The organism is Alkalibacterium subtropicum (genome assembly GCF_900112455.1).
Lineage (GTDB): Bacteria > Bacillota > Bacilli > Lactobacillales > Carnobacteriaceae_A > Alkalibacterium > Alkalibacterium subtropicum.
The window spans coordinates 1-48,585 of sequence record NZ_FOLT01000013.1; the positions used below are offsets into that span (position 1 = coordinate 1).

Sequence of the window (48,585 nt, forward strand, 5' to 3'; positions counted from 1 at the left end):
TACAGCTGATGATGAATGGCTTTTTAAGAGGCAGTGAAATACCATAGATAGCCGGTTCAGTTACGCCGAAGAGTCCAGAAATAATTGCCGGGATACTCAACGTTTTGACTTTCTGTTCTTTCGTTTTCAGCATGACACCGATGATCGCTCCTGTTTGAGCAAAAGAAGCAATAAATGACAAGGCTAAAATCGGATCAAATCCATAGACAGTCAAGTTGTTGATCGCGACTGGAACAAGTCCCCAGTGCAGGCCGAATATGACGAGTACTTGCCATAATCCACCAATAACTAAGCCGGCCACAGCAGGGCTGAAGTTGTAAATGGCTAAAGTAGCTGCACCGATCAGGTTGGCTGCAATGTTGGCAACTGGGCCGATAACAATAAATGTGAGGGGGACAGCAATAAGCAACGTCGTAAATGGAACGATGAACAATTTAATGACATCAGGTATAACTTTTTTCATCAGTTTTTCCACTTTTGCTGCAAAGATGACTGCTAAAATGATCGGAATAACTGTAGAACCATAGCCACCCTGAGGCAGGATAACGGGTATTCCCAAGAATTCCAGCACTACCGGTGAAGCAAATAAGGTCCCTTCAAACAGGGTATATAACGTTTCCCCGCCTGACAAACCAGCCATGCTCGGATAGACCAGGGCACCCCCTAATGCCATACCGATAAATGGAGCAAGTCCCATTTTCTTAGCAGCTGTATACCCTAAGAAGATAGGGAAGAAGTAAAACAGGGCATCACCCGTTGCGTTTAATATCTGATAGGTGCCTGACGCTTCAGTCATTAAACCTAAGGCGATGAACAAAGCATTGAACCCTTTGATCATACCAGTAGCGGCAAGTACGCCAAGGACGGGCTGGAAAATCCCTGAAACTAAATCAATGAACCGGTCAAAAGCATTTCCTTTTTCGCCAGAATCATCAGATGACTCCGCTGCGTTCCCTAAGTTGCCTTCTTTTAAGACCTGTTCGTATACATCCGGCACGTGGTTACCGATAACGACCTGGTATTGTCCGCCACTCTTCATGACTGTAACCACGCCATCCATATTTTTCAGCGTTTCTGTGTTCGCTTTCGCTTCATCCTTTAATTTAAACCGTAAACGCGTGATGCAGTGTGTGACGCTGTTGACGTTTTCAGTCCCACCGACATTGTCGATGATTTTTTTGGCGAGTTCTTCGTAAGCCATTTTATTTTCCTTCTTTCTTATATGATTTTTTTATAGTTTTGTTCCCGAATAATCAAAAAACCCAAATCAATAGTCAAGGATACACGTCTGCTCGGGGCAGATACGTGGCTTGACTACCAATTTAGGTTTTGCCTGGTCGAACCAGTCACAATCCATCATTGATAGATTATTTTTCAGTTGTAACGCGCTGGATGTGAATAGTGAGATAGAGCTGTTCATCTTTGGTCAGCGATGTGTTCTCCACTTTCTTCAGGTAATCGTTGATCCTCTCAGTACATTTAAACGCTTTCTTGTATTTATGCTGAATCTGCTGGTAAAGAAAATCATCATTCGATTCCCGCCGTTCCTGATTAAGCAGCCGCCGGGCAAAATACTGCAGATGCGTGATAAAACGTGTATACTGAAACGAGTCTTCATCGAAGGTCTGACCGTAATAGAAGTGGACGATATTAAGGATATCCTGTACGATTTCAGTCATACGGATCGTGACACCTAAATCAGAATCGTCTTCTCTTGCATTCACGATATGCAGAGCGATCGCTGCCGCTTCAGATTCCGGCAACTGGATACCTAACTCCTTCTCGACCAGCTCGATTGCTTTTTTCCCTATTTCATATTCCACTTTATAGAACCGTTTGATCTCCCAGATCAGAGGGGTTTTGATATCAAGACCTTCTTGTGTGCGACTGATCGCATAGCTCAAGTGATCAGGAAGGGTCAAATAGATATGATTGCTTAATCTTAACCTGAGAACACTTTGAGCATATTTGATAACCTTTGTTGCTACTTCCAGGATATCCGGGTCGATATCACGGTAAAGATCCGCTAAATGGTCCATGACGTCCCGGCCTTCAGGGATGAAGGTTTTTTCAACTTTTTCTGACTCGATAACGTCACCGACTCTTTTTTGAAACGCGATCCCTCTCCCCATCACAACTGTTTCCTGATTGGCCTCGTTCAATGTGAGTATGACGTTATTGTTCAATATTTTTTCGATTTTCATTTCAATATACTGCCACCCCCTAAAAATCAATTATAGTAAAAAAATAAACCTAAACTCATCCCAAACCTCCTTCGGGTATACATTTCCCAAAGCAACGTTCTCGGATCAATTTAGGTTTTGCCTGCGTCTTTAAAAAGACCAGTAACAATCCAACTAATTTCCTCTTATTTGATTGTGATTACACTATAGCATGATAAAAATAATCATGCAAGCGTTTTTTTATAAAAATTGATTTACTGAATCCGCTTCACCCATCCAGTCCCCTTTCTTTTAAGTAACTTAAGGAGTTTCACCTGAATACGTTAAAACTCCTTAAGTTTAGCAATGAACTTCAGAAGTGGCTTTACTTATATCTGAGACTCCTTAAATTTAAGGAAGAACTTCAGGAGTTCTCTCCTTTTTCAGCTTGAATCCTTAAGATACACTTCATGCATAAAAAAACACCTTCCAGAATGCAGAAGGTGTTCCATAGCAATGATCAGTCGACTTTTTCGGCTTCTTTACGACGGACAGTGACGGGTTCAGCGTCATCATCATTAGATAAAAGTCTCTCTGCGACCAGCAGCAGGATCGGCAGCAGGATATCGTCGGCATAGCCGACCATTGGAATAAAGTCCGGGATGATATCGACCGGACTCAAGATATACAGGATGATCCCGGCGACCATCAGTTTCTTTTTCGTTTCCACTTTGGCATCAAAAAGAGACAGGGCTAATGATTTGACTTTTGTGATGGGTGTTTTTTGCTGTTTTTTATGAAATTTCATCATGCAGCATCCTTTCATATTAGCTAGGTTTAAATTAAATTAGATATTCGGTTGATTTTTTTTATTAATTTTGTACATAATTAGTATAACATAAAGAGAATTAGAGTAAATACGTCTTAAGGACTGCTTTTTTCAAGTGAAACCTTTCACCTTTACATAAGAGTTTGTATTTTCCGACCTTAACGAGTAGACTTTCGGTCAGTAAACCACTAGAATATATACGTCTACGACTAGTAAAAAAAAGTTTGATCGGATAAATGACTGGAGAATAACGGACTAAATCGTCTATTTCATTCAACATCAATGAAAAAGGAGTGGTCAAGTGACTTGGGATGTACTAAATATTATTGGTACGATGGCTTTTGCGATCAGCGGAACCGTAGTCGCTACTGAGGAAAATTATGATATATTGGGCGCATACATTCTGGGGCTGACTACGGCTTTTGGCGGCGGGCTGATCCGTAACCTGCTGATCGGCGTGACAGTCGACGGCGTCTGGCAGCAGGACACCCTGTTTATGATCGCCTTTTTCGCCATTACTTTCGCCTTTCTCCTTCCAGAAAAATGGAAAAAACCTTTGAAAATAAGTGCCGTCTTATTTGATGCGATCGGTTTAGCGGCTTTCTCCATCCAGGGGGCCAATTACGCAGTCTCGATCAGTGCACCGGTTATCGCTGTAGTGACTGCCGCTGTCATGACGGGGTCTGGGGGCGGCGTTATCCGGGATGTGTTAGCCGGACGCAGACCAATGATTTTTCACTCGGAAATCTATGCTCTTTGGGCTATCCTGGCCGGGCTGATCATTGGATTCGACTGGGTAAGCGGACCGTACATCGCCTACACATTATTCGTGGCCATTGTGGTTCTTCGCATCGCATCTGTCTATTACAAATGGAATCTTCCGCATTATTTTACTGCACAGAAAAAAATCAGTGAAATCGAATAACTGGTTACTAGAAAAACACACGAGTTTCGGACTTTTATCTGATCCGATCACGTGTGTTTTTCTGTATGCTTTCCCTTCTCATTCTGTGTTAAGATCCTGATCGATTTTTCTGCTTGTTCACTCAGCAAAATTTGTTCTAGCGGCCGAACCAGGGCTTACTTCGGTGGATTCAAGGTTTTAAAGCACTTCTAATGACCGAACAGGCTCAACTTCGGTCTGTTTACTTGCTATAAACGGCCCAATTAACCGAAGCCAACGAGAGCTCGCTCTTCCATATAGAACTGATCCGTAAAAAAGCACAAAGTCTACTCAAAGACCTTGTGCTCCATCAGAATTATAATACTTTTGCCAGAAAATCCTGTGTACGTTCGTGTGCCGGCTGCGTGAAGATATTTTCCGGCGTCCCCTGCTCCACGATATACCCGTCATCCATGAACAGCACGCGATCTGCCACTTCACGGGCAAACCCCATTTCATGTGTCACAACGATCATCGTTATGCCGGACTTCGCCAGATCTTTCATGACTTTCAGCACTTCTCCGACCATCTCCGGATCGAGCGCAGACGTCGGTTCATCAAACAGCATCACGTCCGGATCCATGGCCAAGGCACGCGCGATCGCCACACGCTGCTGCTGACCACCAGATAAGCTGGCAGGATACGCATCGGCTTTATCCCCCAGCCCCACCTGATCAAGGAGCTTTACAGCTTTATTGTCTGCTTCCATCTGGTTCACGCCTTTCGATTTTACCGGTGCGATCGTCAGATTTTCCTTAGCCGTTTTATGCGGAAAGAGATTGAACTGCTGGAAAACCATGCCCATCTTCTGGCGCAGCTGATTCATTTCTTTTTCCTTTAGTCCCGTAAGCGTGGTGCCTTCGAACACGATTTCCCCACCCGTCGGTTCTTCCAGCAGGTTCAGGCAGCGCAGGAAGGTCGATTTCCCCGATCCTGAAGGTCCGATGACCACCACGACTTCTCCCTGACTGACCTCTTCGTTTAAATCCTTCAAGACAACATTTTTTCCAAATGATTTTTTCAGATGATTCACTTTAATCATGATTCATTCTCCCCTCGTAGAAGTTCAGCAGTTTTGTCAAAGTAAACGTCAGTGCAAAGTATATCAGCATGGCCACGAACAGCGGCAGGATGCCCTGGAAGGAAATCGAACGGACCACTCGTGTCTGAAAGATCAGTTCCCCGACACCGATGACGGATACGATCGATGATTCTTTGATAATGGTAATAAATTCATTTCCCAGTGCCGGCCAGATATTTTTCACAGCCTGCGGGAAGATGATGTGGCGCATTGCTTCCTTCTTGCTCATCCCCAGACTTCGCGCCGCTTCTTCTTGACCTTTGTTGACTGAATTGATTCCCCCTCTGATGATTTCAGCAATATAAGCACCCGAATTAAGTGAAACGGCAATGATCCCAGCTGCCAAAGCAGGGAGATTGACGACTAGACCCGAGGCAAAGTAAATGAACATCACTTGGATCAGAAGTGGCGTACCACGCACAAATTCGACATAAGCAGTTGCCAGACCTTTTAATACCAAGGATTTTGAAAGGCGCATCAGAGCTAAAATAAACCCTAGTATAAGACCAACTAAAACTGAAACTGCAGATATCAGTAGCGTGATTGACGTCCCGTCCCAGAAGTAATCCCAGTAATTGGCGGCAAATCCGCTCTCTTCCGCTTCACTGTCTTCTGACTGAGCCATGTATTCTCCGGCCACTGCCAAATATTCGTCTGTCAGATTCTGTTCTGCGATCTCAGCCAGGCTCTCATTGACTGCAGCGACCAGCGAATCTTCCCCTTGTCTGAAAGCGACAGCTGACCCCGCATCATCGTCTTCCATTTCAAACGCGCCGACAAAGGTATGCAAATCTTCATCATTGCCGGCATGTGCTTCCGCATTAGGTCCCTGCATGACCATGGCCTCGATACGGTTCGTTTTTAAAGCCAGCAGCAGATCGCTTAAGTTAGTCAGGCTCATGAGTTCAGCATCTTCTATCTGTTCCGCCAGCCCTTCCTGAAGCGAGCCCGACTGAACGCCGATAGGTAGCCCTTTGAGGGATTCCAAAGAAGTATAAACTTCTTCATCCTCAGCTCTCACCATGATATTCTGGAATGTCTTGAAGTATATTTCTGAAAAGTCGACACTCTTGCGACGCTCTGCTGTCGGCGTCATCCCTGCAATGACGATATCGACGTTTCTTGCTTCTAAAGCGGGCAGCAGACTGTCAAAGCCGATATCCTGAATTTCCAGCTCAACACCCAAGTCGTCTGCTATCTTCTGTGCGATCATCATGTCCATCCCCACGACTTGACGCTCCCCGTCCACCTCCGCATAAAATTCAAACGGCGGAAAGTCGGCGCTGGTCCCCACGACCAGTACGCCTTCGTCCTGCACACGTTTCAGAGCTGACCCGTCTTCTGCCGAAACGACATCAGAAGATACGAACAGTCCGGTCCATAGCAGTATCATTAGAAGTATTCCCTGTATGCCTTTTTTCATTCTCATTCTCCCCTTTGTTATCTTTCGTTGAGCAACTTAGAAAGAATCATACCATCGTTAAAATAATTATGCAATATAAATGTTGAAAAAGAATAAATAATAACGTTTTCACGTAATTTATGAATATTAAATGTATATTAACTCATGAATATCCACTTCGTCGATATCGCTTATCGACTCATCAAGAAGAACCACTTTTCCGTGCTTAAGGTAGTTCAGATCATTTGATTCGAAGGTAATACAGCGAATTACCCTATTTGACTTATAATCCTTGGTGAATACTATCGTTGTAGGCAGCATTCGACGCACTCACTGCTTATTCTCTCTCGGTACGTCCTTTGCGGGCTCCATTCGACGTACTCACTGCTTATCTTCTCTCAGTACGTCCTTTGCGGGCTCCATTCGACGCACTCACTGCTTATCCTCTCTCAGTACGTCCTTTGCGGGCCGCATTCGACGTGCTCACTGCTTATTCTCCCTCAGTACGTCCTTTGCGGCTGGCATTCGACGCACTGCCAGCTTATTCCTTCTCAGTAGTACCATTGTCGACCAGATCACTAAAATCTTCCTCATTCATAACAAAAAAAGAAGGAATGAGCATGGTCTGCTCATTCCCACTTCTTATTAAATCTTTTCTGTTTGAATCTATTCGACAGGGGCCTAAAGAACTGCATATAAATTCATATTAGCACTTTCAAGAACGACACGCAGTAGATGCTTTCTTTTATGCCGAGCAACCCCAAGCCAGTTTATTGCGGAAAAAAACCTGCAGGATGACTTCGAAAAGTCGCTGCAGGTTTCACCTTTTATTTAGTTAGTTGGTTTCAGATATTTCTGCTTCGATGCCGAAATGATCGCTGACGACTTGACCGTTCTGACCATCAAAGACCACACGGTAGCGGTCGATTCTTTTTCTGTTATCTGTGAAGATGTAATCGATCCGCTTTTCATCCGGATGATCATTCCAGCCGTCGATGGCGCTGATCACTGTCGCGTCTCCGTTTATTTCCATCGCTTGCGCATAACTATCCGAGAGGAAAGGCGCCGTCACTGTGACATAGTCGTAACCTTCCCCTTTTATCGCTGCTTCATTATTGAAATCGCCCATGACTAACAAAGAAGTTTCTTTATCGCCTTCAAGCAGATGCCGGGTTTTATCCCATTCCTTCCTGAACAACGCACGGCCTTTCCCGTCTTTCCACCAGGAGTAGTGGCAGGAAAGCACCGTCCATTTGTTAGGCGCTTCTTCGACCGAAGCTTTCAGTATACGGCGGGTATAGTGGTGGGTGTAATCCTGGCAGTCCGACACCAGCAGACTTTCTGCTTCAAAAGGCAGCCGAGAGAGGATCGCGACACCTTCATCATATTTGTCATACCCGATATGATTAGCCGTCCAGCTCCAGTAATAATCCAGACCTCTCTCCCTCAATCCTTCAACGATCAGCAGGGCAAAGTTGTCGGCTTTGACCGCCACCCCCGGATCATCACCTCCCGCTTTGATGAAGCCGGGATCCACTGCCACTTCTGCATCCAGTGACTGGTTGATTTCCTGAAGCGCAACGAATCGATAGACCTTCGCTGCGATCCTGTCGACGATTTTTTCGATTTTATCATAGGGATCCTCTTCCATCCACGCATGAGTATTCAGAGTCAGAACCTTCATCGCACACTCTCCTTGGCTGAATCAGTTTATATGACTGATACTGACTGTTAATTATCAGTCATTTTCAGCAGTCAGTTCGAATGACTGACCTTCTTCAAGATGATGTCAAAATTTCTGTCAAGTTTCACTATAGTTTATCTCTTATTCGACACTTCATGTCTATTATATACTTATTGATCGTCCAGATGATAGTAGTTTGGATCATGCCAGACTTTCTGTTTGGCCACTTTATATACCCGCGCTTCATACGGACGTAACGCCATGCGCGTATTTAATTCATCTCTAACCTTATAGTTGCTCAGTTTCATCGCTCCGAGTTCCAGTTCTTCCGTCAGGTCAAGCGATGTCGGCTGATTGAAAAGGTTGACGATGACAGCATATTCCACGCCGTCGTAGGACCTTAGATAGGCATAGACATGATCGTGTTCTTTCGCGATCAGTTCATAGTGTCCGTAAATCAGTGTGGGTGTGGTTTGTCTCATCTGAATCATCTTTTTGTAGTAGTAGTAGATCGAATCCGGATCGTTCAAAGCTTGCTCGACATTGATATCCGGATAGTTGGGGTTTACACCCAGCCACGGCTCACCAGTCGTAAAGCCGGCTTCCGGTTCATTGGACCACTGCATCGGTGTACGCGAATTGTCGCGCCCATTTTTCCAGATGTAAGCCATGATCTCGTCATGCGTCTGGCCGTTTTCGGTCTCGATCGCATACATATTCTTCATGCCGACATCGTCATAGTCTTCGATCGAATCAAACTGAACATTGGTCATTCCGATTTCTTGTCCCTGATAGATAAAGGGCGTGCCCTGCATGAAGAAGTAGAAGGTGGCAAGTGCTTTGGCTGACGTCTTTCTCAGGTCCCCATCATTGCCCCAAGTCGATACCGAACGGGCCAGATCATGGTTTTCGATGAACAGGGCATTCCAGCCGCGACCGTCCAGACCGCGCTGCCAGCGGGTCATCACTTCTTTCAGTTCATGGATATCCAGTCCATCACCGTTCGCTCCCCAGAGTCCCAGATGTTCGAACTGGAAGATCATGTTGAAGTAGCCATTTTCTTCACCGACCCATCGGTCCGCATCCTGTATCGTGACACCATTCGCTTCACCGACCGTCATGACGTCATAGTTACTGATTGTTCGCTCGGCAAATTCTGACAAGAACAGATCGATCCCGGACTGGTTCATATGTCCGTCAAAGGAGGGCACGTATGTCTTGTTCAGTGGATTCGGCATATTCGGAAAGCCGTTTTTCTTCTTGATATGCGAAATGGCATCGATCCGGAAGCCATCGATTCCCTTGTCCAGCCACCAGTTCACCATTTCATACAGCTTTTCACGAACTTCTGCGTTTTCCCAGTTCAGATCCGGCTGCTTTTTTGAAAAGACATGCATATAGTACTCTTTGGACTGTTCGTCATACTCCCAGACCGAACCGCCGAAGATCGATTCCCAGTTATTGATTTGAGAACCATCCGGTGTCCCCGGATGCCAGATGTAATAGTCCCGGTATGGGCTGTCTGTAGAGGAACGGGCTTCGACGAACCAGTCGTGCTCATCCGACGTGTGGTTGATGACGAGATCCATAATGATTCGCATACCGCGCTTATGGGTCTCTTCCAGCAGGTCGTCAAAATCTCTCATCGTGCCGAATTCATCCATGATGGCATGGTAATCACTGATGTCATAGCCATTATCGTCATTGGGCGACTGATAGATCGGGCTGACCCAGATCACATCGATGCCTAACTCCTTTATGTAATCGAGCTTTTCTATGATCCCACGAAGGTCACCGACCCCATCGCCATTGGAATCATAAAAACTGCGCGGGTATATCTGATACGCCACGGCTTTTTTCCACCATTGTTTCTTCATCTTGCTTTTCACACTCCTATGTAAACGTTAATATTTTGCTGTCTGGTCAAACTTATCTAGATCCCTGCTCTTTTTCAGCAACATCATCTATCTTATAGTCCGGCAGTGCTACATTCAATACTTATTCTATTGTTAACGGTATCAGGTTACTCAAATGAAAACTGTACGCCCACTTGATTTGTGGAGGAACGAGGATCACATACTGATAGATGCATCGCGTTCACCTTTAACCTTCTTAACTTTTGAACGTCGTCTATGACAAAAAGATTTGAGATTTCTACAATTCAAAAAGGTTCCCGCTTTTGGCAGGAACCTTCTTCAACTTGCTGATCCTTTTTTCTGTAGTCACAACAGGATCCAGAGCATTGGCAAAAGCCCGGCAACCGTTATCTCAACATGAATCATCCCACTTTTTCTTCGGCGGTTTCTATGATGGGTATCGGTCCGACAGCTTATACACGCGTGCTTCATAGGGTTTCAACTGCAGGGTGTCAGTCACTGCAGCATTAGAATAATAATTAGAGAGAAGCAGCTCTTCAATTTCCAAATCCTCGTCCAGACTGAACTCAGCGGGTTCATTGAACAGGTTGACGATCACAGCATAACGCTCACCGTCATATAGTCTCAGATACGCAAAAACCTGCGGGTGTGCTTCTGCACGCAGTTCGTATGACCCATAAACAAGGGCAGGCGTACCTTTTCTCAGTTTGATCATTTTTTTATAATAATGAAATATCGAATCCGGATCATTTACCGCTTCTTCGACGTTGATCTCAGAATAATTGGGATTCACTCCAAACCATGGCGTTCCGGTCGTGAAACCGGCGTGGGGTTCGTTTGACCATTGCATCGGCGTGCGTGCATTATCCCGCCCATTCTTCCAGATGTAGGACATCATTTCTTCATGGGACATTCCATTTTTCGTTTCATAATCATACATGTTGATCATACCGGTATCATTGTACTCTTCAATAGAATCAAAGCGCACGTTCGTCATGCCGATTTCCTGACCTTGATAGATAAAAGGCGTCCCCTGCATAAGGAAATAGAAGGTGGCGAAAGCTTTTGCGGATGTTTTTCTCAAATCCGTATCGTCTCCCCAGGTCGAGACACTTCTGGGCTGATCATGATTCTCAAGAAAGAGCGCATTCCAGCCTTGGCCTTCGAGCCCAGTCTGCCATTTCGTCATGGCTTTCTTCAACTCTTCCATATCCAGCTTGCCCTCTTTGGCTTTCCACAATCCGAGGTGATCAAATTGGAAGATCATATTAAAATACCCGTCTTTTTCTTCCACCCAATGTTTCGCGTCTGCAAATCCAGCACCGCCGGCCTCTCCAACTGCCATAACATCATAGTTTTTAATCGTCCTCTCTGCAAATTCGGACAAAAATTCATCGATTCCAGGCTGATTGGCATGTCCGCCATTTGACTGGACGTACTTCTGATGTTGAGGATTCGGCAGATCAGGAAAGCCTTCTCTCTTTTTGATATGCGTGATCGCATCGACACGGAAGCCGTCGATCCCTTTATCAAGCCACCAGTTGACCATGTCATACAAATGCTCACGCACCTTGGGATTTTCCCAGTTTAAATCGGGCTGTTTTTTTGAAAAGATGTGCATATAGTATTCCTTCGTCTGGTCGTCCTGTTCCCAGACGGATCCGCCGAAAAAGGATCCCCAGTTGTTGATATCGGAACCATCCGGCCTGCCCGGGTGCCAGATATAAAAATCACGGTAAGGATTTTCTTTGGAGGATCGGGACTCAATAAACCACTCGTGTTCGTCCGATGTATGGTTGATCACCAGATCCAGGATGATTTTCATTCCGCGCTTATGTACTTCATTAAGCAGCTCATCAAAATCAGCCATGTTTCCAAACTCATCCATGATGTCGTAAAAATCACTGATATCGTAGCCATTGTCATCATTGGGGGACTGATAGATCGGATTGATCCATATCACGTCTATCCCCAAGTCTTTTAAGTAATCAAGTTTTTGAATGATCCCCTGCAGGTCACCGATCCCATCCCCATTGGAATCATAAAAGCTGCGCGGGTAAATCTGATAAGCAACTGCTTCTTTCCACCATTTGTGTTTCATTTTCAATCCACTCCACATTCTTGGTCAGCATTCTTTTAAATAGACTTCTACCATTATTTTTATAGTATAGCGCACTCATCCGTCTTTGAGCAAAATCTGATCATTAATTACCACGCCCTGCTGACTAAAAAAGTTCCTGCCTTGATCGGCAGGACTTTTTTTCCATTCTTTTTATACTTTTCTCATTCTTTTCTTTTAACTAAAACAGCGGCAGTCAAGGCCTCTAAAGTCACTGTCTTGTCCCTCACCGTTACTCCAACCGGCTGGCTGATGGGGGCTGTCCCGGCAGTTTCCGCATCTGCGAGCACTTCAGCCCCAGACAGATCTGTATCGATCGTCAATGTACGAGGTGTTTCGTCGGCATTGACAAAGACATAATAAATGTCTCCCTTTGAATCTTCTGCATGGTAGCCGATGACCAGATCCTTCTCGCTGATTTCCGGTGCATCGACCAGTGAAACCATGTTTTCGATTTCTTCCAGCGTTCCTTTCCGGAAGGCATCGGTACTTTTTCTTAACTTGATCAATCCGGCGGTGTATGCTTGGGTCAAGGTATGGATAGGATAGTCTTCTTTATTCACAGCTTTATTCCAGTCGAACCTGTTGACCGCATCGCTGGAATAGACAGAATCATGAATGAAATACGGATACTCAAACGGTTTGCCTTCTTTATCCGTCATAAAGACGGAACGGTCCGGTGTTTTTTCCTCTGAAACGCGCTGAGTGAAACGGTCATCTCTGAACTGCTTCGTCCGTCCATACTCCTGTCCGGCGTGGAGGAACGGGATTCCTTGGGCAGTCAGCACCATCAAATTCCCCAGGCGGATCCGTCTGTGTATTTCTTCCTGATGGTATTCTGGATCTTTCTGGATAGACTGCACGATGACATCATGCAGTGTGAGGTTGTCATGGGCACCGATATAAGGGACCACACTCCCCGGATCTACTGCATTGAAGTTATGCGGTCGAGCTGTCAGGTTGTCAAAGATACGCTGGATCGACCGCGGTCCTCCAGTCAGGAAACTCGGTTCCCCTTCATTCTGAAAACCGGATTTCAGCTCATTACGGAAGTCATCAGAAAACGAAGCCACCCCGTCAGTGTGCTGCATCCAGTCCTGATCGGCAGGCATGACCTCTTCATCGCCTTCATCACCGACAAATGTGCGCCAGCCTTCTCCGATCATCAGAATGTCGGGATTCAGTTTTTTCGCTTCGTCAAAGGCCATTTGAATACTTTCTGCATCATGGTCACCCATCATGTCGAACCGGAAGCCATCGACTTTGTAGTTTTCAACCCAATGCATGACGGAATCCACGAGAATACGGCGCGCCATCGCATGGGTGGTGCCCAGCCGCCCACCGCCGAAACTGGTGCGCGGGGTCCCGTCTGCATCCATGAAATGATAGTAGTTCGGCTCCAGGTCCTCGAAAATATGTTCACGGGCGGTATGGTTATAAACGACATCTAATATAACCCCCATCCCACGCTGATGTATCGCAGCGACCAGGTTTTTAAACTCCTCGATACGTTTTTCCGGATCTTGCGGATCTTCGGAATACATCCCGGTCAAAGCAAAGTAACTCTGGGGATCATACCCCCAGTTATAATTCACGCCGTTGGAAGCATAATCCAGCAGACGCTCAGTGTTTTTCAATTCGTTGATGAAGTAGTAACTCATGACCGGCAGCAGCTGGATGTGCGTGACACCTAAACTGCTAATATAGTCCAGTTTTTCGATAAAGGCACTGAATGACCCGAACGGACTATTCAGATCATTTTCGATCGACGGATCAGATGTAAAGTCTCTGACATGGATTTCATAAATCACCGCATCTTCACGTTTTTTGTATCCCTCGATTTCGGCATAATCGAGCTCAGGTCCGACAGTCCCCGGGTTCACAATAGCCGCTTTTGCAATACGATCATCTGGATCGGTACTGTTCCAGGCTGCCAGTGAACTGGCGTATGGATCGAGAGCCAGTACAGATCTGCCTTCTCTTTCGATGGCATAATGATAAAAGTATCCTCTCATTTCAGCACGTCCGGTATTTTCTTGATTCAGGAGAACTCTCCATACGCCGGATCCCACCCCTTCCATAGCGATGTCAGTTTTCACTACACGAGTCTGATCTGCTTTATCATACAGGATGACCCGGACAGCCTCCGCACTGGGAGCCCAGACGCTTAGCGTGGCAGTCCCGTCTTCATGGAGACAGGCGCCCAATTTCCCCTCGTAGGCATACAGACTGTCCTTGAGTTTCCATCCTGTCAAAGCGGAACGTTCATTGTTCTTAAAGTGAACGGTATAGGTGTTGTCTTGCACATTAAAGGTACCTGTTATGACCACTTTATCCTTGTCTCTATTTAGTGCTAATGATTTTACGGCTGCTTTTTCTCCTTGACTGTTCCTTATTTTCAGACCCTGCTTTATCTCTTCTAGATTTAAAGATTCAATTGAGTCAAAAAAGATATTCATCTGACTTTCTGAAATGACTATGGCACCAGTCAGGCTGACTGATGAATTATTTTGTGAGCGCGTGTTGATAGTATCCTCTCCTTTTACATAAAATCAGTATACTCCATTCCATCTTTTGGAAACAGAAACGGGCACTCTCCTCAAGTGCCTGTTGCACAGACGAGGAGAGTGCCGTTTCTTGTTGCTTTTTTCTGAAAATCTGTTGAAGCATTTGAGAGCCGTACCTCAACAAGGTTTTCTGCTCACCTTAAATGAGCTGCGTTCTCAGTGTGCTCTTTGCTGAGCTTATTTTCTGTTTTTAAACATTTTAACGCCGACACCAGCTATAACACTGACTAAGCCGAGTGCACCGACAGTCCACACAGCCGTTGCTGTAGACGGTAGGGAGTCTTCGCCTGATTCTTCGTCGGCCTCGTCTGACTCTTTGTCAGCCGGTGTTTCATCGTCGTCCTCGTCTGACTCTTCGTCAGCCGGTGTTTCATCGTCGTTCTCGTCTGAATCACCGTCGGCCGATGTTTCATCGTCATCCTCGTCTGACTCTTCGTCAGCCGGTGTTTCGTCATCGTTCTCGTCTGATTCTTCGTCAGCCGGTGTTTCATCATCGTTCTCGTCTGATTCTTCGTCAGCCGGTGTTTCATCGTCGTTCTCGTCTGATTCTTCGTCTGTCATGTCTCTATCTGTAAATAACAGAACAGAGGCAGTCAGAGCATCAAGAGTAACTGTGTTTCCAGAAACAGTCAAACCTTCAGGATTTTCGATCGGAGTTGTTCCGGCTTGCTTGCCGTCGACTAATACGTAGCCGTCTGTCAGATCTGAATCCAATGTTAGTGTGCGCTCCTGGTTATCTGCATTGACCATAACAAGATAGCTGTCACCGTTGGCATCTTCAGCACGGTAAACGATGACCAGATCGTTCTCTTCCACTTCAGGGACATCGACTAATGAAACCATTTCTGAAATTTCTTCCATTGTCCCTTTACTGAAGGCATCAGTGCTGCGTCTGAGTGCGATCAGGCCAGCTGTGTAGTCTTTTGTCAATGTGTGGATCGGATAGGTTTCTTCATCTGTCACTTTGCTCCAGTCAAAGCGGTTGATGATATCCGTCGAATCGTATGAGTCATGGATGAAATACGGATACTCGAACGGTTCACCGTTTGAATCAGTCATGAAGGTCGACTTGTAAGGGACCTTGTCGGCTGACACAGGCTCTATGAAGTCCGGATCACGGAACTGTTTGGTGCGTCCGTATTCCTGACCGGCATGGATGAACGGAGTCCCTTGAGCAGTCAAGACCATCAAGTTACCCAAACGAATACGCTGGTGGATCTCTTCTTCGTGCTCAGCCGGATCTTTCTGGATCGACTGGGCAATCACGTCGTGCAGCGTCAGGTTGTCATGCGCCGCAATATACGGAACAACGTCGCCTGGATCATCGGCTGTGAAGTTGTGCGGATTCGCTGTCAGATTGTCGAAAATACGCTGGATTGAACGCGCACCGCCGGTCAGGAAGCGTGGTTCACCTTCGCTGCCGAAGCCGGATTTCAGTTCATTACGCATATCATCCGAGAAGGAAGCAACGCCGTCAGTGTGCTGCATCCAGTCCTGATCTGCAGGCTGGACATCTTCATAACCTTCGTCGCCGGCGAATGTGCGCCAGCCTTCACCGATCATCAGGATGTTAGGGTTCAGGGCTTTCGCTTCATCATAGGCCATCTGAATGCTTTCAGCATCATGGTCGCCCATCATGTCGAATCGGAAACCATCGACTTTATATTCTTCGACCCAATAGGTGATCGAATCGACAAGAATACGGCGAGACATCGCATGGGTCGTTCCCAGGCGTCCGCCACCGAAGCTTTCACGAGACGTTCCATCTGCATCCATGAAGTGATAGTAATTGGGTTCCAGATCTTCAAAAATCGTCGTGCGTGCTGTATGGTTGTAGACCACATCCATGATCACACCCATATCGCGGTCGTGAATCTCTTTGATCAGGTTCTTGAATTCTTCGATCCGCTGTTCAGGATCTTCTGGATTCTCTGAATACATCCCTGTCAAGGAGAAGTAACTTTGAGGATCATACCCCCAGTTATAGTTTGTATCAGTTGAGGCATAATCCAGCAGTCTTTCATCGCTGGCAAATTCATTGGCAAAGAAATAGCTCATCACTGGCAGCAGCTGGACGTGGGTCACACCCAGACTTTCAATATAGTCCAGTTTTTCTACAAAGGCGCTGAATGTGCCGAACTGACTGTCCAGTTCACCGGCGATCTCAGGGTCAGATGTAAAGTCTCTGACATGGATCTCGTAAATGATCGCATCCTCGCGTTTTTCATAGCCGTCGATCTCGGCATAATCCAGTTCCGGTCCTATATGGCTCGGATTCACGATCGCTGCCTTGCCGATGGTGCTGTCTGGATCACTGCTGTTCCAGGCTGCCATTGAACGGGCATAAGGATCCAGTGCCAGGACCGTTTCCCCATCCCGTGCGATTTCAAAGTGGTAGTAATAGCCCGTCACATCGTCAAGTCCTGTGGTATCGGCATCGAGTTCCACTTCCCAGACACCGGAATCTTTTGCAGTCATTGTAATATCGTCTTTGACAATGGTAGTCTGATCGTCTTTGTCATACAGGACAACACGCACGTCATCTGCACTTGGAGACCATACTTTCAGTGTGGCTGTTCCGTCTTCTCTCAGGTCTAAGCCCAATTCGCCGTCGTAAGCATAAAGCGCATCCTTCAGTCTCCAGCCCATCATTGCGTTGACTTCTTTCTCGTCAAAGCTGACAGTGTACGGTCCGTTTGCCACTGAAAAGTCTCCAGTCAACGTCACGACATTCTTTTCATTATCGATCGTGACAGTGTCTATGGTTTGCCCTTCGGCACTGCTGTTTGTCAGAGCTAGTTTTTCTCTGAGTGTTTCTTCTGTCAGTCCTTCGACCGTATGGAAGAAGACTTCGATTTCCGTTTCAGAAATCAGTTCGGCCCGGTCCATACCGGCTTGGCTGGCATAGTAAGGATTCGTATAAATCGTATCGTCCCCTTCTTTAATGAAGACTTGTGTGTGTTCAGCCGCTTCACTGAACATATAATCACCGGTCTGATCGCCTGATTTTTTGTTCAGGAACAGGAATCCGACAGACTCGGCATTTTCCGCTAACGGCAGGTCAAAGTAAGCACCGTTTTCGCCCACGGTATCTAAATCATGGGCCCCATCCGGCCAGCCACTTGTTGCTTGCAGGACATCTTCCCATGTCCAGAGTGCCCATCCGTCGTAATCCTCTTCTGTACGGCTGTAGTTGACGCGCAGGACATCATCAGCCAGAGGCTCATAAGGATAAATCATATTATCTGAATCGACCCAGGCCTGGTTCATTTCCGGGGTCAATAGACGCACATTCATGTCTTCTGTCAGGTTGGCTCCTGCAGTATTATTGATCAAAAAGCCGATCAGTTCCGGATCTTCAGCCAGTTCGATGTCCAGATAGTAGCCGTAATCTGTTTCAACCGCATCACCGAAAGATAAGGCTCCTGTCGGCCAGTTTTCTGAAGGAGCAGCTACATCTTCCCAAATCCAAAGACCCAGAGTTTCCGGATCAGCCGACGGAAGGCTTTCAAAATGGAGACGAAAAAATCCGTCTTCGATTTCAGATCCTTCTGTCTGGCTGTCTTCTTCCGGTTCACTGACTTCTTCAGCGACCAGTTCACCGCTTTCGACTGTAAGGAGTGCAGTTCCGCCCTCTTGCATGGCTGGAATGGTAAAGGTCAGGCTATATGTGCCGTTTTCTTCCATTGCCTCCATGGTTTCCAGTGAATAATGATCAGTCAGCTGTGCTTCAGCTGCGGTCGTTTCAACCGTGACCGTTTTGGGTTCGTCTGAGACGTTGAAGGCCATATAAACAGATTCATCTGCCAGAGCACGTTCCACCATGAGCCATCCAGCATCATCGGAACCAAGGAATGTTTCACGGTCTCCGCGAGCAAAAAGTTCAGTATTTTCGTTTCTGAATGCCAGTAATTTCTGATAATGATCTAAGATCTCATTGTTTTCTACCTGATCCCAGGCAAGGTCATAACGGTTATCGTACTCCGGCCAGTTATTGGCGCCGCTCTGTCCCAGCTCTTCTCCATAATAAATGACTGGCTGACCTTTTGAGGTCATCTGTAGAGAAGCAGCTAATTTAAGTTTAGCTTCGTCGCTGCCTTGAGAATATAGAAAGCTGTCTTCATCATGGCTGCCTAAGAATTGTCCCAAGGTTGCGTCACTTGTAAGGGCGGCATTCCGTTCGATCAGGGTCGCGTTTGCAGCTTCCAGGTTCCCGGCTGCAAATGATGAAGCAATGCCTTTGAATCCGAAGTCCAACAGGCTGTCCATCATGCCGGAATTTAAATATCCATGGTCACTGGTGTAGCTTGCTCCCCAGGACTCTCCGATCAGTTTGAATGACGGGTCCTTTCTGACCAGTTCATTTTTGAAGTGCTGCCAGGTCGTATCTTCTACATGTTTTACTGTATCCACACGGTAGCTGGCTACGGCATTTCCGTTAGCTGTGGTCGATTTTTCGATCCAGGCAGACTGCCAGGCAACTAACTGTTCACGTACCTCTTGACGTTCTGTTTCAAAATCCGGTAAACCGGCCAGTTCCATTTTCAGATCACCGCCACCAGATGATGCTCTCAACATATCGTCAAATCTCTGACGGTCTTCGTCTGTCGGATAGCCTTCCGGAGGATTCACTATCCCGTCAGTCGGATGCATGCCATACCCTGCATGGTTCAGGACCACATCGACCATGATATCGATGTCGCGGGCTGCGGCTTCGTCGATCAGGGTGTGGAACTCATCGAGAGTGCCCAGATGCGGGTTCAGTTTTTCAAAATCTTCTGCCCAGTACCCATGATAGGCGTAATAACTGCCGTTTGCATCATTGTCGAACGAGACATCATGTGCTACGTTTTCAACGATCGGTGTGACCCAGATCGTCGAGACACCTAAGTCGTCCAGGTAGTCCAGATTTTCGGTGACGCCTTTAAAGTCGCCGCCCTGATAGGTTCCCCGAGGGTTGTCTGCTGAACCGTAATCCAGTTTATAAGGGTTATCATTGGTTTCGTCCCCATTGGCAAAGCGGTCGGTAAGCATGAAATAAATGATTTCTTCATCCCAGTCACGCTCTCCTTCGGCCTTGTTTCTGGCTTCGATCGTGACCTCTGTCTCTGTGTTATAGCGGCCATTATTTTCATCCCAGACAGAGACTGGAATCTTGTATGTTCCTGGTTGAACAGTGTGGTCTACAGATAAGGTCACTCTGTTTAACTCTGGCGAAATGGCCAGGTTTGACGGGCCGCCGATCGCTGAGGTATCTGCTTCGATACGGTCGACAGCTAGTTCTGAGTTGTTTTCGATCGTAACATCAAGAAGTCCGTGTTCATTGTAGTTGAATGAACGGTCAACAGATGCTTTGACAGTGATATCTTCTGTTCCTTCAGTTTCTTCAGGGCCCTCTTCTTCTACCGTTTCAGATATGTAGAAAGGGTTGGTAAAGACCTGAGTCGGGTCTTCATGTGTGACAAAGACCTGATTTTGTGTATCAAAAGAATCAAAAGACAGATCACCGGTCAGTTTCACATCATCCTGCGTCCGATCGACGATCAGGAAACCTAAGCTGCCGGCATCTTCGTTTACTGGAATGTCAACATACGCACCATGCTTCCCGACCTGTTCGTTTGAGAAAGCTGCAGCTTCCGTCGGCCAGTCTGCTGGCAGATTTGGTGCATCGCCCCAGTACCAGACCCCATGGTTGTCATAATCGATATCTTCATTCAAGTAATGAATGCGCAGAGTCGGTGTCTCAAAGTCAACAGGTTCATAATAAGAAACAGAACCATCTTCTCTTACCCATACTTCATCGACACCTTCATGAATATCTATATTTATATCTTCCTCAATGTACTTGGCTTCATCACCATAGACAGCGACAAAACCGATCGAAGCGGCATCATCTTTGATTTCAATGTCCTGGTAATAACCGAAGTCTGTCTGCTGGTCGGCCGAAAAAAGTGAGCCGTTCGGCCAGGCATTGCCGTTTGCATCTGAGGACGTGATCACATCTCCCCAAAGCCACAAGGATAAAGCATTGTCGATCGTATCGGTTTCCAGGTGGACACGCAGGGTGCGTGCTTCAGCGGCTTGCACGGAGGTGACAAAAGGAAAAACATTTGCCAGTGCTTGAAACAGTAAGACTACCGCAAAGAATGCGGATAAAACGGATGTTTTTGTTCTGTTCATCTGATACTCTCCTTTAAAAAATAGTGTTAACGCTCTCATTTTCGGCAAAAAGAAACTCTCCCCACAAGCAAACGTAAGGAGAGTATGGAATTTTTCAATAAAAGTTATCCTTTTGTTGCGCCGGATGCCAGACCAGAAATCAAATATTTCTGCAGCATCAGGTAGACCGTAGCGATCGGTACAGCGATCAGTACGGCACCGGCAGCAAAACGGCTGAAGTTGTTTGAGAACTGCGCATTAACGAAGTTGTAAAGACCCAGCGCTAAGGTAAAGTTCTCTGGACTTCTTAAAACGATCCGCGGCAGGATAAAGTCCATGAACGGTGTCATGAAGTTGAATAAGGCAACCACGGATAAAATCGGTTTGGCCAGCGGCAGGAGGATCTGGAAAAAGATCCTGAAGTGACCGGCCCCGTCCATCTTGGCTGATTCATCCAGTGATTTCGGCAGGGTATCGAAGTAGCCTTTAACAAGGAAGGCATTCATCGGGATCCCTCCGCCGATATAAATGAGGATCAGTCCCCATAAGTTGTCTAACAGTCCTACGATATTAAGCAGGATGTACAAGGCCACCATAGCCATCAGTACCGGGAACATCTGCAGGAGCAGGAAGGCGTACAAGCCGTTCTTGCGTCCTTTGAAACGGTAACGTGAGAAAGCATAGGCGACAAAACTTACTGTCAGTGTCGTAACGACTGTCACCACTGTGGATACGAACAGTGTATTTCTGTACCAGAGTAAATAATCACTCCGCGGATTTGTGAACAGCCATCTGAAGTTGTCCAGCGACCAGGTCTCCGGAGAGAGTGACGCTGTGTAAAGATTGCTTGTTGTATTCATCGACATCGCAAACGCCCAGTAAAGCGGGTAAGCGATGATGACAAACATGATCGCCAAGATGAAGTAGATGAGCGCAACTTCAAAGCGGCTTTTTTCTTTGCGACTGTATTGTCTGTCGCGCATTTTAGTGAAAAGTTTTTTCATTACATGTTACCCTCCTCTTTGAATGAACGTGAGCGTCTGAACTGGAAGAATGCGAAGGTCGCGACGATCAGTCCCAGTATCAGTGATATGGCAGCAGCCATACTGAATTGCGAGTTAGTAAAGGTCAAATTATAGACCCAGGAAATCAGGATATCTGTTCCGCCGGCATTCTGTCCGCGGACAGCTGGTCCCCCTTCGTTGAACAGGTAAATAATATTAAAGTTATTGAAGTTGAAGGTATACTGCGTCAACAGCAGCGGACCTGTCGCAAACATCAAGTGCGGGAACGTGATGTTGGTAAATTTCTGCCAGCGCGATGCGCCGTCCATCTCTGCTGCTTCATACCAGTCATCGGATATTCCTTGAAGGACACCGGAGAACAACGCATAAACATACGGGAACCCGAGCCAGACCTGGATCATGATGATGGCGATCCGACTCCACAGGACTTCTGTCATCCAGGGGATCGTCGTATTGAATAATGGCTGAATGATGTCTGTGTTGATCGCACCAAAGTTGTCATTGAACAAGGCAGAGAAAATGATGATGGTGACAAAGCCGGGAACAGCCCACGGCAGGATCAGTACGGTACGGATCAGTTTCTTGAATTTGATCCGCTTGTCGTTGGTCAGGATAGCCAGGAACATCGCCAGAGCGATCTGCAGTGTTGTTGCAACGAATGTCCAGGTGATCGTCCAGGTCAGAACACTGATAAAGGTGTCACGCCATTCAGATAGCGTCACTAGACGAATAAAGTTTTCAAAGCCGACCCACTGAAGCAGGCTGCGCGGTGGTGCATTGTATAAGTTATAGTTGGTAAAAGCTAAAAAGCCCATGAATAAAAGCGGCAGGATGACTACAAACACAAGGAGGGCAAATCCGGGACCGATCAGGACATATGGAAAAGCGGTATCCCAGGAATTGCGGAAGTTCTCCATCACTCCTCCGGGCGTCCACCCGTCTCTTATTTTCTGTGCTTCATTTTTGGCGTCCTGAATATTGACCCAGTAGAGTGCCACATAGAAAACAGTGAAGAGCAGTGCCAGGATCCCTTCGATCATGAACACACGTGAATCATCCACACGTGCCACTGTTCCCAGAGTGATGAGCCCCTGCAGTCCGGATGCGACAAAATCGAACATCACGAATGCAAATGCGGCAAACAGTATGAACAGCGCGATCCCTTTCAGTTTTCGTTTATTGTAAATTTGACCCATACCTGGAATGATCGATAACAGCATGGCCTTTTTAGGGCTATGATTCAGATTTTTCACCCGAGTGTGGGACGGTCTATTTTGATTCTCGTTACTATCCATAATCTCTCTCCTTCTACTCTCCCTATAGCAGTCACTTATGTCTGCAGAGTTGACTAAATCAGCTCTATACACATAAATAACTAATATGAAGAAGGAGATTGAGTCTGTCATCGCTCAATCTCCCTTTTCAAATTAGCTAGACGTTATACTGTGATTCTGTTTATTGACCCATCAATGAAATTTCTGACTCGATCGTTGAAACAGCTTCGTCTAAAACTTCCTGTACATCGTCACCTTGCTGGATGAATGTTAATGCGTCACCCATTGGTTCCCAGACTTGAGCCATTTCTGGAATGTTTGGCATCGGATGTGCGTTTTGAGTCTGAGCAAAGATCGGTGCCATCAATTCATCTTCGATCTCAACAGCAGTATGCGCAGGCAGTTCACCGGCTACTTCATAGTAAGTTTCTGAGCTTTCTGCATTCGTCATGTAAAGTGCCAATTCTGTTGCCCAGTGCTGATCTTCTGAGTAATAGTTGACCAGCCAGCCTTTGTTTCCTGAGAATGAGTTCAATGGTTCGCCGTCCTGCGTTGGCAGTTCTGCAACCATCAAGCTGTCTCCAAGAGCTTCCTGATAGTCTGGAATAGCCCAAGGGCCGTTGATGATCATGCCGACTTGACCGTCCATGAACAGGCTGTTAGCAACTTCCAGGTCTGTACCTTGAGGCATTAGTCCGTCTTCGAACCAGCCTTGGATTCTTTCCACAGCAGAAACAGCTTCTGGTGTGTTCAAGCCAATGTCTGATGTGTCATATGAACCGTCTTCGTTCTGTGCAAAGATGTAGCCGCCGTCAGCAGTGATGAACGGGTAGGTGAAGTACAAGTCTGCGGCATTCATCATGAAGCCGTATTGTTCGCCTTCTGTCAGTTCAGCTGCCGTTTGTGTCAGCTCTTCCATTGTTTCCGGTACTTCATCAACTAAATCTGTATTGATGAACAGGCCGTAAGTTTCAACAACAGCCGGAATACCATATTGAGCACCCTCATAACTGAATGCTTTCACTGCTTCTTCATTGTATTCGCCTAAACGTTCCATTTGATCGTCTGTCAGTTCAAGTTCTGCTGCCAAACCTTGCAGGTGGATATCGCCCATACGGTCATGCGGCTGGAAGAACAGGTCTGGACCTTGTCCACTTGGTGCATCCAAGCTCATTCCTTCTGTCTGTTCAAGCATGCTGTAAGGTGTGATCTCGACTTCGATGCCGTATTCTTCAGTGAAGTTAGCAGTGATTTCATCATACGCATTCAATTGTGCCTCTTCATCGTTGACCCAAATATGTAGCGATTCAGGTTTTTCAGGAGTACCTTCTGCTGTTTCTTCAGAAGTTTCGCCATCTGTTGTATCTTCAGCTGTTTCTTCAGTTGTGTCTCCTGAAGTATCTTCTGAATCTGTGTTGTCGCCCATGCCGCATGCTCCAAGAACTCCAGCGGTTGAAAGCAGTAACATTCCTTTGTACCATAATTTCTTATCTAACATTGTGTTGCCTCCTAGTATATTTTTTATTTGCTTCGTGTCCCTACTCCACTTTCTAAACATCAGGAAAAGGCTTTCCTAAATCCAGTTTGTTTAGAGAAGATGTTGTAAGTGATTACATTCTAACTATATAAGCTTTTAATAACGGTTTCAATCGTTTTTTCAATGTTACCGGTATCAGGATTTACCCGTTAGTTTGTTTATATTTTAACTATTGGGCTATTTCGACCACGATGGCTTCGAAAGGTTGCAGGACTGCCTTTTCTAAATCGATTTCCTCTTTACCGTAGTTTGAGACGATCACTTTTCCCGCACGTCTGTCCTCATCCAATTCTAATCTTTCTTCCTGCCCGCTGACATTCGCGGCAACGAGCCACGTGCTTCCTTGATACCTGCGCGTATAGGCAAAGATAGACGGGTGATCCGGCAGAAGCAGCTCATAATCGCCCCAGACGATCAGCGGGTGGTCTTTACGCAGCTGGATCAGCTTTTTGTACATGCTGAAGATAGAGTCCTCAGGATCAAGAGACTCTTTGACGTTAATATTTTTATAGTTGGGCTGGACAGGCAGCCAGGGGGTCCCGGTCGTGAATCCGGCCTGTTCAGAATCGTCCCAATGCATAGGGGTTCGGGCATTGTCCCGCCCTTTAACGTTGATCGCATGGATCAGTTCGTCTTTTGAATACCCTTCTTCTAGTCGCTCGTTGTACATATTGATGCTTTCGATGTCATCCACTTCATCGATCGATTCGATTGTGCGGTTCGTCATCCCGATTTCTTCGCCCTGATAGATATAGGGCGTCCCTTTCATCAGGTGGAGCAGGATCGCGAACAGTTTGGCACTTTCCACCCGGTAGTCTGTATCGTTCCCGAAGCGGGAGACGATCCGCGGAAGGTCGTGGTTGTTCCAGAACAGGCTGTTCCAGCCGCTGTCTTTCAGTTCGACCTGCCACTTGGACAGGACTCTTTTCAGTTCAGTCAGATCGAGTGGTTTGAGATCCCACTTCATTCCGCCCGGCTGCTCGTCCAGCTGCATATGTTCAAACTGGAACACCATGGACAGTTCGTCACGTTCCGGATCAGAGTATAACTTCGCTGTTTCGGGCGTCGCTCCCCAGGTTTCGCCGACGGTCATGACATCTCTATTTAAAAGGGTTTCCTGATGCATCTCCTTGAGGTAGTCATGGAGCTTCGGTCCATTCCCGGTGATTCCTTCATCCGGCTTCTTCCCGATCAGATCGATCACATCCATCCGGAAACCGCCGATAGCTTTATCGAGCCAAAAATTCATCATGTCGTAGACCGACTGACGGACCTCTTTATTCTCCCAGTTCAGATCGGGCTGCTTTTTACTGAATAGATGCAGATAATACTGTTCCGTTGCCTCATCATATTCCCAGGCCGAACCGCCGAAGGTCGACGTCAAATCATTAGGCGGACCGCCGCTTTCCGGGTCGCGCCAAATATAGTAGTCCCGGTAGGCGTTATCTTTATTTTTCCTTGCCTCGATGAACCACTGATGCTCGTCGCTCGTATGGTTGACGACAAGGTCCATGACGATCCGTATGCCCCGGCTTTTCGCTTCTTCAATCAGACGATCCATATCTTCCATCGTACCGAAATCCGGATGGATAGCCTGATAGTCACTGATATCATAGCCATTGTCATCATTCGGGGATTCATATACGGGACTCAGCCAGATGGCATCGATCCCCAGATTGTTTAAATAATCCAGGCGACTGATGATTCCGGGGATGTCTCCGATACCGTCACCATTGCTGTCCTGAAAACTCCGCGGGTAGATCTGATAAATCACCGCGTTCTGCCACCACTTCATACCATTCTCCTCTCGTTCATTACCGCTTATTTTTCTGCTGCTTTAAGGATTCTATCCAGTGTCAGCTCTTTCGTGTCTTTAACGATATAGTCCGCTTTGTGCATAGCCGCTTCTGAACCGACGCCGACAGAAAACATGCCGGCCGCATTGATCGATTCAACGCCTGCCTCGGCATCTTCCAGCCCCACACATTCTTCTGGTTTCAAGCCCAGTATTTCAGCCCCCTTCAAGAATATCTCAGGGTCCGGTTTGCCCGCACGCAAAGAAGCCGGGTCAACAACTGTCCCGTCAAACAATTCATCGATTTCCAGCTGTCTGATTATTTTTGGTCCGTTTTTACTTGCCGAAGCGAGTGCCATCCCGATCCCTTTTTCTTTGGCTTCTTTAAGAAGTCTTTCTATGCCGGGAAGCAGATCATCATGAGTGATTTCTTCGATATAATGCTGATATTCCTCGTTTTTCTGTGTGGCCAGTTCCTGTTTCTCTTCTTCCGTATAATCGTTTTCTTTATTGCCGTGCTTTAAGATAAGATCGAGCGATTCCATGCGGCTGATGCCTTTAAGCTGTTCATTAAATGCTCTGTCCATCTCGATATCCAGCTTTTTCGCCAGACTTTTCCATGCCAGATAGTGATATTCCGCTGTATCTGTGATCACGCCGTCCAAATCAAATATTAATCCTTTAATCATGATGTCCTCCTTAGAATGTCTTCCTGTCTCATAATGAAAAAAGAGAGAGGGCCCTCTCTCTTTTTTATTTTATCATTGCTTTTAGGGGTTTTACATTTTTAGCGCTTTCTAGTTTGGGTTGGGTGTTCGGGCAGGAAAGATGTTCACTCGCCGGGTCGGTGCTTTGCGAGTACGACATCTTGATCCACGAACTGTTCACTCATATGGTCGGCACTTCATGAGTGCGACATTCCAGTCCAGAAACTGTTTACTCAGCAAGCAGGCATCTCACGAGTTCGACATTTCCACTCAAAAAGTGCCGACTCTGCGTCTAGGCACAGCACGAGTTCGACATTTCGGTACTGGACGTGCAGACTCATCGAACCGGCATCTTCTCAGTTCGACATTTCGCTCCTGCAACTGCTCGCTCACTGCTTCCATGGCTCGTGAGTTCGACATTTCCACTCAAAAAGTGCTGACTCTGCGTCTAGGCACAGCACGAGTTCGACATTCCGGTACTGGAAGTGCAGACTCATCGAACCGGCATCTTCTCAGTTCGACATTTCGCTCTCGTAACTGCTCGCTTCCATGTCCTTTACCCGGCGAACACCCAACCAAAGCCATTCAATAAGGAAGAGATCATCACAAGGATGATCTCAACCCTTTTTTTATTTCTGGAGCGCTTGTTTTACGCTGTCCTTCAATGTTACGTGTTCACCGTACAGATCGAAGTCCAGAGCGTCGCCTTCCTGTAGAGCGAATTCGACGTTTTCCTTGTCGACGATGACTTTGATGAGTCGGCCGCGGTACTTCAGTTTGAATTCGTAGCCGTCCCATTTTTCAGGACAATACGGTTCAAAGGACAGTTCGCCTGTCATAGTGCGCATGCCGGCAAAGCCATGAACGATCGACAGCCAGCCGCCGCTCATCGATGTGATGTGCAGGCCGTCTTCCGTATCATTGTTGTAGTTGTCCAGGTCCAGACGCGCCGTACGTTCGTACATTTCGAACGCTTTCTCCTTCTTGCCCAGTTCTGATGCCAGGATCGAATGGACTAAAGGTGACAGCGATGACTCGTGAACGGTCATCGGCTCGTAAAAGTCGAAGTTGCGCTCTTTTTCATCCAGACTGTATTCGTGGTTCAGGAAGTAAAGCCCCTGCAGCACATCTGCCTGTTTGATGAACGGCGAACGCAGGATCTTGTCCCATGACCAGTTCTGGTTGATCGGACGCTCTTCCGGTTTCAGCGAATCTACCGGACGCAGATCCTTGTCCAGGAATGTATCGTGCTGAACGAAGACATCCAGCTCGTCGTCTTTAGGGAAGTACATGTTATTAACGATATCCTTCCACTGACCTAACTCTTCGTCAGTAATGTTCAGGCTCGCTTTTTTCTCGTCAGACACTTTCTCAAGAGATTCCAGCGTATAGCGCAGTGTCCACGCCGCCATCGTATTGGTGTACCAGTTATTGTTGATGTTGTTTTCATACTCGTTCGGACCCGTCACGCCATGGATCATGTATTTTTCATTGCGTTTTGAGTAATGCACGCGGTCAGCCCAGAAGCGGGAGATCCCAGTCAGGACTTCGATTCCCTGATCCAAGAGATAGGAGTCGTCGCCGAAGTAGGTCGCATGGTTGAAGATCGCATGGGCGATCGCACCGTTACGGTGGATCTCTTCAAACGTGATCTCCCACTCGTTATGGCACTCGATCCCTGTGAAGGTCACCATTGGGTAAAGCGCGCCATCCAGACCCTGCTTGGACGCATTGACATGCGCTTCTTCCAGCTGATTATGACGATAAACGAGAAGCTGTTTAGACACTTCTTCATCTGTCGTTGACAAGTACATCGGCAGGATGCAGGATTCTGTGTCCCAGTAAGTCGCTCCGCCGTACTTCTCGCCGGTAAAGCCTTTTGGCCCGACATTCAGACGCGGATCTTCGCCGTAATAGGTCGAGAAGAGCTGGAAAATGTTGAAGCGGACACCCTGCTGGCTCGCTTCGTCGCCTTCGATCACCACATCGGCATTGTTCCAGCGGTTTTCCCACTCACTGACGTGTGCGTCTTTCAATTCAGCAAATGACACTTCGTTTGCTTCAGCTAAAATAGCTTCTGCTGTTTTGACCTGATCGGATTCTTCGACGTCACGGCTCGTGATGACCGAGACCAGCTTAGTCAAACTGACTGTTTCGCCTTCTGAAACCGTGCTTTTAAAGTTTTCAGCGACCATCATGTCAGATTCGCTGCTGTCTTCTTTAGCAAGGCCAGAAACCGAGTTGCTCATCATCGTCGTTACAGTAAAGCGTTCGGTCCCAAAATTGTTTTCCACGGTTTTGGTCGTTAAGTAAGGGTAAGGTTTTAAGCCGCGATCGCGTTCGATCCAGAACTGTTCATCGTAGTTGCTGTCTTCGTTTTCAACGTCCCCATCCAGGTAAGGGGTCATTTCGATGACGGGACTGCCTTTTTGCACGTTCGCTTCGATGTTGATAACGGCAAGTTCTTTAGTCGCTACACTTACGAACCGGTCAAAGGTGAAGGCGATCTCTGTGTCGTCTTTTGTCCAGACGAAAGAACGATTGAGTACACCGGCCTTCATGTCGAGCTCCAGACGGTATTCTTTCACATCGTCCACGGCCAAATCGACCTTGTGTCCATCGACCTGAATCGTTACAGGGATAAAATTCGTGGCATTGATGACTTTACCGAAATACTCCGGATAGCCGATCTTCCACCAGCCGACACGTGTTTTGTCCGGATACCAGACACCGGCCAGATACGTACCGATATGTGAATCCCCGGAATACCCTTCTTCAAAGTTTCCGCGCAGGCCCATATAGCCATTGCCGATAGCAGTCAGGCTTTCCTGCACACGCTTATCTTTTTTTACATCCGTTGTGATGACTTTCCACGGATCTATCTTTGCTATTCTCTTCATTCCACATACACATCCCAATCTATGAATTATCGTTTTTAGTTGCTTTTTATCGCTTCAAGTAAGACTTTGCGTTTTTTCGCACGCTTGCGCTTTTTCATCAGGCGCTGTTTCTTCTCTTCTTCGTTATCGACATAGTAATAAACAGAGAAACCATTATGATAAAGGATTTCGTCGTTTTCATACGATTCGTCGTTAAAACCGAACACTTTATGTGCCCCGTGCGGCAGCAGCGGCAGGAAGGCTTCGTCTTCGTCCTGATTAAAGAAGAAGTAAAGTTCCTGATTGCCCAGTTTGCGCTTGAAGCCAAGGAACTGCTCGTCATCTCTGACATCATGCCACTCCGTTTCACCGTAGCTCAAGATCGGCTGATACTTTTTGCGGAACCGGATCAGTTCTTTTGAAAAACGCAGCATATCATGGTCCTGTTTATTTTCGTCCCAGATCATGCATTTGCGGCAATCCGGATCCCCTTCACCCTCAAGCCCCACTTCCGTCCCATAATACATACATGGGGCGCCGGGCTGGGAGTACAGAAAGGCCATCGCTGATTTCACAAGGCTTTTGTCCCCGCCTGCTTTTGTCAGGAGACGCGGTGTGTCATGGGAATCCAGCAGATTGAACATGACTTCTGTCGTCTGTTTGCGGTACAGCATCAGCTGACTGTTTAAACTCGAGATCAGTCTTGTCGGAGACAGGATCTTCTTGAAGAAATAGTTTTCGATATTATCCGTAAAGGCATAGTTCATGACAGCATGGAACTCATCACCATTCAACCAGTTTTGAGAAGAATGCCAGATTTCACCAAGGATATACAAATCTTCTTTAACGGCTGTCGTTTCTTTGAAGAATCGCTTCCAGAAGTAGTGATCCACTTCATTCGCTACATCAAGACGCCAGGCATCCACATCAAACTCCCTGACCCAGTATGTCGCAATATCCAGAAGGTACTCCTGAACTTCGGGATTGGCCGTATTCAGTTTAGGCATATGACCGGTGAAGGCGAACGTATCATAATTCACGCGACCGACATTTTCCAGCTCTTCCGTACTTAAGCCGCTCACGTCTTCGACAGGGAAGGAATGAATATAGAACCAGTCTTTATATTTCGACTCTTCCTGATTCTCAAGAACGTCCTGCCACTGACTCGACTGGATCCCCAGGTGATTGAAGACGGCATCGATCATGACGCGCATCCCGCGTTTGTGTGCCTCATCCACGACCTTTTTGAACAGGTCTTTATCACCAAAATCCGGATCGATCTCTTTATAGTCGATGGTGTCGTATTTATGGTTGGAGTGTGCTTCAAAAACAGGTGTGAAATAGATGCCGTTGATCCCCAGTTCTTCCAGATGATCCAGGCCGTCTAATACACCCTGAAGGTCCCCGCCGTAGAAATCATCACGGGAAGGATGCTCCTTGCTCGCCCAGGGAAGCGTCCCTTCCGGGTTATTGCTTTCATCGCCATTTCTGAAACGCTCCGGGAAAATCTGATACCAGATCGTCTCTGCGGCCCATTTCGGAGCACGGAACGCATCGATTTCATGAATATAGGGCACACGGAAATAGAAGTTCATCTGATCAAGAAATGTTTCTTCAAACGGATAAACCCCCTGGTCGGAATAAAAAATCTCGATGCCGTCTTTGCCGATCACACGGAAACCGTACGCCATGCGTTTAGTCGGCTCATGTGTATCGATCATCCAGTAATCATGCATGTTGGTGGTCGCGACTTTTTTCATTTCTTTCCCGTCTGTATACCATTTCTCTTCATCCAGTAAATAAGGATCGCCACTGATCAGTTCGACGCTTTCCACATCTTTTGCTTTTGTCCGTATACGGATGTGGTAATGTCCCCGTTCGTATAAGTAAGCATATTCACTTTCGGAACGGTGATAAATTGCTGCTGTATCCATAAAAATCTCCTTCTTCTATTAAGTTTTCTCGATATCATTTTTTTGATTTTCCACCCTATCATCTTAAAGCGGTTTCACTCTGATTCTAGCACTTAGAGAGAATTATACAAGGCTAATCGCGGTGTTATCGGTAACAGAATGAATAGATAAGAAGAAACGAGCTGCGGCTCGTTTCGCCCTGTTTGCCGGGGTGATCGTTTCGGCTGGCCGGAATTGAACCGGTTCGGCCTGTTCAGAATTTTCATAGACTGGAATGCACCGAAGTTCTTAGCATTCGGTGCATTCGCCCATATTCTTTTCACCGATGAGCTGAACCTGGCCGAGGTTCGGTCTATTCATTTAGACTGCCTTTGTCAATAAACCGAAGACAGGCTTGTTCGGTCTATTCGCTCCAGTTTTAAACCTGAATAAGCTGAACATCATCCAGGTTCAGCTTTTTCAGACAACGTGTTCCAGTCGAATGAGCCGAACATTCTGTAGTTCGGCTTATTCGACAGCCCTTAGCTTCTTAACCCACCGAAGTAAATCAACTTCAGCACTTAGCATCCCTTCACTCTTATTAACTTACCGAAGTTGACGGTTGTTCGTCACTTAGATACATCTGTACCTCTCCTACTAACCGAATATGTTCCAATTCGGTTAGTAGGGGGACTTGCGCCAATCTAAACTGCCGAACCAAGCCCTACTTCGGTAGTTTAGACCCGGACATCCTATTGAAACGACCGAACTTTCGCATCTTCGGCTATTACGTTACCCCCCATTCCCTCTAATGACCGAACCCTCGTAAAACTGTAAAACAAAAATGTCCAAGCCTGACAATTAGAGCGGTCAGGCTTGGACGTTTAATTCTATCAGCGGGTCGTGCCGCCAAGTTTCAGTTCTGTTTCAAACAGCTGATCACCCTGGGCTTTCCCGTTTTCATTAACTTTTTTCAGGACCATCCTGGCACAGGCCGCACCCATTTCCGTGATCGACTGTTTCAGTGTCGTCAGGTTCGGGTAGGCGATCTGATCGAGGAAGACGCCGTCGTGACCGATGACGCCATAGTCGCCCGGGATGTCACCGTCATGTTCTTTGATTTCGCGGATGACCCCAAGGCCTAACCGGTCCGAAGCGCACAGGAACAAGGTGTTTTTCGGAAACATGTCCCAGTTCTCCCGGATGAAAGCCGCTGAGTAGCGGGAGCGGTTTTCGAGGTTATAAATGCACGGTTCTTTGCCGTGATTATTCATCACCGTCGTATAGCCCTTTTCCCTAGAGCGGGCGAAAGGTTCATCGACAGCGATCCCGATATAGACGATTTTCTCATAGCCTTTTTCAATGGCGTATTCCGTCGCTTTCGCCATGCTCTCTTCATTGTTGCTGTCCACAAAGTCGATTCCCATGTCATTCTGGCCGAAAAGTACAGTTGGTTTATCCAGCGACTTGATCAGTGCTTCATCTTCCTGACGCATGCCGCAGACGATAAACCCGTCAGAATCCCCGATCTGTACGTTATTATGTGTCAGAAGCTGAAGACTGTAAGCATACTTGTCCAGTTCATTGGCGATCCCTGTCAGAAGGAACATATAATAAGGTTCAGTGGTATCCATTTCTTCCAGTATCAGTAACTTGATGATCTGCGTGCGATTATTCGCCAGCGCTTTTGCTGCTGCATTCGGGCGATAGTTCAGTTCTCTCATGGCTTCGTAAACAAGTTCTTTCAATTCGTCCGTGACCTGCTCGGGGTGATTGATGACTCGCGAAACCGTCATTTTCGAGACGTTCGCTTTCTTTGCAACATCGTTTAATGTAGCCAAACGTTTTCTCCTTTCATCCTGCGCGTACACAGGGTATGTCTCATTTCCTATCTATCCATTCAATTATATCATGTCACGATGGCTTTGTTCATCCTGATCAGTCTTTATTCGAGATAAATTCACAGGAAAATCACACTTCTTTTTCAACGATCCTTACTTCATACGGCTGCAGAGTAAGTCGCCCGTACACAAGTTCATCCGACTGAATATCCACCACTTCTTCGTTGATCTCAATGACCTGCACCTCTTCCGTGAAATTCATGATAAAGACAGTTTTCAGTCCCTCGGCTTCTCTTGCCTGCACGGAGACACCGCGTTCATGTGTGACGTCCAGTGCAGGTCTCAATCCCAAGTCTGAGATCAGTTCCCCGTAAAAATCCGCTAAAAACGCTTCTTCCAGGCGCGCGCCAAGGTAATATGCCTGCCCTTTTCCGTAAGCATTGACTGTGACGGCCGGCTTGCCTTTGTAAAAATCGCTCTGGTACACAGCCAGTCCGCTCGCCTCACCCATTTCGATCACCGTCGCGTAATCTTTAACGAGATAATTTTTTCCGTTATAGTCGATACTGTTCTCATCTGATGGATAGTACGTGTCGGATTCCACGGGCTCCATGCCGAAGGTTGCTTTCAAAGGTCCGAGCCAGCCGCCCATATGCGCCAGATCCGACTCGTTGACAACGCCAGTGATGTACGTTGAAACCAGCGTCCCGCCGCCTTTCACATAGTCCTGCAGCTTTTCGGCCGTTTTTTCAGCCAGCATATAGAGCATAGGCGCAATGACCAAGTCATACTTACTGAAGTCAGCATCTTTTGAAACGACATCCACGGCAATGTTTTTATCCCAGAAGGCCTGATAATGCTTTTCCAGTGTCTCGCCGTATTTTTTCGTCTGCAAGCCAAAGCCCTGGGCATCATTCAGGGCCCATTCGTTTTCGACATCATAAATAATGGCGACTTTCGCTTGGCGCTGATAGCCGACCACCTTAGGAGAAATCTCCTCCATCGCTTTACCAAGGCGTGCCACTTCTTTAAAGACACGGTTTTCAGGCGAACGGTCGTGATCCACCACCGCGCCATGGAATTTCTCGGAAGATCCGCGTGATTTACGCCACTGGAAATACAGCACACTGTCCGAGCCATGAGCCAGCATCTGCATGGATGACAAGTAATGCATCCCGGGCCGCTTGGCTTTATTGACCTCGTGCCAGTTCACTCCACTTGGCGTCGACTCCATGAGAAGGAAAGGCTGATCCTTCATCGCATAGAAGTGATCGTTCAAAAAGCCTACTTTTGAAGCCAGTGTGGCGGTGTCTTCCTTGTCATTATGCCAGGCCGGATAAGCATCCCAGCTGATGACATCCACTTCTTCAGCGAACCTGCTGTAGTCCAGTCCGGTAAAAGGCGTGAAGGCAGGATTGTCTGACATGAAGTTGGTCGTGATCGGTATACCGGGGGTGATTTCCCGCAAAGGCATACACTCATTTTTATAGAAGTCGATCGTCTGGTGCGAAACAAAACGGCGCCAGTCCAGATTCATCCCGTGCACGGCACTTTCCCCGATCCGCGAGGGTGATTCGATCTGTTCCCAGTCGGTGATCGTATGACTCCAGAACGGTCCCCACCAGGACTCATTCAGCTGATCCAAATCATTGTTGTATTTATCTTTTAAGTAAGTTCTGAAATTCTGCTGACACAAGTTACAATGGCATTCGCCGCCAAACTCATTAGAGACATGCCACATGAGTAGTGCCGGGTGGCCTCCGTAGCGCTCAGCCAGTTTCGTGTTCATTTCCTGCGTTTTCTTCCGGTAATAAGGCGAAGAAAAACAGTGATTGTGACGGCCACCATGCAGCTGTTTCCTGCGGCTGGCATCCACACGCAGCACTTCCGGATGCGCTTTGGACATCCAGGTCGGACGGGCACCGCTTGGTGTTGCTAAAATAAATCGGCCCCCAAAGGAAGCGATACGCTCGATGACCTCATCCAGCCACGTGAAGTTATAGCTCCCTTCTTCAGGCTCCAAAGCGGCCCAGGCAAAAATCCCGATGGAGAAGGTGTTCGTGTGGGCTTTCTGCATCAGCACCACATCTTCTTTCAGTATCTCGGGATAGGCCAGCCACTGATCCGGATTGTAGTCGCCCCCGTGCAGCAGGCGTGTTTCATCTGTTAAAGGTTTCTTGATCAAATCAACCATCCTTTCATTATTTTCGGTAATAATGATTCAGCTTGCCGATCAGGTCATCGATAACGGTTATGAGATGGCCAGGATGTCCCTGATCGCGCATTTCATCTTTCAGACAAGCCAGATAGTCGACATGCTGCTTGTCGAGCAAGGCATAGTCGGAGTCAGTCAGGTCCAGCGTTTCGTCTTTAGCTTTGAGATAGGTTTCGACATCCATCTGCCAGGTCCGCGTTCTGTCCGGGTAGCGCAGCAGCAGTTCTTCTGCTCTGACGATGCCCTGGGGATTCAAATCACCCACGAACCGCAGCTCGGCACCGTTGGCAATGAGTCGGTCAAAGACTTCCCAGGCCGTACGTGTCCATTTCTCCTGCGTACAGATCATCGGCAGCGCTGGCACACTGTCAGCGATTCGGCTGAACACTTCTGCATTGTCGATAATCCACACGATCGGCTGCTCATGGGCCGGATAGACGGCACGCAGCTTGACCACTTCTCTCAAGGGAACGGTCAGCACACTATGGCTTTGAACTGCCGCTTCCCAAACTGGATGATAACCGGCAGCTGTTTCCGCGAATAGATTGAACGCGGTCACTGAATCGGAGATATCCTCCCGGTACAGATGGTAATCTTCCAGCAGGGCGTTGACCGCTTTCTGATCGGTCGGCATCACGATCCGTTCTTTCATGTGGACACGTTTGGTTTCAGCTAAGACGTGCAGCCACAGTTTTCCTAAAGAGGTCGTCGGATCGAAGGCATTCGCATCCAGTGTGATGATCTGACTGAATACGGACAGCCGGACCGGACGTGTCGGGAGCAGGCGGATCCCTTCGGATAAATACAGCACCCACTGTTCAAACTGTTTCGGGGACGCATAAATCAACGCATTCACCCATCTGACGTCTTCCTGGTTATCTCTTATATAAATCAGCCAGTCTCTGACCAGCGGAAATTCCTCTTGTAATTCACTGAGGAGGTGTTCACGGCTAAACATCTTTCCAAGCACTTCCTTCTCTTTTCTGTCTCTTTTATTCTACCACTTTTAAGGCAATATCTCAGATTTTTAACAAAATGTGACATTCTCGTCAATTATTACCTTTTTCGAAGGGTTTTTGAGATACCTGTCATCTCAGCTTATGATACTATGTTATTAATGTTGCAGAAAACATCCACAAACAATAAGTTGAACTGCGAATCATCAACTCATATAGCAGAATATTAACAAATGAATTAAAAAGGAGACCGATCGTTTGAAAAAGAAGCATATAACAACAGGGACAGCAGGGATGATACTTGTGCTCCTCTTATCCGCTGTTTTGCCGGCCGGACAGATCTTTGCCGAAGATGCCCGTGCTGCCGATGAGGCTGATAAGTATATCGATATCATCGTTCGCTATGAAGAAACGGTTCCAGACGAAGCGTCCCTGGATCCCCGCTATAAAAATATCGAAACGATGGACGTCTTGCCGATCCAGACCATGTCGGTCCCGGTCTCGGCGGTCAGAGACATCAGCCTTCAAGAAAACGTCAGACGTATCACCTATGATCAGGAAGTGCAGACAAGTCAGTCCACTTATGACGTATCCAGCGATGACTGGAACCAGGACATGATCGGGACTTTCGATGCCTGGGAAGACGGCTATACCGGTCAGAACGTGAACGTGGCCGTCCTGGATACAGGCTTCTATCAGCATCAAGAGATCACCTATGCCGGTGGCCACAGCATTTTCGGTGAAGATGACGAGATGGGCCCGGACCCCTGGACGAATGACCACTCCGGACACGGCACGCATATCGCGGGAATCCTGAGCGCACAGCAGGGATCACGCGCGCAGGGTATTGCGCCAGGTATCGACCTTTACGGTGTGAAAGTCTATCACGAAGATAATGGCGGCAAAACGCGGATCGGGAATTTATTGTCCGGTCTTGAGTGGGCGATCCAAAACGGCAGTGACATCATCGTCATCAGTTCTGGTTATGCCGATCGCAACCACGAAGTCCATGAAATGATCCAGCTGGCAGCCAGTCAGGGGATCCTGACCGTTGCAGCCAGCGGGAATATGAGTGACGATAATGTTTCGATCGATTACCCTGCCGCCCATGAAGAAGTCATTGCCGTTTCAGGTGTCAATCAGAGACAGGCACACGTCAGTGATTCCATGGTGGCCTATGAAAACGAATTGGCCGCTCCCGGTCAGAATATTTTAAGTTTAAGTACAGACGGTTCGCACGTCACGATGTCCGGCACCTCTCAGGCCGTCCCGCACGTTGCCGGTGTGGCAGCCCTTTTAATGGAAAAATATCCGAATGAAAGCGCCAGTGCCATCCGCCAGCGTCTGATCGATCAGGCACTCGATTTGGGTGAAGCCGGTCGTGACGTCATTTATGGCTACGGCCTTGTTCAGTACGCCGAACAGACCTCTGATGAAACGGTACCTGAAGAAGAGCCGGCTGAAGAACCTTCTGAAGGAGAACCAGCTAAAGAGGATGAAGGAACGGACGAAGGAACGGACGAAGGAACGCCTGAAGAAACCCCCGATAACACGGGCGAAACGGATGAACCTGAAGGGGACACAGATTCGGAATCTGAGAATGAGACTCCGGTTGAAAGCGAAACCGGTTCTGACGGATCAGATGAACCCCAGGAAGAAAACAGCAGCGATGAGGACTCTGATCCTGAAGAAATGACGGATGAGGCCAGTCCCGAAACTGAAGCGGCTGTTGACGATGAGTCTTTAGAAAGCGATGAGACTGAGTCCGAAGAAAAAGTTGAGGAAGATGAAACCGCTGATTCAAGTAACGAAGAGGCGCCGGCTGATGAAATCGACGAAGAACCGGATCCACAAAGAACCGTCTGGATCCGTCCGTCAGAAACCAATGGCGTCGCGACCATAGCGGAAGAAGATATCCAGACCGTTGCTGATAATGGGGTGCTCGCTGTGTCTTTCGATGCCTCCCTTGGCCATATCGACCGGATCAGTTTATCAAGAGATCAGGTCCAAACGCTGAAAGAGAAGAATGTCAGTCTTTTAGTCGCACGCGTCGATCTGGAATGGGTCATCCCGGCCAGTAATCTGACAGACGGCAATGCGCTGCTGACCTTCGAACCGACAAGACAGTCCGTGACTTTCGAAGAGATCACAAAAGGTAAGATCCTGACTTTCGGCATCGAACAGGAAGGCCAGGGATCGGCTTCCTTACCGTCACATATGACTTACCGCTTCTTTACCCCGGCAGCGGAATATAACCGGGACCACTTATACCAATGGAACGACACTGATGAATCATGGGAACTGCTCGGCGATGCCTATACAAAAGGCGGTGTCGTAGGGGTTACGACTGAGACACCGACGCTTGCTGTCTTCAATCCGGAAGAACTGGCGTCCGTAAGAGCGGATGCTGAAGCAGAGCAGGAAGAACCGGCCGTCAGCGAACCGGCACAGCCGGATACAGAACCCGTCGATACCGTGGAAGAAGAGGACTCTGCCTTTCTCGATGATGATTCATCTGGCCTACCTGTCGTATTGAGCAGCGTCGTCGTTGTTATTCTCTCCGTCTCCGGTGGTTTTTACTTCTTTGGCGGCAAAGCTAAATAAGCCTCATTTCATAAATCACACAATAAATAAGCTCTTAATAAAGTGGGCGGGACTTAAACATGTCTCTCCTGCTTTTTAAGAGCTTTTTTATAAAAGCAAACCCACCCTCCCGTGCACTAGGGTGGGTTTGCTTTGGACGTACTCGTGACTGAATCAGTTTGAGTGATGCCAATGCGGGCCTCATTGGACGTACTCACCTCAGAATTTGTTCGAGTGATGCCAATGGGGCCCTCATTGGACGTACTCATGTCAGAATTTATTTGAGTGATGCCAATGCAGCCCTCATTGGACGTACTCACATCAGAATCCATTCGAGTGATGCCAATGCGGCCCTCATTGGACGTACTCATGTCAGAATTAATTTGAATGATGCCATTGCGGCCTAAGTCTCCCTAACACTTTTCTTCAGATGCCCTTGACTCAAGCCCTTCCTGTTCAAGGAACGTGAGGAAAGGTTCCAGCTCTTCTGCTTCAAATCGTTTCTTGAAGGCTCGGATCTCTTCTTCAGAAAAACGTCTCGGATCCAGTTCCAGCGCTTCCACAGGGATCGGCCGATCCGTACTGACTTTCACATCGACCACGACGGTACGACCCGCTTTTTCATGTTCTACGGCTTTCTTGAACACTTTATCCAGTTCATTGATCTCCCTTACTGTGTATCCGATGGCGCCCTGGGCTTCAGCGATTTTCGCATAATCCACCCCTTTGAAGTCGACGCCAAAGTATGCGTGATTCGTGTCTTCCTGTTCGTCTTTGATAAAGGCGTATTCCGTATTGGAAAAGACGACATTGATCATGGGTAGCTGATACTGCCGTGTCGTGATGATGTCCTGCATGACCATCGAGAAGGCTCCATCACCGGTCAGATTCCAGACCTGCCGTTCAGGGAAGTCGGCTTTGGCCGCGATGGCTCCCGGCAGACCATTCCCCATCGTGGCAAACACGCCGGAGGTCCGCCACATATTTTTCGGTGTCATATGGAGGTGTCGGACAGACGTCTGTGTGGTATTTCCCACATCCACAGAATAAATGGCATCGTCGTCCGCCACCTGATTGATGACGTGATAGGCCTGATAGAACTGCAGCTCCCCTTCTTTTTTCTGTTCCAGTTTATCTGTATAGGTCTTCCAGTTTTCAATATTTTTCAGATTGGCACGGTACCATGCTGTTTCTTCTTTTTCTGAAAGTTTGTCTGTCATCATCCGGATCGCTTCGCCCGCGTCACCAAGGATAGCCACGTCTGTTTTGTGCCGTTTCCCTAGTTTATGCGGATCGATGTCGATCTGGATGAATTTGTCGATGTTGTCGAAGATAGCAGTGACTTCTGAGAACGGATAGTTACTGCCGGCAAACAGGACTACATCAGCTTCCTCAAAAGCTTCAACAGCGGGTTTTCTGGATACGCGATGAGCGGAGCCCAGAAAGGCTTCAAAGTCATGCGGGAAGGTATCGTAATTGATTCCTGTTATGGCTACCGGTGCCTTCAATTTTCGGGACAAATCCATCACGTCCTCCCCACTGCCGCGGGTCCCGATTCCTGCATAAATGACCGGTCGCTCAGCCTTTTCCAGAATTTTTACAGCTTCGTCTATCTCTTTTTCATTCAGGACCGGATGCGGCATCTGTTTATGCGAGTCGGCGGAAGCATACCAGCTGTCATCATCGATCTCGACCCATCCATAATCCACGGGCACTTCCACAGCCGCTATCCCTTTTCTGGCAACAGCAGTACGGATCGCTTCATCAATGATCTTAGGCAGCTGTTCAGGATAAGCGACCCGGCGGTTGTAGACTGTGACATCGGCAAACAGTGGATTGTGATTCATCTCCTGAAAAGCGTCCATATTGATTTCTTTTTCTGCGCGCTGACCAATGATCGCAAGCACGGGGACCCCGTCTTCACGGGCATCGTACAGCCCATTCATCAAATGAGTGGCACCGGGACCGGCCGACCCTAAGGCGACACCGATCTCCCCGGTGAACTTGGCATGCATCGAGGCGGCTAGGGCTCCCACTTCTTCGTGACGCACCTGGATAAACCGGATGTTCTCTTCTTCTTTTTTCAGCGCATCCATCCACGAATTCAGTGTACCTGCCGGCAGGCCGTAGATGTTTTTCACGCCCCATTTTTCCATCACCTTGACTGCGGCGACCCCTGCTTCAATGGTTTTCTTCTCTTCCGTCATCTACTCTCATCCTTTTCATTCATATATTTAGAGTAATTTTATCAATTCCTGCATTTTTAGTTTCTATATATATCTTACTCAAAATAGCTGTTTTTCTAAAAGAATAGCACCTTGAAAGCTAAGGCTGATATCCTGTTTATTTTGATCGAATAAGAAATGAAGAGGTTGAGCCAGCTGACTCAACCTCTATTCTTATCACTGCTTCTCTTTCATTTTTCCCGGTGATCACTTAATACTCCTTTGGAAACAGATGGGATATTTCGGTCGCTTTATTGTTTTATTGCGTATTATCCTAACGCGCAAACCGGGGACAGTCCCAGTTTTGAGACTGCGGCCTTATTTCTGAAAGTCCAGACCTGTAACTGTGCCCACTTCCGGGAATACCGACCTATTCCCGGAACTCAAGGCCCAAAAACCTTGCGATTTCAGGTTATAGATCGTTATAGCCTGATCTCAGAATCAGAATCGTCCGCGAGTTACGGCTATCGTCTCATATAATAAGAACCTGTATCTTTTAGACCTCACCAGTTGAGGTTAAAGCGCGTCATAACAGGAACTGATTGACAAGCAGTCTAGTGAGCTACAGTTATCAGTCGCCGTGACAGGCACTCACGCGCTTAAATGGAGTGACGGTCAAAGACGCTCCCTGGTAATGCCTTTAGATCGACGCTATCCAAATGTTCCCAACCCAGTGATACTTTTTCCTTAAACAAAAAAGCAAACCTTAAAGACAGAGTGTCCTTAAGATTCGCTTTAATTTAAAACGTTAGTTTACCTGAACGAGTAAGAGGATCCTCGGCGATTTGATTTATTGCGCAGTTTGTAAACGATGGGATTGATGATGGCCAGTGCCAGTATCGCCAGAAACATGTAAAACGTGAGGGAATCGCCTTCCAGAGAAAGGTCTTCCAGGAACATATTTTCTGTGATGATCAAAGCAATGGCTATCAGTGCATGCGTGATGGAGACGGCCAGTACTGAAAAGAATGTAACGATAGCGTCGCGTCCTTTTGGTAAAAGAGACAAGACGAGAAAGAGGCCGAGAAAAACAAGAATGAGTCCAAAAACTAAACGGAATTGTGTAAATACTTCTATATTCATAGTGATCTCCTTTGATTTTATTTCTCTTTCTATTTTACAAGTCTCACGGGTAAAACACAATGTCTATATCATTTTTTGAGTCTCTCTTCACCTCGTGTTTAATAGAACTGGCGTCCAAAGTTCCAGTCACCGATCATGTCATTGATCGATAACGCATCGTTCGTATCGATATCCGCTAACTCTTTCCGTTCAGATTTCGGCAGCGAAAGGGAATCAAAAATGATGTCCGGCGCGTTATAAAAGCCGATATCTTCAAACCGTTCATCGGTCAGACTAAACTCATAGCCGATTAGCTCCCGCTCACTTTCCGTCCAGTTGATTTCTCCCTGCAGGGCAAACACGTACTGGTCCTCATCTCCGTAGGTAAAGTAGTGAGTATTCCCCATTGAGCCCGCATAGGTATAGTCGAACGGCCGGGTGACCCGTTCCGCTTCGTACATATCAAGCGCCAGCAGATTCTCTTTTAAGGTATCCGACCGGCGGTATGCTCTGACGATCGACGGGTCTTCTGAAGTTCTGATGCCCACTATCGTTTGATAGGGCCGGATCCCAGGCGTGATATATTCATTCTGTTCTACCCAGTGATCATAGGTCAAATGCCCCCATATAAAATAAAGGGCACAGAGACCGATCAGACCCAGATACCCTCGTGTGACATACTTACGGGCTGGTTTTTTCGGATCGGTGTAAGAATAGGCAAAGACAAATACGATCGCTAAAAAAAGCAGAACCATGACGATCAATGGCATCGTAAACGTATAAAACTGCTCGGCTCTCATCCAATATGCATACATCTTTTTGTCTCCTTATTGTTTTTCCAGTTCCAGCCGGTCCAGCATCGGAAGGTAGAGTTTATCTCCGTCGTTCAGTTCGATGACAGCTTTGTCCGGCTGATTATCGGTCAGCTCTTTGGTCTGTTCATACTCTTCTTCCGTGATACGGCCCAGTTCGACCCACTCTTCAAGGACTTCTGGAGGAGGCCCCTGGCTCCCCCCTCTGTTTCGTGTCAGTTCGACCACTTCGATATTCCCGTCTGTGAAGTGGTACAGAACCGGCGTACGGGGAGCACGTATCGATTTCAGCGCGTACGTCCCTGCGTCCAGATGTCTGCCCACTTCATAGTGTCCCGCCATCAAGCTGACTGTCGGCATCGGGTTGGTGTCTGATCCAGTTTCTGAGGCGTTATCTGATTCAAGCGAGGGTTCAAGTTCACGTCCGCCATAAAATGACGCTTCATTATAGTGCACATAGATCTCCGGTTTATCGCCTTCGACTTCAATGATCTGGCCTTCCCGCAGATCGGCGACCGCCTGCATCACACCGATGTCTTCCTGGAAGTGGTTCTCAAAAGCAACCGCACCTGAAGAATCATAAACGGTGACATTCCCTGCCCGGATGATAAAAACTTCAGGACTGAAGTCACTTGGATGACCTTCAAAAATGACCCGTCCTGAAGGCAGGTCTTCCCCCACCGTATACGATCCTTTTTGCAAGGTGGCCCTCTCTGCACCGGAAAATTCCAGCGAGGGATCGAACAAGGTCTCACTCAAAGGATATCTGAAATAATGTGCTTCGTTTTCTTCATTGATTTTCTGAGTCTGTGCGTACTCTTCGATGGCTTCTTCGTTCGTTTCGACCGGTTCACCGTCATATAAAGGGGTCCGTAATCCGGCGAAATTTGAACAGCCGGACAGAACGAGAAGCATTACAGGCGTCAGGAAGCGTTTCTTTTTACTTTGAAACAGGTTTTTCATGCTGATGCCCCCTGTTGAATGAATGGATCTTCAGACCATATAAATGTGAATAATACTCGGATGTGCCCATGGGTCCGACAGTGATCTCGACATCCTTCAAGTGACGAAGGTGCTTGTAGATCGCCAGCTGTTCCGCTTCGGTCAGCTCTTGTAGCGGGATGCAGAGCACGTTATTGCCTAAATGAATGGTATCTTCAGGCAGGGTCACGTGTGCTTCGAGATACGCCACCTGTTCTTCCGTGCATAAAAGTTTAAAATAATCGATTGTCTCATCGCTGTGATCGAACACAAAATGAAGCTGCTGGTCTTTCAGGAAAAAGACTTTGTTCGCGTACTCATCCAGATTGTCCAGCAAGTGAGAAGCAACAATAATGATCTTCCCTTCATCTCTCAATTCGATCAGGATATCTGAAACTAAAGACACGTTCTCCGGGTCCAACCCGTTCATGACTTCATCCATGAACATGATCGGCGTGTCGGAAGCGATCACCATGGCAAAGCACAGCCGCTGGCGCATGCCAAGTGAATAGGTGCTGACTTTGCGGTCGACATAATCATCCATCTCCAGGCGACGGATGATGTCTCTCACGTGATCCTTTTTGCCGGCCCACATATCGGCATACATCTCGATATGTTCGGTCCCGCTGAAGTTCTCATGCAGATCTGCCTGATCCGGGAAAAAAGTGATGAGCTGATGCAGCTTTAACACATCTTTATCTTTGGCCGTGTACTCCTTGTCATCGACCAAAATATGTCCGGATTTTACAGGAACAAAGCGCATGATGGCGTTGAAGAGGGTCGTTTTTCCGGTCCCGTTGGGCGCAACCAGTCCGATGATCTGACTGTTGGCGATTTGGAACGAGATATCGGTCAAGACCTCCCGCTCACCATAAGCCACGGTTAAATTCTTTACTTCTAAAGTCATTCGATCACTCTCCTTTTCAGTCCGGATCGCCGGGTCGGTATCCGTTTAAAGATGACATGGAAAATCCCCTCAAGGACCAGCCAGACCCCCAGCGCTAAGATCGGCAGTTTCCAGTAGACGATGCCAGGCAAGTCGAACTGCAGCGCACTTTCCCCTGAGAGGACGGAAACCACTTCGATATAAAACGACGGTTGCCATGAAGTCAAGGGATCCAAGATAGTCCATATCATCGGCAAAAAGGCCAGTCCAGCCACGATAAAGAGCGTCAAGTAGATGTTTCGGATCATCCAGCTGAGACCGGTGATGATCAAAAGGAACAGATAACTGACGACCATGCCGAGTCCAGTCAACAGTAAGCCGTACTGCCATAAAGGTATATAGGTAACGGCCTGACTGACATAGAGTTCGACCGGATAATTCAGGCTGCCGGTCGTTTCAAAGAATAAAGACAGACCATAACTTACGCCGATCCCCAAGAGGGCCGCCAGCCAGGTCATCAGCCACAGCAGGAAACTGCGTCCCCGCCACTGTGTTTTCATCGGTAAAGGGAGGCCCTGGGTGACACTGTAATTATTTTCCTGATCTTTAGTGAAGTGATCGCCGGCTAACAGCGCCATGGCTATAAACAGAACAACAGACACGAACAGCTCCAGCTGCTGCTGCAGGATCTGAGATGAAGCGTAAGGATTCCATTCGATCGGTAGACCGCTCTCTTCAAGGGCATTATAAAAAGCAAGCTGCTGTTCGATTTCGGTTCTCGAAGGTAAATACACAGAGGTCAAAAGGTCATACGATTCAAAGTCCGTTGCTTCAAGTAAAAACAGATTGTTCTCAGCCATATCCCGTCCATTGTCCAGATAATCGGAAACGACGTCTTCCAGTCCTTCAATCGTATTTCCTTCGCGCTGAATCAGTATGTACCTGTTCAGTCCGATTAGCGTGGAATTCCGTCCCAGACGCCGCTCGACTTCTTCACCCAGTTCTCCGTCAAAGTGGGCATCCGGAATCAGCCGGAAGATGTTATGCGCCTCACTGTATTCCGAGCGTAATTGTGTTTCCGGCAGGGTCACGTTCTGCTGGCGGTAAAGCAGGGAAAATGTCCCCAGGAAAAGAAAAAAGCCGATGAGCAGCAAACGCGTTTTCCAGTCACGCAGTATGAGCCGTCCGTTCCATTTCAGTACACGTTTCATTTTTCTCCTCCTTATCTTACGAAGTTCTGGCGTTTAAACAGTTTGGCAGCACCAAAGTTCAGCAGTTCGAGCACGATCACAGTGACAGCGAGGACGAATAGGCCTCGCTCATAGGGTACATTCAGTCTGCTCGTCACCACATCACCGAAATGATAATAAGTCTGCGGATAGAAAGACAGAGGGATGCCAAGCAGTTCCTCTGTCCCGGGGCTGTAATAAAGCTGCGGGAACAAGAGGACGAATACGGAAGCTATGAACGTCACGACATCATGCCTTAAAATCAGACTGAACAGCGTGTTCAAACGTGTGAAGCCGTACATTAAAAGGAAAGCATACGGCAAACTCTTGAGCAGAAAGCTTCCGACTTCCATCGTGACATAAGGGAGCGCAGAGTAAGCAGCAGCCGCTTCACCCATGGCCCCGACCGGCATCGCCAACGACCCGAAGCCGTGAAGCAAACCGTTCAGGAGAATAAAGAGCCCTCCGAGCACAGCCAAAAACAGCGTCACGAAACCAAACGCCGTCACTGACTGGGTGAACAGATAGCCAAACCAGTTCAAAGGAATGCCTGCCTTTTGTGTGCGCAGGGAACGGTCCTTGGTGATAACGTCACTGATCATGAACAGCAGGAGCAGCAGTACGATGTAAGGTCCCAGCCCGATAAAGAAGAGATGGACTTGCTGCAGACTCGTCCGTTCGTGCACCATATGGAACGTGAGCGGTTCGGCTTCGTTCAGGTAATAATCTGTTTTCTGTTTAGTAAAGAACTTTTCCTTGTCATCCCCGATGATTTGAAAAGGGACGTTGAACGAACGGTCTGCTTCTATTGTGGCTCCTTGAGGTATTGGCCGGTAAGGGATCTCCAGATACCGCCGCACATCTCCGTTATTCAGCGCCGTCAGGAGTTCGCGCTGAGCGACATATTCATTGCGGGCTATTTCATACGCACTGGTTCCGGTCATCACCGAAGGGACAGTCAGTCCTTTTTCCAGCTGGTCTTCAAACGTCTGCCGGTTCCCCTCCATCTGTCGTTCCAGCTCCGTGATATCCACTTCATTCTGTCCTGGTGTGTTCGGTAAAACCAATAGACTATGTAAAAGAACAGCGCCTAAGCATAAGATCATCACCAGGCGATTCTTCTTGTTCCGCCACATGTACGTGACTGTTTCACTCATTACTTGCCTAATCATACGATCTCCCTTTTTGTATAGTTTTATCTCTTGTCTAACTAGTTTATCACAGAAAAATCATGAAAACCGACTTTTTATCATTTTTTTCTAACCTGATACACAATTCATACTTTCTTCATATTATAAGTTGTTATAACAAAAAAACTGCGGAACAGTAAACTCAGCAGTTTTTCATAACCCGGATTATATTTTTTTATACAAAGAGTGCTGCAAAAGAATCATCGCTGCACCTCTATATCAGTCTTTGACATTCGTCATCCGTTTCAGTGTTCGTTCAATCTCTCTCAAGGCATCAGCCTGCTGGCGGTTGCTTTGTGCCAAAGACAGTAAGGCATAAATGACTATGCCCAGGATTAAAACACTGAGACTAAACATGACAATAGGTAAAAATGAAATCAGATACATACGCTTCCTCCTTTCTGAGTTAAACTCAAATATCGCTGATTTACATTGATCTAATCGGTCATCCTCGTCCTGCGACGAGGATTTTCATTATTAAAAAGCTTTTCGACTGACCGTTCGACGCACTCAAGTGATTTTGCAGGTGAGTGATGCCTTTGCGGAAGTCTTTCGACGTACTCAAGTGATTTCTCGGGTGAGTGATGCCTTTGCAACACTCATTCGACGTACTCACCAGTAATCCAGTTTGAGCGAGGCCTTTGCGGCGCTCATTCAGCGTACTCACGTAAAT

General features: G+C 47.3%; 31 protein-coding genes and 1 pseudogene. 3 read left to right on the forward strand and 29 right to left on the reverse strand.

All coding sequences use genetic code 11. The features are described from left to right. The 3 genes from BM049_RS09800 to BM049_RS09810 form a co-directional block, all read right to left on the reverse strand. On the reverse strand, positions 1-1,201 hold a 1,201-nt coding region (locus BM049_RS09800; RefSeq protein WP_177188678.1), incomplete at its 3' end, for a PTS transporter subunit EIIC. A 166-nt stretch (positions 1,202-1,367) separates the two neighbouring features. After that, positions 1,368-2,204, reverse strand: coding sequence for a BglG family transcription antiterminator LicT (gene licT, locus BM049_RS09805; RefSeq protein WP_091531120.1), 837 nt, complete (start codon positions 2,202-2,204; stop codon positions 1,368-1,370). Positions 2,205-2,682: 478 nt separating this feature from the next. Then, positions 2,683-2,970 (reverse strand): YkvA family protein, encoded by a 288-nt coding sequence (locus BM049_RS09810; RefSeq protein ID WP_218147246.1) that lies wholly within the window; start codon positions 2,968-2,970, stop codon positions 2,683-2,685. Positions 2,971-3,292: 322 nt separating this feature from the next. On the opposite strand from BM049_RS09810, the gene BM049_RS09815 reads away from it, so the two are divergent. Next, on the forward strand, positions 3,293-3,916 hold the full coding sequence (locus BM049_RS09815; RefSeq protein ID WP_091531125.1) for a trimeric intracellular cation channel family protein: 624 nt from the start codon (positions 3,293-3,295) through the stop codon (positions 3,914-3,916). 334 nt (positions 3,917-4,250) lie between these two features. Here BM049_RS09815 and BM049_RS09820 read toward each other — a convergent pair whose 3' ends face one another. The 17 genes and pseudogenes from BM049_RS09820 to BM049_RS09900 all read right to left on the reverse strand — a co-directional run bounded on the left by BM049_RS09820 (position 4,251) and on the right by BM049_RS09900 (position 36,946). Beyond that, the gene (locus tag BM049_RS09820) at positions 4,251-4,976 is read right to left on the reverse strand and encodes an amino acid ABC transporter ATP-binding protein (RefSeq protein WP_091531128.1); all 726 of its coding nucleotides are present in this window, start codon (positions 4,974-4,976) and stop codon (positions 4,251-4,253) included. Next, positions 4,969-6,438 carry an ABC transporter substrate-binding protein/permease gene (locus tag BM049_RS09825; protein ID WP_177188679.1) on the reverse strand — a complete coding sequence of 490 codons (1,470 nt, stop codon included), beginning with the start codon at positions 6,436-6,438 and terminating at the stop codon, positions 4,969-4,971. Before BM049_RS09825 ends, BM049_RS09820 begins: the two co-directional genes overlap by 8 nt. Before the next feature lie 814 nt (positions 6,439-7,252). Next, positions 7,253-8,101: an endonuclease/exonuclease/phosphatase family protein gene (locus BM049_RS09830; RefSeq protein WP_091531133.1), complete on the reverse strand. Its 849-nt coding sequence runs from the start codon at positions 8,099-8,101 to the stop codon at positions 7,253-7,255. A 170-nt stretch (positions 8,102-8,271) separates the two neighbouring features. Beyond that, positions 8,272-9,978, reverse strand: coding sequence for a glycoside hydrolase family 13 protein (locus BM049_RS09835; protein WP_091531134.1), 1,707 nt, complete (start codon positions 9,976-9,978; stop codon positions 8,272-8,274). Positions 9,979-10,405: 427 nt separating this feature from the next. Beyond that, a complete protein-coding gene (locus BM049_RS09840) occupies positions 10,406-12,079 on the reverse strand; it encodes a glycoside hydrolase family 13 protein (protein WP_091531137.1) in 1,674 nt (557 codons plus the stop codon). Positions 12,080-12,279: 200 nt separating this feature from the next. Continuing rightward, positions 12,280-14,631, reverse strand: a pseudogene (locus tag BM049_RS09845) (pullulanase); the annotation flags it as partial. Positions 14,632-14,841: 210 nt separating this feature from the next. Further along, complete coding sequence (locus BM049_RS09850; RefSeq protein ID WP_091531141.1) at positions 14,842-20,844, reverse strand: pullulanase; 6,003 nt, start codon at positions 20,842-20,844, stop codon at positions 14,842-14,844. Positions 20,845-20,948: 104 nt separating this feature from the next. Beyond that, positions 20,949-21,827 carry a sugar ABC transporter permease gene (locus BM049_RS09855; protein ID WP_245751919.1) on the reverse strand — a complete coding sequence of 293 codons (879 nt, stop codon included), beginning with the start codon at positions 21,825-21,827 and terminating at the stop codon, positions 20,949-20,951. Further along, on the reverse strand, positions 21,827-23,143 hold the full coding sequence (locus BM049_RS09860) for a sugar ABC transporter permease (RefSeq protein ID WP_091531143.1): 1,317 nt from the start codon (positions 23,141-23,143) through the stop codon (positions 21,827-21,829). Before BM049_RS09860 ends, BM049_RS09855 begins: the two co-directional genes overlap by 1 nt. 160 nt (positions 23,144-23,303) lie before the next feature. Further along, positions 23,304-24,620: a sugar ABC transporter substrate-binding protein gene (locus BM049_RS09865; protein WP_091531146.1), complete on the reverse strand. Its 1,317-nt coding sequence runs from the start codon at positions 24,618-24,620 to the stop codon at positions 23,304-23,306. Between the two features lie 208 nt (positions 24,621-24,828). Further along, positions 24,829-26,454 carry a glycoside hydrolase family 13 protein gene (locus BM049_RS09870; protein ID WP_091531149.1) on the reverse strand — a complete coding sequence of 542 codons (1,626 nt, stop codon included), beginning with the start codon at positions 26,452-26,454 and terminating at the stop codon, positions 24,829-24,831. 26 nt (positions 26,455-26,480) lie between these two features. Further along, positions 26,481-27,143, reverse strand: a complete 663-nt coding sequence (pgmB, locus tag BM049_RS09875; RefSeq protein WP_091531151.1) for a beta-phosphoglucomutase — start codon at positions 27,141-27,143, stop codon at positions 26,481-26,483. A 647-nt stretch (positions 27,144-27,790) separates the two neighbouring features. Next, entirely contained in the window at positions 27,791-30,061 is a 2,271-nt protein-coding gene (locus BM049_RS09880; protein WP_091531153.1) for a glycoside hydrolase family 65 protein, read from the reverse strand. A gap of 35 nt (positions 30,062-30,096) precedes the next feature. Beyond that, on the reverse strand, positions 30,097-31,974 hold the full coding sequence (locus BM049_RS09885; protein ID WP_091531155.1) for a glycoside hydrolase family 13 protein: 1,878 nt from the start codon (positions 31,972-31,974) through the stop codon (positions 30,097-30,099). 851 nt (positions 31,975-32,825) lie between these two features. Further along, positions 32,826-33,773: a LacI family DNA-binding transcriptional regulator gene (locus BM049_RS09890; protein ID WP_091531158.1), complete on the reverse strand. Its 948-nt coding sequence runs from the start codon at positions 33,771-33,773 to the stop codon at positions 32,826-32,828. A 130-nt stretch (positions 33,774-33,903) separates the two neighbouring features. Further along, a complete protein-coding gene (locus tag BM049_RS09895) occupies positions 33,904-35,967 on the reverse strand; it encodes a beta-galactosidase (RefSeq protein WP_091531162.1) in 2,064 nt (687 codons plus the stop codon). 7 nt (positions 35,968-35,974) lie between these two features. Next, the gene (locus BM049_RS09900) at positions 35,975-36,946 is read right to left on the reverse strand and encodes a DUF2399 domain-containing protein (protein WP_091531165.1); all 972 of its coding nucleotides are present in this window, start codon (positions 36,944-36,946) and stop codon (positions 35,975-35,977) included. Between the two features lie 256 nt (positions 36,947-37,202). Between BM049_RS09900 and BM049_RS09905 the strand changes: the two genes are divergently transcribed. Both BM049_RS09905 and BM049_RS11750 read left to right on the forward strand, forming a co-directional pair. Further along, complete coding sequence (locus tag BM049_RS09905) at positions 37,203-39,548, forward strand: S8 family peptidase (RefSeq protein WP_091531168.1); 2,346 nt, start codon at positions 37,203-37,205, stop codon at positions 39,546-39,548. A gap of 158 nt (positions 39,549-39,706) precedes the next feature. Next, positions 39,707-39,934 (forward strand): hypothetical protein, encoded by a 228-nt coding sequence (locus tag BM049_RS11750; protein WP_143079484.1) that lies wholly within the window; start codon positions 39,707-39,709, stop codon positions 39,932-39,934. 6 nt (positions 39,935-39,940) lie between these two features. Here the strand turns inward: BM049_RS11750 and spxB are convergent, their stop codons facing one another. The 9 genes from spxB to BM049_RS11960 form a co-directional block, all read right to left on the reverse strand. Next, positions 39,941-41,734 carry a pyruvate oxidase gene (gene spxB, locus BM049_RS09910; protein WP_091531169.1) on the reverse strand — a complete coding sequence of 598 codons (1,794 nt, stop codon included), beginning with the start codon at positions 41,732-41,734 and terminating at the stop codon, positions 39,941-39,943. 771 nt (positions 41,735-42,505) lie between these two features. Beyond that, on the reverse strand, positions 42,506-42,835 hold the full coding sequence (locus BM049_RS09915; protein ID WP_091531172.1) for a hypothetical protein: 330 nt from the start codon (positions 42,833-42,835) through the stop codon (positions 42,506-42,508). Positions 42,836-42,933: 98 nt separating this feature from the next. After that, positions 42,934-43,629, reverse strand: a complete 696-nt coding sequence (locus BM049_RS09920; RefSeq protein WP_091531174.1) for a hypothetical protein — start codon at positions 43,627-43,629, stop codon at positions 42,934-42,936. A 12-nt stretch (positions 43,630-43,641) separates the two neighbouring features. Further along, positions 43,642-44,589 carry a hypothetical protein gene (locus BM049_RS09925; protein ID WP_091531176.1) on the reverse strand — a complete coding sequence of 316 codons (948 nt, stop codon included), beginning with the start codon at positions 44,587-44,589 and terminating at the stop codon, positions 43,642-43,644. Further along, positions 44,567-45,514, reverse strand: coding sequence for an ABC transporter ATP-binding protein (locus tag BM049_RS09930; RefSeq protein WP_091531179.1), 948 nt, complete (start codon positions 45,512-45,514; stop codon positions 44,567-44,569). Before BM049_RS09930 ends, BM049_RS09925 begins: the two co-directional genes overlap by 23 nt. Beyond that, positions 45,511-46,704, reverse strand: coding sequence for a hypothetical protein (locus BM049_RS09935; protein ID WP_091531182.1), 1,194 nt, complete (start codon positions 46,702-46,704; stop codon positions 45,511-45,513). Before BM049_RS09935 ends, BM049_RS09930 begins: the two co-directional genes overlap by 4 nt. Before the next feature lie 11 nt (positions 46,705-46,715). Beyond that, a complete protein-coding gene (locus BM049_RS09940; protein WP_143079485.1) occupies positions 46,716-47,894 on the reverse strand; it encodes a hypothetical protein in 1,179 nt (392 codons plus the stop codon). Positions 47,895-48,131: 237 nt separating this feature from the next. Continuing rightward, positions 48,132-48,299 (reverse strand): hypothetical protein, encoded by a 168-nt coding sequence (locus BM049_RS11885; RefSeq protein WP_177188680.1) that lies wholly within the window; start codon positions 48,297-48,299, stop codon positions 48,132-48,134. Positions 48,300-48,357: 58 nt separating this feature from the next. After that, positions 48,358-48,585, reverse strand: a 228-nt coding sequence (locus tag BM049_RS11960; protein WP_218147247.1) for a hypothetical protein, incomplete at its 5' end; no start/stop codon positions are given.

Bases quoted from the DNA above. Each gene is read 5' to 3' on its own strand.
- BM049_RS09880 (WP_091531153.1), bottom strand. From the start codon at position 30,061: ATGAAGAGAATAGCAAAGATAGATCCGTGGAAAGTCATCACAACGGAT.
- BM049_RS09850 (WP_091531141.1), bottom strand. From the start codon at position 20,844: ATGAACAGAACAAAAACATCCGTTTTATCCGCATTCTTTGCGGTAGTC.
- BM049_RS09810 (WP_218147246.1), bottom strand. From the start codon at position 2,970: ATGAAATTTCATAAAAAACAGCAAAAAACACCCATCACAAAAGTCAAA.
- BM049_RS09935 (WP_091531182.1), bottom strand. From the start codon at position 46,704: ATGAAACGTGTACTGAAATGGAACGGACGGCTCATACTGCGTGACTGG.
- BM049_RS09830 (WP_091531133.1), bottom strand. From the start codon at position 8,101: ATGAAGGTTCTGACTCTGAATACTCATGCGTGGATGGAAGAGGATCCC.
- BM049_RS09825 (WP_177188679.1), bottom strand. From the start codon at position 6,438: ATGAAAAAAGGCATACAGGGAATACTTCTAATGATACTGCTATGGACC.
- pgmB (WP_091531151.1), bottom strand. From the start codon at position 27,143: ATGATTAAAGGATTAATATTTGATTTGGACGGCGTGATCACAGATACA.
- BM049_RS09840 (WP_091531137.1), bottom strand. From the start codon at position 12,079: ATGAAACACAAATGGTGGAAAGAAGCAGTTGCTTATCAGATTTACCCG.
- BM049_RS11885 (WP_177188680.1), bottom strand. From the start codon at position 48,299: ATGTATCTGATTTCATTTTTACCTATTGTCATGTTTAGTCTCAGTGTT.
- licT (WP_091531120.1), bottom strand. From the start codon at position 2,204: ATGAAAATCGAAAAAATATTGAACAATAACGTCATACTCACATTGAAC.
- BM049_RS09870 (WP_091531149.1), bottom strand. From the start codon at position 26,454: ATGAAGTGGTGGCAGAACGCGGTGATTTATCAGATCTACCCGCGGAGT.
- BM049_RS09930 (WP_091531179.1), bottom strand. From the start codon at position 45,514: ATGACTTTAGAAGTAAAGAATTTAACCGTGGCTTATGGTGAGCGGGAG.
- BM049_RS09920 (WP_091531174.1), bottom strand. From the start codon at position 43,629: ATGTATGCATATTGGATGAGAGCCGAGCAGTTTTATACGTTTACGATG.
- BM049_RS09895 (WP_091531162.1), bottom strand. From the start codon at position 35,967: ATGGTTGATTTGATCAAGAAACCTTTAACAGATGAAACACGCCTGCTG.
- BM049_RS09855 (WP_245751919.1), bottom strand. From the start codon at position 21,827: ATGAAAAAACTTTTCACTAAAATGCGCGACAGACAATACAGTCGCAAA.
- BM049_RS09915 (WP_091531172.1), bottom strand. From the start codon at position 42,835: ATGAATATAGAAGTATTTACACAATTCCGTTTAGTTTTTGGACTCATT.
- BM049_RS09860 (WP_091531143.1), bottom strand. From the start codon at position 23,143: ATGGATAGTAACGAGAATCAAAATAGACCGTCCCACACTCGGGTGAAA.
- spxB (WP_091531169.1), bottom strand. From the start codon at position 41,734: ATGACGGAAGAGAAGAAAACCATTGAAGCAGGGGTCGCCGCAGTCAAG.
- BM049_RS09885 (WP_091531155.1), bottom strand. From the start codon at position 31,974: ATGGATACAGCAGCAATTTATCACCGTTCCGAAAGTGAATATGCTTAC.
- BM049_RS09835 (WP_091531134.1), bottom strand. From the start codon at position 9,978: ATGAAGAAACAATGGTGGAAAAAAGCCGTGGCGTATCAGATATACCCG.
- BM049_RS09865 (WP_091531146.1), bottom strand. From the start codon at position 24,620: ATGTTAGATAAGAAATTATGGTACAAAGGAATGTTACTGCTTTCAACC.
- BM049_RS09900 (WP_091531165.1), bottom strand. From the start codon at position 36,946: ATGTTTAGCCGTGAACACCTCCTCAGTGAATTACAAGAGGAATTTCCG.
- BM049_RS09925 (WP_091531176.1), bottom strand. From the start codon at position 44,589: ATGAAAAACCTGTTTCAAAGTAAAAAGAAACGCTTCCTGACGCCTGTA.
- BM049_RS09940 (WP_143079485.1), bottom strand. From the start codon at position 47,894: ATGATTAGGCAAGTAATGAGTGAAACAGTCACGTACATGTGGCGGAAC.
- BM049_RS09820 (WP_091531128.1), bottom strand. From the start codon at position 4,976: ATGATTAAAGTGAATCATCTGAAAAAATCATTTGGAAAAAATGTTGTC.